Here is a 57,671-nt window from a genome sequence, read left to right on the forward strand (position 1 = left end):
ACGCAAGAGGGGTTCCTCCCGACGAGCGAACGGTACCGACGCATCGTCGCGAAGTGGTCCGCCGAGCGCGGTCTGCTCATCGGGGTCGGGCTCTTCCTCCTCGGCGTCGTCATCGGCATCGTGCAGGTGACGCTGTGGGGAAGCCTCGACTTCGGGCAGCAGAACGCCGCACAGGCGGTGCGCATCGCGGTGCCGAGTGCGCTGACGATCATCCTCGGATTCCAGACCGTGATGATGAGCTTCTTCTCGGGCGTCCTCACCACACCGCGACGCGAGCAGCGGCCCGAAGCCGTCATCGAGAGCTGAGAACTGTGCGGATCCTCGTCGATCTGCTCGGCTACACCGGCGGTCGCGGTGGCACCGAGACCTACGTGCGCGAGCTCCTCCCGCGCCTGGCCGCGGAGATGCCGGATACGGATTTCGTCACCCTCACCGGCGCAGCCGGCGCAGCTGCCGTCCGCCGCTTCGCCCCCGGCGAGGTGCGCGTCATCGAGTGGGTGGGCGACGGGCGCGCCTCGTGGGCGGCGGGCGAGATCGTCGCGGTGAACCGGGCGGCGAAAGCGATGGATGCCGACCTGGTGTGGAGTCCCGCGAACTTCGGGCCCCTGACCGCCGGCGACGTCGCCCGCGTGGTCTCGGTGCATGACGTCATCTACCACGAGGTACCCGGCGCCGGTCTCGAGCGGATCACGCGCGCCGTGACGGCCTGGCTCATGACGCGCACCGCGCAGACCGCACAGGAGGTCGTCACGGTCTCAGAGACCGCGGCGAGCGCGATCTCCTGCCATCTCGGCGTCGAGAGGGAGCGCATCACGGTCGTGCACAACGGCCGGTCTGAGATCTCGGGGGTCGACAACCCGTGGCGGCTGCTCGCCTCCCTCGGCATCCGTCCCGGTCGGTCCCTGCTGCTGTCGACGGGCAACCGGATGCCGCACAAGAACTTCGACGGTCTGCTCGCCGCGATCGAGCGGATGCCGCCCGAGCGACGCCCCCTCACGGTGATCGCGGGCGGAGGCGCCGACGACCCGCTGCGCCCGACGGTGGAGAAGCTGGGCCTCGGCGACGACGTGGTCCTGCCCGGATGGGTCGGCGACGAGCAGCTGCGCGCGTTGTACGAGGTGGCCGACGTCTACGCGTGCCCCTCGCTCACCGAGGGATTCGGCCTGCCCGTGGTCGACGCCCTCGGCGCAGGCGTGCCCGTCGTGGCCCACGACACCGCGGTACTGCGGGAGGTCGGTGGGGAGTGGGCGCGCTACGCCGACGCCACCTCCCCGCAGGCGTTCGGCTCCGCGATCGCGGACGCCCTGGCGCTCGACGAGAGAACGCGCGCGGATCTGCGTGCGGGCGGCCGCCAGTGGGCCGGCCGTTTCACCTGGGCCGCGGCGGCCGTGGCCCTCTCGGTCGTCTTCCGCCGTGCCGCGGCGCGAGGTAATCGACGTGGCTGAACCGACCTCGCTGCGTTCCCGCCTGTTCGGCTTCACGCTGATCCCGGCGGTCGCGGCGGTCTCACCCCTCGTCGTCCTGCCGGCGGTGTCGCGCGCCGCCCCCGAAGGCTGGTCGAGTGCGATCGCCGGCGAATCGATCGGCACGTTCGCGGCGATCGCCGTCGCCTACGGATGGACGACCGTGGGCCCCGCCCTCGTGTCGATCGCGGCCGACGACGTCCGCCGCGGGCGGCTCTACCGCGATGCCCTCGTCGTGCGCCTGGCGACGTCGATCATCGCGCTGCCCGCGCTCGTGCTGGTATGCCTGCTCGTGGCCACGCCCGGCTACGGGGTGCTCGCCGCCCTGATGGGATTGCAGGGCGCCATGATCGCCCTGTCGTTCACGTGGTTCTCGGTGGGGGTAGGCGATCCCCGATCGATCCTCTTCTACGATGCCGTGCCGCGCCTGGTGGTGGCGGTGGGCTCGATGCTCGCAATCGTCAACGGTGCTCCGGTGGAGGTCTATCCGCTCGCGGGGATCTCGGTGACGGTGGTCGGCACGACGCTCTTCTCTTTGCGGCTGCTGCGCCGATACCCGTCGGCCTGGCCGCCCCTGCGCGAGATCCCGGGTCTGTTCCGCGTCGGAGCGCCGGTCGCCTTGAACGATGCCGCCCTCGGCGCGTACTCGGCCGTCCCAACTCCACTCGTCAACGTACTCTCGACCGGTGCGGCCGCCTCGGGCTTCGCCTCCGCCGACAAGATGGCCAAACTCGGGCAGTTCCTCCCCCTCACCCTCGCGAATGCGCTGCAGTCCTGGTCGGCCGAGGTCACCGGGCCGGCGCGGCGGTCGCGGCTGCGCCTGGCACTTCTTCTGCACGGCGGCTTCGGCGTGCTCGGCATGCTCGTGCTCGGTTTCGCCGGTCCCCCGGTCAGCGCCCTGATGTTCGGCGAGCCCGCTGCGGCACCCTTCGCTGTGTGCCTCTCCCTCGGTATCGCCTTCGCCCTCTTCTCGCTGCGCACCTCGATGACACGGCACGTGCTCTTCCCGGCGGGTGAGCAGCACGCTGTGATGCGGGCCACCGTGACAGCGACGGTCGTCGGCATCCCCCTCATGATCGGCACGGGTCTGTTCCTGGGGCCGGTCGGGGCGGCGGCCGGGTTAGCGGTGACCGAGGCAATCTCCACCCTCATCCTCATCGGGCGCACGCGCCGACAGGTCGACCTCGTCGCCGTCGAGGAGCACGCCCCGTGATAGCACCGAACCCCGGAAGGGCTGCTCTCGCATGATTGATGCACCCGAGGTCGACCTCGTCATCCCCGTGTACGGCGGATGGGACTTCGTGCGCGCGTGCCTGCATGCCGCGACGCACCAGAGCGCGCCCGCACGAGTGATCGTCATCGACGACCGCTCGCCCGACGACACCGCGGATCGCATCGCCGCGGACTTCCCCGAGGTAACCCTCATCCGCAACGAGCGCAACCTAGGATTCGCACGCGCCTGCAACGTGGGCCTGTCGACTGGTACGGGTCGGCTGGTGATGCTCGTCAACAGCGACGTCGTCCTCGAGACGGACGCCGTGGAGCGGGTGCTTGCCGCGATGCCCGGCCCTCGCGACGAACGCCGGGTTGGCAGCGCGGCGACCCTGCTCCTCGCCCCCGACGGGACCGTCGACTCCTTCGGCATCGTCGCCGACGTCACCGGAGCCGGTTTCGTGCGTTTCCACGGAGCGGCACTCCCGGCGGCGGACCCCGTCGAGCCGCCCGTGCTCGGTCCCTACGGCGCGGTCGCCGTCTACGCGCGCGCCGCCCTCCATGAGGTGGGACTGTTCGACACGAACATCTTCATGTACGGCGAGGAGCTCGACCTGGCCTTCCGCCTGCGCGCCGCGGGATGGGGGTGCGTCGCGATCGACGGGCCGCTCGGCACGCATCTGGGCGGGGCGAGCGCCGGTCGCGAGTCGGCGCGCCAGCGTCGACTGTCGGGGTTCGCACGCGGCTACCTGCTACGCAAGTACGGCATCCTGCGCTCTCGGCAGGGACTGCGCGCTCTCACGGTCGAGCTCGTGGTCAGTGGCGCCCGGCTCCTTCTGCGCCGCGACGTCCTCTCCCTGCGCGGGCGCTGGGAGGGGTGGCGCCGCGGTGCCGACGCGTCCCCCACTGCCCTTCCGCTCGAGGCCGTCGACCGCACGATCGGACTGCGCGAGTCGATGCGCATGCGCGGCGACCGGTACTGGGCCGAGCGTCCCGTGTCGCGGTCATGACGGCATCCCCATCGCGTCCGGACCGTGCGGGCGACCTGCCTACACTCGAAGAGTGCTGACCGCCCTCCGCTCGCGCGTGCGCGCTGCGCGGGACTCCCCCCTCCTGCGCCCCGTCGTCGCGCGGGTGGATCGCGTCTGGTGGGCTCGGGTCATCCGGCGGGCGGGCATCGTCGACCTCGACTACGTCCGCGCGCAGACCGGGAAGACGCTCTCCGAGGCCGCCGCCGTGCGCCGATACGTGAGCGGCGGATACCGCGCCGGGCTGCGCCTGTCGCCGCTGTTCGTCGACACCGCGGTGGGCGACCACCTCCCCGAAGCGTGGCGGGTTCCGGCCCTCTACGCGTACCTCGTGGCAGACCCCCGTGGCCTGCAGGTGAGCCCGCTGTGGGACGCCCAGGCGTACGGAGAGCGGCACCCCGACGCCTGGGACGCCCCGGGCGGCCCGGTAGGGCACGCGTGGCGACGCCGCGAGGGGCACTCGCTCCCGTACGGTCCTGAGGCCGAACCCGCCGCGGTGTCATGGGCCGATCTCTCGACGGTCATCACGCGGGCGGCGCACCGCGCGCGCGTCGGCGGCGAGGTCCTGGCCACCCCCGGACGGCTCCCGCTCGAACGCGAGCTCATCCTCGCGCTCGGACCCGACGAATGGGACTTCGACGAGTCCCTCGCCGAGGCCGTGCTCTTCGCGGAGCGGGACGGCCACGGCGTCGCCGTCGCCGTGATGGACGGACGCACCGAGGACTGGACCCTCGCCTCGCTGATGGCCGCCTCGAACCCCCGGGTACGCGTGAGCCGTCGTCGCCACGACGATCCGGCCCGCGCTCTCGACGAGCTGCTGCAGAGCTCAGCCGCCGAGGTGGTCGTCGTCCGCGGACCCAACGAGACTCTCACCACCGCGGACGCTGTCCGGCTCGCCGAACGCGTCGAGGCCGAACCGGTCGGCACGGCCGTGGCGCCGGTCTGGCGCGACGGTGACGGCACGATCGCGGCCGTCGGTGCCGTCGCCGAGGGACGTTTCCTCGCGGGGCACCCCATCGAAGACATCTCCGCGCTCGGCACCGACGCGAACCTCGAAGTGCCCGCTCTCGCCGGTCTCACATTCGCCGTCCGTCGCGACGACGTCCGGTCCGACCTGCGCGGATCGGATGCCGCGAGCCTCGTCGGAGAGCGCGCGATCGTGGCGCTCGACCTCGAGACGCGCACGCGCTCGACCGCCCCGCGTGCCGACCTCGACGGCATCCGTTCCTCGGTGAAGCCCGCCGAGACGGACGACTTGCTCGTCCGTGCGGGCTGGGAGCGCGTGTCCGGGGGGCCGTCGCCGCGCGTGCGACGACCGCGCCGCCGCACGACGCTCGCCGACGGCACCGAGGTCCCTGTCCTGCGCTGGGCGCTGCGTACCGCCATCCCGGTCGGGCCCCGCGCCGAGGGATGGGGCGACACGCACTTCGCGCGTGCGCTCGCGGGCGCCCTGCGCCGTCTCGGACAGGAGGTCGTCATCGACTCCTATGCCGCACGCACGCGCCCCACCCGCCACCTCGACGACGTCACCGTCGCCCTGCGCGGTCCCGAACCTCTCGAGGCCTCGCCCTACGGCGTCTCGCTCCTGTGGGTGATCAGTCATCCCGACGAGATCACCCGTACCGACGTGGCCGGTTTCGACCGCGTCTTCGCCGCCTCGGCACCCTGGGCTCGCGCGGCCGGCGCCGAGCTCGGGGTCGACATCAGCCCGCTCCTGCAGTGCACCGACGCGACCCGCTTCCGTCCGACCGGTCGGCCGCGCGGCGATGACATCCTCTTCGTCGGCACGGCTCGCGGCATCCTGCGCCCGTCCGTGGTCGAACCGATCCGCGCCGGGATTCCCGTCACGGTGATCGGACCGGACTGGCGCGGGTGGATCCCGGCCGCGCACATCCGCGCGACCGGCGTCGCGAACGACGAGCTCCCCGCGCTCTACGAGAGCGCCGGTGTCGTGCTCAACGACCACTGGCCCGCCATGCAGCGCCGCGGCTTCATCGGCAACCGCCTCTTCGACGTGGTCGCCGCGGGCGGACGTGCCATCAGCGACCGGGTCGAGGGGATCGACGCCCTGTTCGGCGGGGCGGTCGCGACCTACGACACGGTCCCGGAGCTCATCGAGATGCTGTCCGGAGATCGGGATGCCGTGTTCCCCGACACCGCGACCCTGACGGCGGTGTCGGAGCGCGTCCGCGCCGAGCACTCCTTCGATGCGCGCGCCCGGACGCTGCTAAATGCCGCTCTGCAGGCGGTGCCGACACGGTCACGCGGCGTCTCGGACAGCACAGCGCGGCTGGCAGAATAGAATCCATGCCTTCGGAGTCCCCCTCGCCGCGCGGGTGGGGACTCACCCGCCTCTGGTCGTCCAGCCTCGTGCGCTACCTCGTGGTGGGCGGCCTCGCGTTCGCCTTCGACTTCGGTCTGCTCTGGCTCCTCCACGACGTCGCCGGGGTCCCCCTCGCCGTCGCGACGCCGACGGCGTTCCTCGCGAGTTTCGTCGTGACCTACACGCTCCAGCGGCTCCTGGCCTTCCGGGCTTCGGATGCCGTGGCCCCGAGCGTCGTGCGCTACGCGCTGCTCGTCGCGGCGAACACGCTCCTCACCACGGGCATCGTGGCGCTGGCCGACGCCGTCGGCTGGTCGTGGGTCGTGGGGAAGGTCCTCGCTGTCGCGGTGACGACCGTCGGCAATTACTTCGCGTACCGTTACTGGGTCTTCGCCCGCCCGAAAGGTTCTCACTCGCATGTATAAAGGCGCCATCATCGCCGCGGTCGTTCCCGCGTACAAAGAGGAGAAGATGATCGCCCGGGTCATCGAGACGATGCCCGACTTCGTCGATCACATCGTCATCGTCGACGACTGCAGTCCGGACGACACCAGCGGAGCCGTCACGCGGGTCGGCGACCCCCGCGTGGCCCTCATCCGCCACGAGGTGAATCAGGGCGTCGGCGGTGCCATCATCACCGGTCACCGTGCCGCGCTCGAACTGGGCAGCGATGTGAACGTGATCATGGCCGGCGATGCGCAGATGGACCCCGCGTACCTGCCGGCACTGCTCGATCGGGTGGTCGAAGACGGGTACGGGTTCGCGAAGGCGAATCGCTTCTACTCCCCCGAGTCCTTCACCGGCATGCCCGGATACCGCGTCTTCGGCAACATCGCGCTGTCCTTCATCACGAAGCTGTCGTCGGGCTACTGGAACCTGTTCGACCCGCAGAACGGCTACACCGCGATCCGAAGTGAGGCGTTGCGCCGTGTACCGCTGGATCGCGTCGCCAAGCGTTACAGCTTCGAGAACGACCTCCTGATCCACCTCAACATCCTGCAGGTGTCGGCCGTCGACGTCCCGATTCCCGCCGTCTATGGCGACGAGGTGTCGAGCATTCGCCTGAGCAAGGTGGTCCCCGAACTCGTGCACCGCTTGACCGTCGGCTTCTGGAACCGCATCTGGTACCGCTACGTGCTCTGGTCGTTCTCCCCGATCGCGCTGCTCCTCTTCCTGGGTCTACTGTTCCTCGGCTTCGGCGCGATCGTCACGATCTGGCTGTTCTTCCAGATCCTCGGCTCGGCCATCGCGACCGCGGCGACCGTCATGCTCGCGGCCCTCCCGCTCATGCTGGGAACGCAACTGCTGATCAGCGCACTGCAACTGGACATCCAGGCCACGCCGTCGACACCGGAGCACACCCCGTTCGCGGCCCGGTGAGAGCCCGAAGCGAAAGCGCCCACCCCGGAAGGCGGTTTCTAGAGGTCGTCGCAACACCAACTGAACTAAACGAGTTCTAGCAGACGCTGGGCTGGGGTGTCCCAGCCCAGCGTTTTGCGTGGGCGGCCGTTGAGTTTCTGGGCGACGTGCTCGAGGTCTTCCGGACCGTAGACGGACAGGTCGGTGCCTTTCGGGAAGTACTGCCGGAGCAGGCCGTTGGTGTTCTCGTTCGATCCGCGCTGCCAGGGGCTGGCGGGGTCGCAGAAGTAGACGGGGACGTCGGTGGCGACCGTGAACGCCTTGTGCGCGGCCATCTCCGTCCCTTGGTCCCAGGTGAGCGACCCCCGCAGGTGCGCCGGGAGGCTGCCGATCAGGCCCACCAGGACGTCGCGGACGGTTTCGGCGGTGTGATCACGGGCGGGCAGATGCCCGAGCATGACGTAGCGGGTGGCGCGTTCGACGAGGGTGACGATCGCGGACTGATTACCAGCTCCCATGATCAGATCCCCCTCCCAATGCCCGGGGACGGCGCGATCTGCGACCTCCGGCGGTCGCTCACTGATCATCACCATCGGATCAACGAAACGGCTCGTGCGATGCTCGGGCGTGCGGTGCGGTTTGCGGCGGGCGCGCCCGGTGCGCAGCGCATCGGCGACCTCGCGTTTCAAACCGCCGCGAGCCTGGACGTAAATCGCCTGGTAAATCGTCTCCGCGCTCACCTGCATACTCTCGTCGCCCGCGTGATCTCGCGACAGGACGCCGCTGATCTGTCCCGGAGACCATTGTTCCTTCAGCCGGTCCGAGACGTACTCCCGCAACCGTCCGGGCTGGGCCAGCTTCGCGGGCTTCGGCCGGACCCTCTTCGCCGCGGCATCGCGGTGAGCGGCGTGCGGCAGGTAACGCCCGTTCGCATCCCTGCGCGCGTCGAGTTCGCGCTTGATCGTCGACGCTGCCCGGTCCAGCTCCCGGCCAATCGACCGCAACGTCCACCCGAGCCGCCGTAAATCGGCGATCTTCTCCCGCTCCTGCAGAGACAGCAGCCGAGAACCGATCTGCGCCGGAACCCGGGGCGGTGGGGTCGTCATGGACTCCATCGTGGTGCGCCCAGTCGAGTAGTCAACGCGTCGCCCGTCCGGGTAGAACCGCGAGTTCCGCGAATGCCGGACCCCGTGATCCCAATCCCGTGCGGTGCGCTCGTGGATGCCGACCTGCGCTGCGGCGTCCCGCCGCGACACACCTTCCCCGCGCAGCCGGGCATACTCGCCCCGACGCGGATGCGGCCGCGCCGGGAACTTCCCCTCGGAACGGAACCCCGCCTTCCTGGCCCAGGTGAAACCCGTATTCCGATTCATCCCGAGCTCTCGCGCAGCCAACGTCACACTGCCGAGTTCCTTCAACAGCGTCAGGAACTCATCCCGACGACGATCCTTCTCCTCCGAAAACGACACGGTGGTCGCAACCTCCCAAAATCTGGGGTGTTGCGACCACCGTTAGAACCCGCGGATATCGGGGCGGGCGCTTTCTCGTGGACGCAGACCGTCAGACCGCGGCTCGCTGGCCCATGCGGATGAGTCGCCCGTCGTCGGAGGCCGACTCCAACGACGCCTCGACGACGCTCAGCACGTGAACGGCCTCGCGCATCGTGGACAGCAGGGTGGGGCGACCGTTGACGGCGTCGCGGAACGCCTCGAGCTCGGAGCGCAGGGGCTCGCGCTTCGGGAACGCGAACCTCGTCACGTCGCCCTCGGACACTCCCCGGAAGGTCGAGACGGACTCCCACTCCAGGGCCGCGGTGCCGTTGCGGTGCAGTGTGAGGTCGGCCGTGGCCGTGTCGGCGATGAAGGTTCCCCGCTCTCCCGTCACGACCGTGACGCGCTCCTTCATGGGGCTGAGCCAGTTGATCAGGTGGTTCACCACGGCACCGTCCTGCAGACGCCCCGAGATGGCGATCATGTCCTCGAACGACCGCCCGCTCTGGAACGCCGTCTGGGCCGAGACAGCGGCGTAAGACGACTGGGCGACCCATGCGGTCAGGTCGATGTCGTGGGTGGCGAGGTCTTTGGCGACGCCCACGTCGCCGATGCGTGCCGGGAACGTGCTCTGACGACGCGTGGCGATCTGGTAGACGTCGCCGATCTCGCCTTCTGCCAAGCGGGCCCGCAGCTGCTGCAGCGCGGGGTTGAAGCGCTCGACGTGACCGACGGTGCCCACGAGACCTCGTGCGTCGAACAGGTCGGCCAGGACGCGCCCCTCTTCGGAGCTGTCGGCGATCGGCTTCTCGACCATGACGTGCACGCCGGCCTCGGCCAGCGTCGTGGCCGCCGCCGCGTGGAAACGTGTGGGGACGGCGACGACGGCGATGTCGAGCCCCGCGGATGCCAGTGCCTCGACGTCCGGCAGGACGGGGAGACTCCCTGCGACCCCGTGCACATCGCCGGCAGGATCGGCGACGGCGACGAGGTCGATCCCGTCGATCTCGCGGAGGAGACGCGCGTGGTGGCGTCCCATCATTCCCAGGCCTAGCAGGCCGGCGCGCAGCGGCGCGGTCATGCGCCCGCTCCCGCCACCGCGACGACCGCCGTCACGATGCGCTCCAGGTCGTCGTCACTCAGCGAGGGGTGCACGGGGAGCGAGACCACCTGCTGCGCAGCGCGCTCGGTCTCCGGCAGATCGAGACCGCGGGCAAACGACGCCAGCGAGGGAAGCCGGTGATTGGGGATCGGGTAGTAGACGCCGCTTCCCACCTGATGCTCCTCGCGGAGGGCCGTGACGAAGCCGTCGCGGTCGTCCGGGACGCGCACCGTGTACTGGTGGTAGACGTGATGAACCCCCGCGGCGACGGCGGGGCGCTGCACGCCCGTCAAGTGCGCGTCGAGGAACGCGGCGTTGTCGCGCCGCTTCTGCGTCCACCCGTCGACCTTCGTCAGCTGAACACGACCGATCGCCGCGTGCAGGTCGGTCATGCGTGCGTTGAACCCGACAACCTCGTTCTCGTACTGCCGCTCCATGCCCTGGTTGCGCAGGAGGCGCAGCATCCGGGCGACGTCGGATCCGCCGGCGGTGACCATACCGCCCTCGCCGCTGGTCATGTTCTTCGTCGGGTAGAGCGAGAACATCGCGAACGAGCCGAACGTTCCCACCGGCCGGTCGTTCAGCTGCGCGCCGTGCGCCTGCGCGGCGTCCTCGAACAGCATCAGGCCGTGCCGTTCGGCGAGAGCCGTGAGGCCGACCATGTCGGCCGGGTGACCGTAAAGGTGAACGGGCATGATCGCACGCGTGCGCGGGGTGATCGACGCCTCGACGCTCGCGACGTCGAGGGTGAAGCTCACGGGGTCGATGTCGGCGAACACGGGGGTCGCGCCGGTGAGCGCGACCGAGTTCCCGGTCGCAGCGAAGGTGAACGACGGCACGATGACCTCGTCCCCGGGGCCGATGCCGCACGCCAGCAGACCGAGGTGGAGACCCGACGTACCCGAGTTGACCGCGACCGTTTCGCGTCCGTCGACGAAATGCTCGGCGAACTCGCGCTCGAACGCCGCGACCTCGGGACCCTGGGCGATCATGCCGCTGCGCAGCACGCGGTCGACGGCGGCACGCTCGTCCTCGCCGATGAGGGGCTTGGCGGCGGGAATGAGATCAGGCATGGGTTTCCTCCTTGAGAACACCATCGGTCTCGATGAAACGCGCGCCCGTCCGAGGACAGGCCCAGACCTCACCCTGCTTCTCGAGAGGGACGCCGGCGGGCCCGACCCACCCGATACGGCGAGCGGGGACCCCGGCGACGAGCGCGAAGTCGGGGACGTCCTTCGTCACGACGGAACCGGCGGCGACCGTCGCCCAGCGTCCGACGACCACCGGCGCGACGCACGTCGCGCGCGCACCGATCGAGGCGCCCTCGCGCACCGTCACGCCGACCGGGGTCCAGTCGGCCGCTGATTTGGGGCTGCCGTCGGGGTTGATCGCCCGCGGATACGTGTCATTCGTGAACACCACCGCCGGCCCCACGAAGACGCCTCTCTCCAAGCGCGCCGGTTCGTAGACGAGGGCGTAGTTCTGGATCTTGCTTCCGTCCCCCACCACGACACCGGGACCGACGTAGACGCCCCGACCGATCACGCAGTTCTCACCGATCGCCGCTCCTTCCCGGATCTGAGCGAGGTGCCAGACCGATGAGCCGGTCCCGATGGACGCCCCCGTCACATCGGCGGAGGGGTCGATCCGGGGGGGCGTTTCGGCGAGAGAAGAAGGAGTTGCGGAGTGGTGCACGGCGGACCAGCTTATCGGGGTGGGGCGAGAGCTCCCGGAGAAATCACCCGGAGCGAGCGGGAATTCAGGATCGGGTCACACCGGCGAACGAGACGCTGGCGGCCACGGTCCCCACCGTCACGTCCTCGCGCGTCCGGACGGTGAAGAGAGCGCCCTGGGCGAGGCCGTGGCTGCTCGGCTCGCTGACTCCGGCGGCGTTCGCGTTCACGTAGTACTGGCCAGCGCCGAGGTTGACCGAAGCGATACGCAGGTCGATCGACACCGGCCCCGTGATCGGATCGAGACGGTGCTCGAGCATCTCCGTGTTCGATGCCAGCACCATGTGCCCAAGAGGCGTGTCGATGCTGAAGCCGAGCTCCCAGCGTTCGATGGGCTTCATCGAGTCGACGTGCACGCGGATCGTGAGGGGGTCGCCCTCCTGCACGGTCTTGGTGCGGGTGCCGTCGTCGGCGAGGAGCTCGACCCGCTTGACCTGGATGGGATGCACGGTCTGCTCGGGCGGGGGCTCACCGACGCGACGCCCCTCGAGCACGTCGCGCAGCGCTCCGATCGCCTCACGGGTCTCGCCGTCGAAGACCACCGCGCCGTCCTTCAGCACGATGCCTCGGTCGCAGAGCTCGGCCACCTGCTGGGCCGAGTGCGTCACGAGGATGATCGTGCGCCCCTGCTCTCGGAACTCGTTGATGCGGTCCATGCACTTGCGCTGGAACGTCTCGTCACCGACGGCGAGCACCTCGTCGACGAGCAGGATGTCGGGGTCGGTGTGGATCGCGACCGAGAACGCGAGGCGCACGTACATCCCCGACGAGTAGAACTTCACCGCGGTGTCGATGAAATCGCCGATGCCGCTGAACTCGACGATGTTGTCGAACTCGCGATCGATCTCCTCGCGGGTCATGCCGAGGATCGAGGCATTCAGGTAGACGTTCTCCCGACCGCTCAGGTCGGGATGGAAGCCCGCGCCGAGCTCGAGGAGGGCGGCCATCCGTCCGCGCGTCTCGATGTACCCGTCCGACGGCGAGAGGATCCCGCCGATCAGCTTGAGCAGCGTGCTCTTTCCGGATCCGTTCGCGCCGAGAAGTCCGACGGTTGTTCCGGCCTGGATCGTGAGCGAGACGTCGTCGACCGCGACGAAGTCGCGGCGGAAGGACTTCCCCAGCCGGCCCAGGTGGACAACGCGGTCTTTCAGGCTGTTGTCCTTGCGCACGCGGAAGTGCTTCGAGACCGAGGTCAGGCGCACGATGTCCGGCGCGACGGTTGCGGTGTCCGACATCACAGCTCCTGAGCGAAGTTGCCCTGCATCCGGGTGAACACCCGGTGCGAGATCACGAGCAGAACCAGACCGACCACCCCGGCGATCAGCATCCGCAGCCCCAACTGGGCGGGGTAGTCCTCGAGCGTCCCCGCGCCCCAGAACGCGCGGTGGAATCCCAGGACGGCGATGGTCAGAGGGTTCGAGGCGTAGACGTCGAGCACCCATTCCGGCAACTGGAACCGGACGATGACGTCCTGCACCATGCGCCACGAGTAGACGATGGGCGATCCCCACATCGCGAGCATCAGCACGACCTCGGTCAGGTACTGGATGTCGCGCAGATAGACGTTCAACGCCGAGAGCAGCAGACCGATGGCGAGACCGTAGATGGTGATCAGGATGACCGACGGGAAGAACCAGAGCATTTCAGCGGGCTCGGGCAGGGCGCGGAACAGCAGAGCCGCGACCACGAGGACGCCGAGCTGCACGAGGAACATGAACCCCGCTCCGCCGATGCTCGCCAGGGGGAAGATCTCACGAGGCAGGTAGATCTTCTTGACCAATCCACCGTTCTGCAGGATCGACCCCGTCGCGCCGAACACCATGTCGTTGAAGAACACGTACAGCGTGAGACCGGAGAACAGATAGATCGCAAAGTTGTCGATGCCCTCGGCCGCGCGCAAGAACTGCCCCAGCACGATGAAGTACATCAAGAACTGGATGAGCGGACGGATGACGGTCCACAGGAATCCGAGGAAGCTGTCCCGGTAGCGCGCTTGCAGGTCGCGGCGCACGAGGAGGTTCAACAGGTCGCGGCGCTTGAGGATCTCGCCGACCTTGCCGAGCCGGCCGGTGGTGCGGCGACCCTTCGCATCGACGACCGCGTACGGCGCTTCGGAGATCCGCGCGAATCGCGCCACGCTCTCCTGGCTCATCGCTGCCATTCTTGCTGTCCCGTCATGAGTTCTTTCGTCGTTTCTTCAGCCCGCGCGCGGCCCGGTCGATCCATCGACCCGGGCTCTTGGTCGGGTCCATCACTCGCCTCATCCGGTGCACGGTGCCCATGTGATTCAGGCGCATGTACATCCTGAGGAAGTCTTTTCCGGAGCCGGTGCCCACGAATCCGAGCGCCCGAAGACGATCGATCTTCTCGAAGGCGTATCCCGGAGTCGTTCCGGCCATTTCATCGAGCTTGTAATCGAGCGCCGTGTGGCTGACCGCCGCATAATCGGGTGCGACGATCGTCCGGCTGTGGTAACCCAATTCTCCTGCCGCGTACGACGGCATGCGTTCCAGGATATGTGCCAGCCCCCCGTCCTGGTACGCCTCCACGCCGCCGAAATCGGAGTATTCCCAGGGATGCTCGACGAGCAGACGAAGGGCTTCGGGCCGGGCGAAGAACATGGAGCCGTATGGGGCCAACGGCGACACGTCGTCGAGGGGAACACGAATGCCCAGCTTCTCCGCGAGCCGTTCGAAACCGGGCTTGTTCGACCACCAGGCACGACCCAGGGTGGGGTAGCCGATATGGATCATCGGCGGGAACGCGAGCCCCAGCCCCGGCTCCCGCTGGAAGAGCGCGAGCACACGCGAGGTGTGGTCCTCGTCGTGCAGGAGGTTGAAGAACTGCTGCTCTCGGAAATGCGTGCCGACGTTGTAGCCGTCCTGCGGTGTCTTCTTACTGTGGAGCTTGACGACGAGGTCGTAATCACCCGACAGGAGGACGTCGCGGCATCCGACGAGGAAGGCGCTCTGGTCGCGGCCGTCGTTCGAGGCGACGACACGCACATCCACCGATCCGCGCCGACCCGGCAGGGCGGCGATGCGCGACTCGATCCGCCGCGCACGCTCGGAGTCGGGCGTCGTGACGACGAGGTCGTAGGGTCCGGGCAGGGTGTTCGCCCGCTCGATCATCTCCTCGGTCATCTCGTCGTAGAAGATGTGGGCGATGACGACCACGCGCAACGCTGCGGTCGGATCGTAGGGGGCGTGGTCCGGGCCCACCACGTCCATGAGTCCGGCGTCGGCGTTCAACACCTTGGGCGCGACGTTGCGAGCGAGATTCGACAGCGCGATCTCGACGGGGTATCCGCCCTCGGCCGCCGCGTCCAGCGCCCACTTCCCGATCACCGCGTGACGATCGAGGAACGGCGGCCAGTGGAAGAACGGACGGCGCTTGAGGATCGGGCACCCGTCCTCGATGAGAGCGCGGGGGGCGAACAGCGAGGCGTTCACCACCGCGTAGTCGTCGGAGGCGAAGGCCGCCTCCCCCACGAACCCGCTGCCGGTGAAGGCGTCACGGAAAACGAGTTCATGCTGCACGACGGCGTCGACGTAGGTGGAGATGTCCGGCATCTCCGCCCAGTAGCGCCGCCACCGCTCGGTCTGGAACATCTCGCGGCGCACGGCGATCCAGAACGACTGGAAGTGATACGGCAGGGTCCCCGAGCCGGTGATGGGGTTGTGGTCCTCGGCCGCGTGATCGGTCATCGCCCAGAAGTGCACCGGGCGGGCGTTCATCCGGGCGAAGAGGGGGGCGAACGGCCGGACCGGACCGAACCACGTGTCGTTGGTCAGCACGATCTCGTCGAACTCCGCGACCCGCTCTCCGAGCCGCGCCAGGGCATCACGCTGCGCACCGATGTCGAAGCCGGTGTTCTCACGCTCGATGATCTCGTCGACGGCATCGACCAGACGCGTCCGTCCGGCGTCAGTGAGATCGCCGTTGACCACGGCGATGAGGCGGTCGGCGTGCATGCGAAGCGCCGCCAGGGCGTGCAGGACGTAGTCCTCGACCTCTCCGCGGCGGTCGTAGATCGTGTACACGATCAGCCGGCGACCGCCGTCCGGAAAGGGCAGGGGCGGCGCGATCTCGGTACCGCTCACCGGCGGACTCCCTTCACCAGGGCGCGGCCGGCCGCAGCACCCGCGCGCACCCGGCGCAGCACCGCACGCGCGCCCTGTCCGAGCGGGTGCATGACGGGGTCGAGGCGCTGGACGACCTTGTTGTGGTTCGTCTTCATGTACATGCGGAAGAAGGCCACCGCGCCCGCGGTGCCCATCCAGCCCGCACGGTGCAGGAACTGGATCTGCTCGATCGGATACCCGGGGAGGTTCACCGCGAGCTGATCGATCTTGTACTCGATCGCGAGGTGGGTGAGGCTCGCGTGTTCGGAGTCCAGCACCGTCCGCACGTGAAGGCCCTGCTCCCCCACCGCGACGGAGACGAGACGCTCCAGAAGCCGCTGCAGATCGGGCACCAGTTCGCGCGACCGATCACGGAAGTCGTTGTAGGTCCACTCCGCCGAGAGGTAGGACCGGACCCCCGCGGGCCGTCCGATCCACATACCACCGAGCGGGGAAAGGGGGGTGATCCCGTCGAGCGGAACCCGGATGCCGAGATCGTCGGCGACATCTTGACCCATCCCCCGATACCACGACCAGCCCTCACCGGTCGTGGCATAGCCCGTCTCGATGACCGGGGGGAAGACGGCACCGAGCCCCGGCTCGCGCACGAACAGGGCGAGGAGGTTGGCGATGTACGACGGACTTCCCAGGAGGTTGTCGCGCATGTACCGGCGGAAGTACTCCGACACCGTGCGTCCTCGGCGGACGGGGAGACGGTCGTGGAGCTTGACGAAGACGTCGTACTGGTCGCTGAGCAGTTCGGCTCGGCATCCGATCAGGAAGGCGCTCATGTCGCGGCCGTTCGGCGACGGGACGACGCGGACCTCGGCCGCGGACACGTTCTGACCATGGGTTGACAGCAGCTCGTCGAGGGCGGGCGCGAGCCCCGCGTCCGACGTGGTGACGATCACGTCGACCGGTGCCGGGAACCAGCTGAGCCGCTCCACGAGCGGGGTGACCGAGGCGATCCCGGTCGCGTGGATGACCACGAGCACGCGCAGGGTCGAGGGATCCTCGGATGCCGTGACCACCGTGCGGGGGAGGATGTCGAGCATCGCCAGATTGGTGTTGATCACCTTCGGCGGAACCGTCCGCGCCAAGTTCTCGAAGATCAGCGCGGTCGGATAGCCGTGGGCCGCGACCTTGTCGAGGATCGCGCGACCGATCACCGCATGACGGTCGAGGAACGGCGGCCAGTGGAAGAACGGGCGGCGCTTGACCAGCGGACATCCGTCGTCGATGAGGAGCGTGGGATTGAACAACGCCGGGTGGTCGGTCGGGTAGTCGGCCGACGCGAAGGCCACCGCCGAGGTGAACCCCGCCTCGGTGAAGGTCTCAGTGAAGATGGTCTCGTGCTTGAGCACCGCGTCGAAGTACGACGGCATCTCGGGGAGATCCCGCCAGTAGCGCTCCCAGCGCTCCGACGTGAACATGCGCCGGCGGACGGCGATCCAGAACGACTGCAGGTGGTACGGCAGAACGCCCTCGCCCGTGAAGGGGTTCGGCTCCTCGCGGGCGTGGTCGGTCATCCCCCAGAAGTCGGCGTCGAGGGCGTCCATGCGGTCGAAGACGGGTCCATACGGACGCACGGGACCGAACCACGTGTCGTTGGTGAGCACGAGCTCGTCGAAGTCCGCCAGTCGCGACCCCATGTGGTCGAGGGCATCCTTGTGCGCCCAGATGTCGAAGCCGACGTTCTTCCGCAGCAGGATCTCGTCCGTCACCGGTTCGAGGCGTCGTCTCGCGTCGTCCGAGAGCTTGCCGTTGATCACCGCGAGGATGTGGGTGGCGCGGTCGCGCATCCCTTCGAGGGCGTGAACCACGTAATCGTCGACACCGCCACGCCGGTCGTACACGACGTAGACGACGAGTCGTCGTCCATCGGAGGGGAAAACCAACGCATGCTCCACTTCAGCCCCTCGATTCATCCCGCGGTTCTCTAGAATGCGGCAGGGGCCTTGACCGCACGCAGACCAACGGCGAGCTTAGAGGGGGCCGTCGACGCTTCCCTGTGCAAGGGCCTTGAGCAGGTACTGCCCGTATCCGCTCTTGACGAGCGGCTCCGCGCGTTCGCGCAGTTCCTCATCGCTGAGGAACCCCATGCGCCACGCGACCTCTTCAGGGCATCCGATGGACAGCCCCTGGCGCTTCTCGACCGTGCGGATGAACTCGGTCGCCTCGCTGAGCGAGTCGAACGTACCGGTGTCGAGCCACGCGGTGCCGCGTGGGAGCAGCTCGACGCGCAGACGCCCCTGCTCGAGGTAGGTGCGGTTCACGTCGGTGATCTCGAGCTCTCCGCGAGGCGACGGCTTCAGTTCGCGGGCGATCTCGATGACGTCGTTGTCGTAGAAGTAGAGCCCGGGCACGGCGTAATCGCTCTTTGGGACGAGGGGCTTCTCTTCGAGAGAGACCACGCGTCCTTCGCGGTCGAACTCCACGACGCCGTAGGCGGTCGGATCGGCGACGCGGTATCCGAAGACGACCCCGCCGTCGAGATCGGTGTACTGGCGCAGACGCGTACCCATGCCCTGCCCGTAGAAGATGTTGTCGCCCAACACGAGAGCGACCGACTCGGAGCCGATGTGCTCCTCGCCGAGAAGAAAGGCCTGCGCGAGGCCGTCGGGCGAGGGCTGAACGCGGTAGGTCAACGAGATGCCGAAACGCGAGCCGTCGCCGAGCAGGCGCTGGAATTGCTCGGAATCCTGCGGGGTGGTGATGATGAGGATGTCGCGGATGCCGGCGAGGATCAGCGTCGACAGCGGATAGTAGATCATCGGCTTGTCGTAGACCGGCACCAGTTGCTTCGAGATGCCCAACGTGATCGGGTGAAGTCGCGAGCCCGTGCCGCCCGCCAGAATGATTCCGCGCATGGGGTCAAGTTTCCCTCATCGCGGCACCCACGCCAATCCAGCGGGGACGGGGGCCGAACAGCAACCCAGCTACCCTATGGACCATGAGTCGTCTTCTCGTGACCGGTGGCGCCGGTTTCATCGGTTCCAACTTCGTGCACCACGTCATCGCGCACACCGACCACACGGTGACGGTGCTCGACAAGCTCACCTACGCGGGCAACCGCGCGTCGCTCGAGGGCCTCCCCGAGGACCGCGTGCGTCTCGTCGTCGGCGACATCGCCGACGCGGCCGTCGTCGACCCGCTGGTGGCTGAGGCCGACGCCGTGGTGCACTACGCCGCCGAGTCGCACAACGACAACTCGCTGCACGACCCGCGCCCCTTCCTCGACACCAACATCATCGGCACGTACACGCTGCTCGAAGCCGCGCGCCGTCACGACGTGCGCTTCCACCACATCTCGACCGACGAGGTGTACGGCGATCTCGAGCTCGACGATCCGGCGCGCTTCACCGAGTCGACGCCCTACAACCCGTCATCGCCGTACTCGTCGACGAAAGCCGGGTCCGACCTCCTCGTGCGCGCGTGGGTGCGCTCCTTCGGCGTTCGCGCCACGATCAGCAACTGCTCGAACAACTACGGCCCCTACCAGCACGTCGAGAAGTTCATCCCCCGCCAGATCACCAACGTCATCCGCGGAATTCGCCCGAAGCTCTATGGCACCGGGGAGAACGTGCGTGACTGGATCCACGCCGACGACCATTCCTCGGCCGTGCTCACCATCCTCGACAAGGGCGAGATCGGCGAGACCTATCTCATCGGCGCGGACGGCGAGAAAGACAACAAGAGCGTCGTCGAACTGATTCTGCAGATCGCCGGTCAGCCCAACGACGCGTACGACCTCGTGACCGACCGTCCGGGCCATGACCTGCGCTACGCCATCGACTCGACCAAGCTTCGGACCGAACTGGGCTGGACGCCGACGTACGGCGACTTCGAGTCGGGGCTCGCGGCCACGATCCAGTGGTACCGCGACAACGAGGCCTGGTGGGCGCCGTCGAAGGACGGCGTCGAGGCCTTCTACGCCAGCAAGGGACAGTGACCGCGGTGTCGATCGAATTCGGCAAGGCGCTGTCGGTGCGCGAGACGCCCATCCCCGGGCTCGTCGTGCTGGATCTCCCCGTCCACGGCGACGCGCGCGGATGGTTCAAGGAGAACTGGCAGCGCGAGAAGATGACCGCCGCGGGTGTAGACCTGCCCGACTTCGGTCCGGTGCAGAACAACATCTCGTTCAACGACGCGGTGGGCACGACCCGCGGCATCCACGCCGAACCGTGGGACAAGTACGTGTCGGTCGCGACCGGGCGGATCTTCGGCGCGTGGGTCGACCTTCGCGAGGGCGACTCGTTCGGTGCGGTCTTCACGACGGAGCTCGACCCGTCGACGGCGATCTTCGTCCCGCGAGGCGTCGGCAACTCGTATCAGACCCTCGAACCGGACACCGCGTACACGTACCTCGTGAACGACCACTGGTCGCCCGACGCCACCTACACCTTCCTCAACCTCGCCGACGAGACCGCCGCGATCGACTGGCCGATCCCGCTCGACGACGTGGAGATCAGCGCGAAGGACAAGAACCACCCGCGTCTCGCCGACGTCGTGCCGATGCCCCCGAAGAAGATCCTCGTGACCGGGGCCAACGGCCAGCTCGGCCGGGCCCTGCGCGAGGAGTTCGGCGACCACCCGTGGATCGAGTACGCCACGCGCGCCGACCTCGACCTGACCTCGCCGGATCTGGATGCCGCGCGCCGCTGGCGCGACTACGGCACGATCGTCAATGCCGCCGCGTACACCAAGGTCGATGTCGCCGAGACGCCCGAGGGCCGCACCGAGGCCTGGGCGGCGAACGTCACGGCCGTGGCCGCGTTGGCCCGTATCGCGACGGCCAATGGGATCACGCTGGTGCACGTCTCGAGCGACTACGTCTTCGACGGATCGAAAGAGGGCGCGTACGCGACGACCGACCCGGTGTCGCCCGTAGGCGTCTACGGGCAGACGAAGGCCGCGGGCGACGCGATCGTCTCCGCGGTTCCGCGGCACTACATCCTGCGGACGAGCTGGGTCATCGGCGAGGGCAACAACTTCGTCCGCACGATGGCGTCGCTCGCCGAACGCGGTGTCGATCCTCGCGTCGTGAACGATCAGCGAGGACGCCTGACCTTCACGACCGACCTCGCCGCCACGGTGCGCGCGCTGCTCGAGACGGGAGCACCCTCCGGCGTCTACAACGTGACCGGAGCCGGCGATCCCACGACGTGGTACGACATCGCACGCGACGTCTTCGAGCTCACCGGCCACGACCCCTCCCGCGTCACGGGGGTCAGCACCGAGGAGTATTTCGCCGCGGCGACGGCACCCGTCGCGCCCCGGCCGTCGAACAGCGTTCTCGAGCTGGCCGACCACGGCCCCGTCGTCACCGCTCCGGCGCGCGAGCGCCTGCGCTCCTACCTGTCGGCGTGACAGGATCCGTGCGGGGGCGGCCGTCCGCCCCCGCACGGATCACTTGACGACCTCGTAGATGTGCATCGTCGTCGGGCCTTCCTGGACGGTGTCCGACAGCGTGACGCACGCCGAGTCGATCGGAGCTTCGCTCAACACCCACGTGACGTGTTCGCGCGCGAAGGGCGCGCAGGCGTCGAAGGTCATCTGCACCTGATCGGGATACGGGTTGCGCGGCGACGGGTCGCCCGTGCCCAGGACCCAGGACACCATCCCCAGACGGTTCCATCGCTCTTCGGCGGCACCGGTCGGGTCGATCTCCGACCACATCTCGCGGGACGGCGCACCCTGGAACCCGTTCAACGCCGTGACGCCCGACTCGACGAGCATCATGGTGGGGAGCTGGCTCGATGTGATGCCGACCCATGTGCCCGGTTCTTCTTCGTCGCGCTGCTGGATCGCATGCACCGTCGCCGTGTCCCTCAGGTCGAGCACACCCCGGTAGAGCGGGTTGACACCCAGCCCGGCCAGGAGGGACACCACCAGCAGACCGATGGCACCGGTGGTCATCCCTCCGCGGGCGATGGCGACGACGGATGCCACGAGCAGCAGCGCCGAAATGACGCCGACCGCGACGGCCGACGGTTCGATCCCGTCGAAGTGCACGTCCAGCCCGGTCTCACGGTGGATGCGCCACAGCACGACCGCCATCGACGCGAGGGCGACGGCGGCGGTGGCGCCGGCGACCCACCACGGAGGCCGCCCGGCCCGGCGCGCGCGACGTTCGTCGATCTCGCGACCGACGACGAGGACGAGGACGAAGCTGAGCACGCCGAAGCCGATGCGGATTCGCGGCGAGGTCGTGCGATCGAGGAAGAGGAGGTGGGCGATGGCATCCCACCCCGGAACGATCAGGAAAGCGAGCATCACCGCTCCCACGACCAGGAGCGCGATCGTCACGGGATCCAGCCGTCGTGACGCCCGCCACCGGACGACGAGCAACCAGACGACGGCGACGATGAGCAGGATGCCCGGCAGGAAGAAGGTCGACGCTTCCGACATGTTCACGGCGAACGGCAGGCCCGCGGTGCGGCCCAGATCGAACGAGAGGAACCCCCAGAACAATTGGGCGGTTTCCGACCAGCCGCCCTCGCCGACCTTCTGCAGCCGCTCCCCCGGGTACACGGTGGACGTGAAGCCCTGGATGGTGGACCACCGGGTGACGAGCCAGATCAGCGTCACCAACACCGCGGCGGCACCGCCGACGAGCAGGGGGACGAGCCGGCGGACGCGGACACCGAAGGACTCGGCCTGCGGCACGGGGGTGAGGACGACACCGACGACGAACGCCGCCGAGACGAGCACCACGGGCACGATGAACGGGGCGTACACGCCGACGGCCATGGCTGCAGTCGTCCACGCGGTGAGCGCCGACAGCACCCACGCTCCGACGCGTCTGCTCGATCGCACGCACCACATCGCCGTGGCCATGACCAGGAACGCCCATGCCGCCGGATACAGGGTCGTCGACAGGTACCACCACTGGAAGAACGGGGCGAAGAAGAATCCGACCGAGAGAGCCGCCGCGGCCACGGGCCGGCGGGGCATCAGCACGACCGCGAGAAGGTACCCCGCGCCGATGACCGCGAACCCGGGTAGCCACCATTTCAGTGCCATCGCCTGATCGAGAGGGAGGAAGAAGAAGCCCCACAGGTGCGGACGCAGCACCGTCGACCAGTCGGTCGTGGGCAGGTCGTTCTGCACGGTGGCATCCATGCCGCCGGGGAAGGTCTCGTTCCGGGCGGGGAGATCCTGCTCCACCTGCGAGATCACCCACGAGGTCTGCACGAACCACTCGTCGCTGCGGATCGCTTCCGGCTCTCCCGCGATGAGGGCCGGGTCGTCTCCCTGGCTGATCAGGGTCGTGGACGATCCCCGTCGACGAGCCGGTGAGTCCCAGCGCGACGAAGGCCACGAGTACCACGCCCAGCAGACCGAGCGGGAAGCCGACCACGGCGCGGTTCGGCAGCCCGTCAGCGCGCGGGGTCGTCCAACGTGTGTATCGCTCGCGCAGCGCGCTCAAGGAAGAAGTGTGTGTCACAGAGCAGGTCTCTCTCGAAAAGGCCGACCCTCCAGTGTCGGGCATGGACCTGTGCGTCGCGGACGTATCCGGTGCCGCGACCGACTCCTGTCGGCGGACCCGGATCAGCGGATCTGCGCCATCACGTCCCACCCGATGCCGGCACGGAACCGATCTCCCTGCCACCCGCCACCGCCGTCGCCGCGGTAGAGGTAGAGGTCGCCGTTCGAGGCGCGGCCGAGGACGTCGGGGCCACCGTTCCCATCGAAGTTGCCCGGGCTGAAGACCGTCTTGAAGACATTCCAGCCGGTTCCGATCTGGCGGATGGACCCCCAGCTGCCCCGTCCGTTCGTGCCGTACAACCACAGGGTGCCGTCCGTCTTGCGCGCGACGAAATCGTTGAGGCTGTCGCCGTCGACGTCACCGGCCGCGGAGAGCGAATTGATGACGTTCCATCCCACCCCGATGACCTCGCCCTGACCGGTGAGCCAACCGCCCATCCCGTCGCCGCGGTAGAGCCGCAGGGCGCCGGTGGCATCGCGAGCGACAACATCGACCCGCCGATCACCGTCGAAATCGATGCCGCCGGTCACCAGGCCGAAGCCGCTCCACCCACTGCCGATCGTGGTTGCGGAGGCGAAGGTGCCGTCTCCCTTGCCCCGCAGGAGCTGGAACGTCCCATCCGAGGTGATGCGCCCCAGATCGGCACGCCCGTCGCCGTCGAAGTCGCCGAGCGGGACGACCGTCGCCGAGCCCCACTTGGCCTGCACCTGGATCGGGCCGAGCCACCCACCGGACCCGTTGCCCGGGTACACGCTCATCACGCCCTTGTTCGATACGGCAACGACGTCGCTCGCCCCATCGCCCGTGAGGTCTCCGGCGCCGCCCGGGAAGGACTTGCGCCATCCGGGCTTGGGTCCCTCGCTGGTCACGACGCTCATCACCGACCATCCGCTGCCCACGGGCGTGGACACGCGACCGAACGTGCCGCCGTCGCCGCGCGTGTAGGCCCACATCACGCCGGACCGGTCGACCGCCAAGATGTCCGTGCGGCCGTTCCCCGTGAAGTCGCCCGGTGCGAGGATGGACCGCATCGTGTCCCAGCCGCCGCCCAGATAGTCCCGCCCGTCTCGAAAGCCGCCCGAGCCGTCGCCGCGATAGACCCAGAGAGCACCGGAGGCGTCACGCGCGAGGATGTCGGGGGTGCCGTCACCGGAGATGTCCGCGCCGCCGACGAGCGCGGTGAACCCCGTCCATCCGCTGCCCACCTGCCGCGGGGCGGCGAACGTCCCGTAACCCGTGCCCTTCCAGAGCAGCAGCAGGCCGGCCTTGGTGGTCGTATAGACGTCGGGGACCCCGTCGCCGTCGGCATCGCCCGCGGCCGTGATCAGCGCGGCGTCCGACCAGTCGACGCCGATGCGCTTCGCGGGGAGATCGCCGTCGCGCGATTGCAACGGGCGGAGCCACACCTTCTTCGACGAATCGAGGACGATCATGTCGCGGCGGCCGTCACCGTCGAAATCGCCCATCGAGAGCACCCGATCCGACTTCGACAGCCCCCCGGCCGTCTGCACGCGGTCACCCCACGTGCTGCTCTTGAAGGGGTAGGAGACGACGTTGCCCGACGGGTCCACCGCGACGACCGAGGAGTCCACGCCGTAGGTCGGCCGGGGCGGTGTGTACCGGGTCGTCCCGAACCAGTCCGTGAACGTCCGCCAGAAGTTGCGGTTGCCGTAGGCCGAGCAGCGGTCTCCGGTGCCGTACAGGTTGTTGAGGGCGGCCTGGTTCGGCACGTACGGCGTGTAGATGTACAGGCCCGCGGTGGCCGCATTCTCGATGAAGACACGCTGCGTGCCGCAGCTGCTGTCGGGGTTGTAGAGGATGTTGTTCCACCGACCCTGCTGGTAACCCCACCAGGTCGGGTTGAGACGGTAGACCTCGAACTGCCGCGCGCCGTAATAGACCTGGTAGAAGAAGCCCGAGGTCGACGGATCGCACGGAGCCGTGTCGGGGCATCCCTGGCCCGTGGCCGCTTGGTAGTTCCAGTCCGACGGCGCCGTCGACGTGATCAGGCCCTGTTCCTTCTGCAGGAGGACGAGAAGCGCCTTCTGACTGATCCCGCAGGAACGCGCGACCTTGTCGATGATGGTCGACGCGCTCTCGTTGGGCCGTCCCTGGTAGCCGTTGCAGTACTTGTCCGCGGGCCGGTCGTCGGTGTTCTGCCGATAGTCCTTGATGCAGGTGTAGCCCGACCGGCAGGACGGCACCTGGCGCTCCATGAATGCCTGGATATCGTTGGAGCTCATCGCGTCACCGTTGTAGAACACGGCGTCATCGATGATGTTGCCCGCGTTCCAGTCCGAGGCGTTGGCGGCCGCGGCGGAGTCGACGGGAGCGACCGTAGCCGGCAGCGCCACGGGCACCGCGACCAGGACGGCGATCGCGCAGGCCCAGGCCGCGATGACCGCCGCAACGCTGCGGCGGCGCGAGCGCGCCGTCACTGACCGGTCTCGATCGTCGCGGTCGCCGAGAACGCGCGCAGTTGCGGCGACTCGTAGCCGACGTGGAAGGCCACCTCGGTTGCGCCGTCGGTGATGGGCAGCGACATCAGCCCGCAGTACGTGACGCCCTTGCCCTCGGTGGCCGTCACCGAGACGGTCTCGTCGGTGTCGTTGCGCGTCAACGTGCACGTCCCGCCCGACTCGGCGACCCCCGGCACCATCGCCGTGACCTCGAGTGATCCCTCGCGCACCTCCGACGTCACCACGAGGATCTCGCCGTTGTAGGGCGTGTTCGGTGTAGCGCTCTCGCTCGGCGTCGGATCGGGCGTCTGCGTGGCCGTGGGCGCGGGCGACATGGTCGACGAAGAGGACAGGGAGGGGCTGGGTGAGGGAGCCGCCCCGCGGATCGGCGTCGCGCAGGCCGACAGCGACAGGGCTCCGACGAGGAGGAGCAGAGCGGGCAGCGCGACACGCGCGCGCCTCGAGCGAGACGGGACAACGGTGTCGTGGCGGGGGTTCACGCGTTCATTATGCGGGGCGCGGAGTCCGAATCGCGGTATTGTCCGCGATCGGTAGACGCCCGTTATCGACGTCCGAACCGGCGACGAAGCCCACGGACGCGCGAGAGAAGGGGCTGATGCGCGTCGATCTCGCGACGGACGTCCTCGCGCAGCTCGGCCCTCAGACGGTCGACGGCCGCGTCGACATGCGCGGCTAGCTGCGTGTGGAGGGACGAGAGGTACAGCGGCAGCCCGGGGCCCTCGCGCTGTACCCACTCGGCGAGAGCGCGGTCGCGCACCACCGCGTCGTCGCGCGCGTGCTCGGCCGCGAGACCGAACATGCTGTTCGCGTCCAGACCGACCGAGTCGGGCCGCTGCGTCCAGAACGCGAGCGGCTCCCCCGCGAGGAACCCGATCTCGTGCTCGCGCAGGATCCGCAGATACAGATCCCAGTCCTCGACGGCATCCAGGGTCTCGTCGTACCAGCCGACCTCGTCGTGCAGGCGGCGACGATAGACGACCGAGATGGGAACGGCCCGGTTCACGCTCATCATCTCGCCGAGCGAGATCCGGCTCATGCCCGCCCAGAACGGGGCTCGATCGACCTCGATCCACGTCCCGCCGCGGTTCTCCTCGTACACGATCTCGGTCGCGGCCGACACCGCGCCGTGCGCGGGGTGCGCGTCGAGCCACGCGACCGTGCGCTCGAGGAAGGCGGGATGCCAGCGGTCGTCGTCGTCGTGGAGAACGACGTACTCCGTGTCGAGGGCGCGCACTCCCGTGTTCGCCGCGATGCAGCGCCCACCCTCGCCCGCGGGGATGTGGATCACCTCGGCGCGCTCGCCGAGCCCCGCCGTCTCGACGACGGCGTCGACCTCGGCCGCGTCACCGCCGTCGTTGACGACGATCAGCCGCCAGTCCTCGAACCGCTGGGCGGCGATGTCGCCGAGGGCCCGGCGGAGGAACGCCGGGCGGTGACGGGTGCGGATGACGATCCCGGCGCGTGCAGGCATGCGTCCGAGCATAGGGGCCGGAGAGTGCCGAGACGCGGCACCGGGCCGGTCTCAGAGTTCGGCGTGCAGCGCCCAGATCCGGTCGGCGCAGGCCTCCCACGCGAAGCCCTTGGCGCGGTCGCCGGCGAGCACGCGCAGCCGTGCGCCGTCGTCCCCGAGGGCCCTCTCCAACGCGCCCCCGAGGGCGTCCGCGGGGGCGAGCGCCGCGGCATCCGCCAGTACTTCCCGGTGGACGGGGGTGTCGACCGCGACGATCGGGATGCCGACGGCCAGGGCGTCCACGGCGCGCCAGGGCCAGTCCGTCCGTGCGCACCCGGTCACGAACGCGGCGGCGTGCGAGAGCACCGCGGCGCGGTCCCACTGGTCGAGCGAACCGCGGGCGTGAACGCGCGCCTCGGCGATGCCCGCGGCGGCGGCGAGCTCCACGACGGCGGGCTCCTCCCCCTCGGGCACGTCGAGGACGACGACGTCGCCGTCCCACCCAGCGGCGGTGACGGCGGCGAATGCGTCGGCGACTCCGTCGGACGGGGCGCGGCCACCCGCGAGCGCGAGGAACGATGTCGGAAGCTCGAGGGCGCGCAGGCGTCCCACCGCGTCGGACGGGACGCGCATGCCGGCGGCGGGGGCTCCCCCAATCACGCGGACCTTCGCCACGAGCTTGGACTTGGCCACTTCTCCCAGCCGCGCGGCCATTGCGTGGGTCGGGACGACCACGGCGTCGGCGTGCTTCGTCACGCGGGAGAGCAGCGCGCGCGAGGCGAGCGCCTCGGCGCGGGGCAGTTCGTCGGGCGCTTCCCACGCGCGCAGGTCCCACAGGGTCACCACGATCTGGTGCGTCTCGTTGACGCGGTCGTGGCGCACAAGCGGGGCAAGAGCGGTCGGCGAGTGGATCAGTCCCTTCCCGACGCCGGGGGCGACCCCGAGCTGCCAGGATGCCGCGAGCTCGCGCCGTCGCATGCTGAGGCGCGTCTCGGCCGACAGGCCGGTCACCCCGGCGTCATCGCCGAGCCCGGGTGCGGGAACGATGCTCGCGACATCGCAGCCGCGCGGGGCGGTGTCGACGAGAGCCTGAGCCAAGGAGGCCGACGCCTCGGCGAGATCGCGGGACGTGGGGGCGACGAGCTGATCCAGCACGACGCGCAGCGTGACGGTCACGGGGAGGGCGCCTCCGTCTCGGTGGGCGGATGCAGCTTGTCGTGGACGATCTGCTGGACCTGGGCGTAGTCGGGGTCGAACTCGTCGATCCCGCCCTCCGGCGTCAGCTCGATGGTCGAGACGGGCTGGTCCTTGGCCTTGAGGGCGAGATCGACCAGCGTGGGGGCGATCAGGCTCTGGGGAAGGTCGGTCTCGACGGTGTTGGTCCCGGCCGCCGCGACCTCTTGGAAGTGCGTGAGGACGTTCTGAGGGGTGAACTGCGCGAGGATCGCCTCCTGCAGCTGCCGCTGACGCCGCATCCGGTCGAAGTCGCTCGTGGTGTACCGCGAACGCGCGTACCACTGCGCCGTGTCGCCGTCCATGTGCTGTGCACCCGGTTCGATCCACCCGAATGCCCAGTCGTCGACGGGCTGCCCGTCGTAGGCGGGGCCGCCCTTCGGGAGTCGCTCGTCGACCGTGATGTCGACGCCGCCGAGGGCGTCCACCACGTCGGCGAACCCCTTCATGTCGAGGAGCACGTAGTACGGGATCTGGATGCCGAGGATGCCCTCGGCCGCGTCCTTGGTGGCCTCGATGCCCGGCTCGGACCCCCGTGACTCGGCATCCGGGTACAGGGCTTTGCCGTCCTGACAGACTTCGACCTCGGTGCGCAGCTGGTTGATGCCGCTGCCCCACCCGCAGTCCGGGTCGAACTTGCCCTCGTGGCCGTTCGGGTACTTGTCCTGCATCGGACCAGGCGCGAAGGGGAAGTGGGGCATGTCGCGCGGGATGCCGGTGATCGTGACGGCACCCGTGGAGGCGTTGATGGAGACCACCGAGATGCTGTCGAAGCGCATCGAGTCGCGCCCTTCGCCGGAGTCGCCGCCGAGCAGCAGGATGTTGTAGTACCCGTCGGAGGGCGGGACGACGGGGGCGGACTGAGCGAAGATCTCGGCGATTGTGTCGCGGGTCGTCCCCGCGGTCTGCACCGCCCACCCCGCCCCGGCCACGAGCATGCTGGTGAGGCCGATCGAGACGATCGCGATGCCGAATCGCGCGAGCGGGCCGGTCCGGACGAGGCGGACGAGGCGGAGCGTGTCGATGGTCAACACGATCCACAGCACGGCGTACCCCACGAGCAGCGCTTGCACGATCGTGAGCGGAACCCAGCGGAACCACGACAAGAAGTCGGGGATGAACGATCCGGTCGCCAGGGCGAACAGGCTGCTCGGCGCCAGCAGGGCACCGAGAGCGACGAGCACGAGTCCGACCCACAGTGCCAGGGTCGCGGCGAGGCCGAAGCGCCCGAGACGCCTGTTGCCTGCGAGCACCTGAGCGGAGCCCGGGATGAGGAGGTTCGCGACGACGAGCCACCAACCGCGCCGGGTCATGACCGCGGTGGATCCGAGATCGGGGTTGCGCAGCGGACGCTGTTCGACCAGCGGCGAGCGCGACGACGCGCGCGGGGGCGCGAGGGTCATAGCGACTCCTTGAGCCGTCGGTTCTTGTCTTCGACCTGACTCTCGAGGTCGCGGGCGTATGCCTCGATCCGATCCGCGATCTCGGCGTCCGCCGACCCGAGGATGCGTGCGGCGAGGAGCCCCGCGTTCTTCGCCCCGTTGATCGACACCGTGGCGACCGGGATCCCCGCCGGCATCTGCACGATGCTCAGCAGCGAGTCCAGCCCATCGAGGGTGGCCAGCTGGACGGGCACGCCGATCACGGGAAGAGCGGTGACGGATGCCAACATGCCGGGCAGGTGAGCGGCTCCCCCGGCACCGGCGATGATCGCGCGAAGCCCGCGGCTCCGGGCCTCGCGGCCGTACCGCACGAGCTTGTCCGGCGTGCGGTGGGCCGAGACGACCTCCACCTCGTGCGGGATGCCGAACTCGCTCAGTACCTCGGAGGCGGCGTTCATCACGCGCCAATCCGAGTCGGAGCCCATGACGACGCCGACCACGGGCGTCTCGGAGGAATGCAGCGGCCGGGTCACCGGTCCAGGCTAGGGCGGCTCGCTGGAAGAAGGCGGAACGGCGCGCTCAGACGCTCAGCTCAATCGAAGAAGGCGGCCGTCGCGCGTGCCTCGTACACGGCGTCGTCGAGGTCGTCGCCCGTCACGTTGACGTGCCCGACCTTGCGGCCGGGGCGCGGAGCCTTGCCGTACGTGTGGATCTTGGCGTGCGGGTGTGCGTCGAGCGCCGCGGGGAATCGCTCCTCGAGCGTCCCCTCGGCGGGCCCGCCGAGCACGTTGATCATGACGGACCACGGGGCCTTGGCATCCGTCGCTCCGAGGGGGAGGTCGAGGACCGCCCGCAGGTGCTGCTCGAACTGGCTGGTGACCGCCCCGTCCTGCGTCCAGTGGCCGCTGTTGTGGGGACGCATTGCGAGCTCGTTGATGAGGATGCGCTCGTCGCTGGTCTCGAACAGCTCGACAGCCAGCATCCCGGTGACGCCGAGGCCCTCGGCCACGGCGACGCCGATGTCGGCGGCGACCCGCTGGACACGCCCGTCGGCACGGGGCGCGGGTGCGACGACCTCGGCGCACACTCCCCCGCGCTGCACGGTCTCGACGACGGGATAGGCGCGCACCTCGCCGGACGGCCGGCGCGCCACCTGCTGCGCGAGTTCGCGCGTGAAGTCGACGAGCTCTTCGGCGAGCAGCGATCCCCCGTGGCCGTCCTCGGCGAGAGCGGCGAACCAGTCATCCGCCTCGGTCGCCGCGGCGACGACGCGCACGCCCTTGCCGTCGTAGCCACCGCGGGGCGTCTTCACCACGGCGCGACCGCCGTGAGAGTCGAGGAAGTCCTGCAGCTCGGCGACGTCGGCGACGGCGGCCCAGTCGGGCTGGGGAAGGCCCAGTTCGGCCATGCGCGTCCGCATGACGAGCTTGTCCTGGGCGACGGCGAGCGGGGCGGGTCCGGGGTGAACGGAGACCCCCGCGTCGACGAGGGCGGCGAGGACATCCTGCGGGACGTGCTCGTGGTCGAAGGTGATGACGTCGACGTCGCGCGCGAAGGCCAGGACGGTATCGGCGTCGCGGTAGTCGCCCACCGCCGACGCGGCGAGCGCCGCCGACATTCCCTCGTCCTCGGCGAGGACACGGATGTCGATCCCCAGTTCGACGGCGGGCGCGATCATCATCCGCGCCAGCTGTCCGCCACCGATCACTCCGACTCGCAGCGTCATGCCGCTCCCTTCGTCGGCATCCATTCTGTCGGGCTGCTCGCGGGGGCGCGAGCCGAGGCGGGACGGCGCGGGGGTACCGGTGGCTTCGACAAGCTCAGCCACCTCGACGCGACCGGGGTCCCTCAGCATGTCGAAGGGACCCGAACTCCCCCGGACGCCGGTTGCTTCGACAGGCTCAGCCACCTCGACGCGACCGGGGTCCCTGAGCTTGACGAAGGGACCGGAGCTCCCTCGGACGCCGTCGGCTTCGAGGGGCTCGGCCGGGTCCGGCGACGAGACCGCAGCCCGCGTCAGAGACCGACCGCGCCGGAGCCGAACGCCTGGGAGTCGCGGTGAGCGAGGATCTGGTTGACCTCGACCTGGTCGACCAGGGTCTCGTGCAGCAGCACGGCGTTCGGGACGTTCTTCAACCGCAACGGGGGCTCGACACCGTTCGACAGCGTCAGCGTCCCCGCACCCCACAGGCGCTGCAGCACGCCACGGCGCATCTGGATCGAGTACCCGCGCACGTGCGAGATCTCCTGGCTGCGCGAGCCGAAGAAGCCCGAGCGCTCGATCACGCGACGGGTCGTGATCGTCCACGTGTGCGACAGCCAGACGAGGTAGGGGACCACGACGAGCAGCAGCACGATCGCGGCCGCCGCGCTCACCAGCATCCAGTTCTCGAACGGCGCGGGCAGATTGTCGTAGAAGTACGCCGTCGCGCCGGCGACGCCGATCAGCACCATCGCCGACCACACGAGACGTCGCGCGTGCGCGTGGATCCGCGCGATGCGCAGCTCGGGCGCTGCGGCACCCGGCGCCGGCATACGCGGGCGCCCTCCGTAGCTGGTCGGCTGGGTCACCCTCTCATTGTGCGGGGTCGCGCCCGCAGCCCGCGGCGCACACGCGGGACGCCCGGGGCCTCAGCGCACGTGCACCACGTCGCCCGCCGACACCGCCTCGACGATCGTCCCCGCCTCCACGACGAGTCGGCCCGTCTCGTCGAGCCGCGTCGCGCGGCCCGACAGCGTCGTCCCGTCGGGCAGCGAGACCGACACCTCGCGGCCGACCGTCGCACAGAGCTTCTCGACGTCGCCGTGCACGCGTTCCTCCTGCCCGGCCGCGAGAGCCGCGAGCGACTCCGAGAGCCCCGAGACGTAGTCCGCCAGCAGCTGGTCCTCGTCGCACTCCGCCCCGAGCGCCGCGAACGACGTCGCGGTCGCCACGGGAAGATCCGCGCGGCTCATGCGGGTGTTCACTCCCGCTCCGACCACCACGGTGTCGAAGGTTCCGGGCACGGCTTCGGCCAGGATGCCGCAGATCTTGCCGCCCTCCACGAGCACGTCGTTCGGCCACTTCAACTCCACTGCGCCGCCGTGCCCGCCGAGCTGCGCACGCACCGCGCGGGTCATCGCCGCCCCGGCCACCAGCGGAATCCAGCCCCGCAGCGGCAGCGGCACGCGGGAGGCGTCCACGACGACCGAGACGGCGATCGCGGTTCCCGCGGGCGCGGTCCACGTGCGATCGAGGCGCCCGCGCCCCGCGCGCTGGTCGCGCGTGACGAGGAGAGAGAGGTGCGGCCAGCCGGCCGGGTCCGCCGTCACGGCCGCGACAACATCGGCATTGGTGGAACCGGTGGTCTCGACCACCTGGACGCGGGGGCTGACGGCGGCGGTCCGCGGGTATCCGGCTTCGGGGATCGGCATGCCCACACCCTAGAGAATCGTCGAGGCGATGGCATCCGCTTGCGCTTCATCGTTTCGGCGGCGGCGCCCAGCGACCCGAAGCGGATGACTGGACGGATGCCACAGCGCCTCACCGTTTCGCTTGTGCGCACCCTCCAACCTCGCCGCGGAGGCTGTCGCTAGGGTGGAAGGCGTGACCGACCAGCCCGATCTCTTCACCACCGCCGGCAAGATCGCCGACCTGCGCACCCGGTACCAGGAAGCGGTCGTCGACGCCGAAGCCGCCGCCCGCGACAAGCAGCACGCGAAGGGCAAGCTCACCGCCCGCGAGCGCATCGAGATGCTTGTCGATCCGGGCTCGTTCGTCGAGATCGACGAGTACGTGCGCCACCGCACCACGGCCTTCGGCATGGACAAGTCCCGTCCCTACGGCGACTCGGTCGTGACGGGCACGGGCACGATCCACGGCCGCACCGTCGCGGTCTACGCGCAGGACTTCTCGACCTTCGGCGGCTCGCTCGGCGAGGTCGCCGGCGACAAGATCATCAAGGTCATGGAACTCGCGCTGCGCAGCGGCATCCCGATCATCGGCATCCTGGACTCCGGCGGCGCGCGCATCCAGGAGGGCGTGGTCGCCCTCGGCAAGTACGGCGAGATCTTCCGCCTGAACACGGCGGCCTCCGGCGTGATCCCGCAGATCTCGCTCATCATGGGCCCCGCCGCGGGCGGCGCGGTGTACTCCCCCGCGCTCACCGACTTCGTCATCATGGTCGACAAGACCAGCCAGATGTTCGTCACCGGGCCGGACGTCATCAAGACCGTGACCGGCGAAGACGTCGGCATGGAAGAGCTGGGGGGCGCGCTCACCCACAACAGCCGGTCGGGCGTCGCGCACTACCTCGCCGACGACGAGGACGACGCGATCGACTACGCGCGCACGCTGATCGGCTACCTGCCCGACAACAACCTCGCCGAGATCCCGGTCTACGAGACACCGTTCGAGTTCGAGACGACGGATGCCGATCGCTCGCTGAACACGATCATCCCCGACTCCCCCAACCAGCCCTACGACATCCACACGGTGATCTCGGGGATCGTGGACCCTTCGACAGGCTCAGGGACCGGAGAGTTCTTGGAGGTGCAGCCGCTGTTCGCCCCGAACATCGTCATCGGCTTCGGGCGGATCGAGGGGCGCACCGTCGGCATCATCGCCAACCAGCCCTCGCAGATGGCCGGCACGCTGAACATCGACGCCGGCGAGAAGGCCTCGCGATTCGTGCGCTTCTGCGACGCGTTCTCGATCCCGATCGTGACGCTCGTCGACGTGCCCGGCTACCTCCCCGGCACCGATCAGGAGTGGACCGGCGTCATCCGCCGCGGCGCGAAGCTGCTCTACGCCTACGCCGAGGCCACCGTGCCGCTGGTGACCGTGATCCTGCGCAAGGCCTACGGCGGTGCGTACATCGTCATGGGCTCGAAGCAGCTCGGTGCCGACATCAACCTCGCGTGGCCCACGGCCGAGATCGCCGTCATGGGCGGGCAGGGCGCGGTCAACATCCTCTACCGCGGCGAGATCAAGCGCGCCGAAGAGGCGGGCGAAGACGTCGCCGCGGTGCGCACGCGCCTCGCGAACGAGTACACCTACAACGTGGCATCCCCGTTCCTCGCGGCCGAGCGCGGCGAGCTCGACGGGATCATCGAGCCCGCGCAGACGCGCGTGTCGATCGCCAAGGCGCTGCGGGCGCTGCGGAACAAGCGCGCGAGCCTGCCCGCGAAGAAGCACGGGAACATCCCGCTGTGAGCGAGAACGCACCGCTGGACCCGCCCGAAGCCGTCGCGCGCGTCGTGCGCGGCACTCCCACGCCCGAGGAGCTCGCAGCGGCGATCGTCGTGGTGGGCGAGGCCTACGCGCGGGAGAGGGCGGATGCCACGGCCCCCGAGGCCACGGCGCGGTCGAGCTGGGAGCTGTCCGCGCGGGGTCTGCGCGCCCCGCTGAACCGCGACGCCGGTTGGCGCGGGTTCACCGGCTGACTGTCCCCCGAAATACCTACAGACGCGCTGGAGCGCGTCGCGGATACTGGAGGAGCTGGAACGCTTTGTGCGTTCGGCCGGGCCGCTCATCGAGCCGGTTCCGGCCACCGCGGCCGGTTTTCGGGTAACCGTCCGCATGGGTGAGGGGCCGGCGCTATCGCCGCCCCTCACCCCCATCCCCCTGGTTTGTGCGACTCCGGCGCGGCCGCGATCGGCGATCAGGCGGGGGCCGATCGGCTCCCGGTCCACCCAGGACGCGCGGGCCCGACGTCGCCGGTGATCCCGCTGAGCCGACTCCCCGATCGTCAGCGCGGGCGACGGATCTCGCGCCAGAGGTCGACCTCGTCGTCATCTCCGCCCGCACCCTCGCCGGTCGAGCGGCCCACGACCGTGACCGCGATCCCGTTGTGCGGCGAGGTGCGGATGATGAGCCGCTCCGACACGGCGCCGCGCAAAATGTCGGCGAGCTCTGCACGGATCTCCCCCAGCGCCGGCGCATCGAGACCGTCGAGACCACCCTCATCGAACAGAGTGACCGCCGAACCCCGGCGCCGCGCGGCATCGATCTCCGCGCGCACGCCCTGGTCGAGCAGACGCGGACTCCGCAACTCGTCGCGGAGGCTCTGCTCAGCCAAGCGCGCGGTCTCCCGCTCGGACGGGCGGAGGTTGCCGCCCGTCTCGATCACACGAGCGAGCACCGGTCCGGCGACCGCGAGCGCGCGCTGGACGTGCAGTCGCCGCTCCCGCTGGCGGCCGCTCTGCGCCGCCTGCCACGCGGACGCCGCCTGTTGCAGGTCGGATAATTGAGCCGCGTCACGCGCGGTGCGGTCGAGGGCGATCGACATGAGCTGGGCCACGGTCACCCAGACGAGCGAGCCGACCAGCCCGAGGCTCAAGGCCGAGACCACGCCGAGCCAGACGGACGCCGACACCGTCAGGGCCGCCATACCGATCCAGGCGATGATCGGCCGGTGCCGAACCATGACGATGGTCATGAGGGCGCCGATACCGCCGATGACCCACGTGACGAAAGGTTGGGTCCGCCCATCGGGCACGACGGCGAGGAAAGCCGCGTTCGGCACCACGACGGACGCCACGAGCGCGAGCGCCGCGGCCCACCCTGGCATCGTGGATCGCTCGCCCGGCGCCCCGACCGGGGCGCCGGGGCGCCGCGAACCGGGCAACAGGATCCACAGCCACGTGATCGGCAGGTAGATCACCAGAGCGGCGATGATCAGCCAGCCCCGCTCCACCGTTTCGGGGCTCGTCCACAGCAGACCCCGCGCCGCGAGGTAGGCCGTGAAGGCGAGAGCGATCACGGACAGCACGGCGCGGACGGTCACCAGCGGTCCCCGCTCTCCCACTCGAGCGTCACGGTCGTGCCCGAGGGCCCGGACTCGATGTCCGAGCGTCCTCCCACCGCCGTCACGCGCGCCATGATCGATCCGCGGATGCCGAGGCGATCCGCCGGGATCGCGTCGAGGTCGAACCCGGCACCCGCGTCACGCACCCGTACGACGACGCTCCCGGGATCGGCGTAGCCCGACACCTCCACCGCGAGCCCTCGGGCTTCGGCGTGCTGCACGGCATTGGCGACGGCCTGCATGGCCGCGAGGACGAGCGCGCGCGCGACGCGTCCGGGGACACGCGGCGTGGCATCCTCCAATCGCCGTCGAACGGTGAGGTTCACTCCGAAGTCGCGTGCGGACGCCTCGATGTCGTCGGCGAGGCGCGCGGCATCCACCGGCGCGTCGCTGCCCTCGAGGGCGTCCTTCTCGGCGTTCGCGAGGCGGGTCAGCGCCTCCCGCGCCATGCTCACCGCGAGCGTGCGTTCACGAGGCGTCGAGGCCCGCTCAGCCGCGAGGAGCGCTCCCAGAACGCTGTCGTGCATGAGAGCGGCGACCGCCACGCGCTCGTTCTCCGTCGCTGCCGTGGCGGCCGCCTCGGCGTAGCTCGACACCGCCTGCGCGCGCGTCTCGTCGACGTGAGCGGCGATCGAGCGGTACATCCAGACCAACGTCACCAGGACGCTGCCGAGGATCAAGGCGAATGAGACGTCGAGGGCGACGGGGACGAAGAACTCGCTGCGGCCGCCGGCCTGGATCAGCCGCACCACACCGAAGAGAAGAGGAGCGGCAACCGTCCAGACGATCTGCAGCGACATCGGGAAGGCGACCACGGCCGCCACCGTCGCGACGTTGATCAGGTAGAAGATCCAGGGGTTCTCCAACGGCGACGGAGGTGGCCCTCCGGCTGTCGCGAGGGGCCAGAGCGCCAGAGCGGCCATGAAGACGACGGCGAACAGTCCGGTGAACAGCCGAGCGAACCGCCCCACCGCGCACGCCACGATCATCGCGGCGAGCGGCACGAACACCCCGAGCACCAACGGGAGGTGCCAGCCGTCGCGCTCGTCGGCCCGGCCGAACGCCGCGACGAGCGCTTGGGACCCGAGGGCGAGCGAGGCAGGGCCGACGAAGATCGTCAGGACGCGTTCGATGCGCTTCTGGGTGAACGAGCCGGGGTCGTCGCTGGATTCGCGCGAGTGCGGAATCCTCCCCCAGGCCTCTTCGAGAACCGTCCGCTGGGCCTCCGAGCGGAGGTTCTCAGGCATCGTTCCCGGCTTCGGGGGCGTCTTGCAGGATGCCGTCCTCCATCGCCCGCCGCAGCAGGTCGACCTTCGTCGGGGCGGGACGGCCGACCTCGACGTACTTCACGCGGACCCGCGTGATGTTCTCCTTCGCGGTGGAGTACGCGACGCCGAGTCGCTCCGCGACGGCTTTGAGCGGCAGTCCCGCCGCGTACAGGCGCAGCACCTCTCGCTCGCGAGCGGAGAGCTGAGCGTCCGCGAAGGCGCGGTCGCCCTCGACGGCACTGGCCCATTCGACGTTGTCGAGCAGGTCGCCGCGAGCAACCGTCCTGATCGCCCCGAGCACCTCGTGCGTCGGCGACGATTTGCTCACGATGCCGGCCGCTCCCGCGGCGAGGGCCTCGCGCACGGCCGCCGGGCGGTCGGCGACGCTGTGGATGATCACGCTCGAGCCGTCGCGCACGACCCGGTCGACGTTCTCGGAGACGGTCGTGCCGTCGCCGAGGGTGAGGTCGAGAACCACGACGTCGGCCGGGGACTGGACCGCTGCGCGACGCCAGTCGAGGTACGCGGCGACGTTCGCGCCCGAGAACACGACTTCGGTCGCGGCGGTCTGGGTCAGCGCCGCCTCGAGACCGAGACGAACCGACTCGTGATCATCGATGAGGGCGACGCGCGTCATCCCCTCATCGTATCCACGGGATTTCTCAGCGCAGGGCCTGGACATCCCCCGGTCGGCGGGTCATCGGCGCAGAACGACGACCGCTTCGACGTGGTGGGTGTGAGGGAAGAGATCGACGCCGCGGATGCCGTTCGCGGCGACGTAGCCGTGTTCGGCGAAGGTGGCCAGGTCGCGCGAGAGCGCGACGGGGTCGCACGCGACGTACACCACCGTCGACGGTGTCAGCGCCGCGATGCCCTCGACGACCTCGCGCCCGGCCCCCGCGCGGGGCGGATCGAGCAGGACGACGCCGTGGGAGAGACGCTCGCGCTCCCGCTCCGACGCGCCGGCGGCGAGCGACGCGACGAAACGATCCGCCCGGGCGGTCTCGGCCCGCGCCCCGATCCACTCCGCGAGGTTCTCGCCAGCGTGCTCGGTCGCGCGCGGGTCGGACTCGACGCTGATCACCCGCGTCGACGAACCGCCCAGTTCGGCGAGCGTCGCCGCGAACAGGCCGACACCGCCGTAGAGGTCGAGATGGAGCCCCTCGGGGTCGACTCCCCCCGCCGCCGTCAGCTCGTCTCTGACGAGACTGGTCAGGGTCCGCGCGGCGAGCCGGTGCACCTGCCAGAAACCTCCCGCATCCACCCGGAACAGGCGCTCGCCGACCCGCTCCTCGACGACCTCGGGGGTCGGACGCGAGCGGTCGCCGTCCGGACGCGCCAGCACCCGCACGCGCCCGTCGGCCGGCTGCACGAGGTCGACACGGCCGGGTCGCGCTCCGCGCACAGCGGCGGCGGCCCGCGCGACCTCGGCCGTCGCCAAGGGCAGGTCGGGGGTCTCGATGACCCGATGCGAGCGCGCAGCGAACGGGCCGATCCGGCCCTCGTCGTCGACATGCAGGCTGAGGCGCGTGCGCCAGCCCGTGCCGTCCGCGTTCTCTGCATCGCCGGGGACGCCGGCCGGGCGCACGTCGACCGAGAGGTCGAGCTTGCCCACGCGTTCGAGAGCCTCGCGGATCACGCGCTCTTTCAGCCGTCGTTGATGCCCGAGCTCGATGTGTCCGAACTCCGCCCCACCGGGACGGTCCTCGGGCGCCACGTCGATGTCGGCCGCCGCCCAGACGTGCCGCCGACGCTCGGGAGCCGCCTCGAGCACCTCGACGGCGTCGGCCCGCCAGAACGCCTTCTTGCGCGTGTCGGTGACGCGCGCCCGGACGCGCTCCCCGGGAAGGGTGTCGGGAACGAAGACCACGCGGCCCTCGTGCCGGCCGACGAACACTCCCCCGTGGGCGATGCCGGTGATGTCGAGATCGATGAGGTCGCCGTCGTGCATTGTCCGAGCCTGTCACACGCGGCCGGGAGATCGCCGGGCCGGTGGCTTCGACAGGCTCAGCCACCTCCGCCGCGAGGACACTGCGTCTGCCGCCGGGTCCGGCGGCTTCGACGGGCTCAGCCACCTCCGCCGTGAGAACCCGGGCCCCCGAAAGGTCCGGCGGCTTCGACATGCCGACCACCGCGGCCCCAGGACCCTGAGCCCGTCGAAGGGTCCGGTACCGGGACGGAGTCAACAGCGAGGGCCGCGATGACTACCGTGGACGCATGCGCGTGTGCTTGGCATCCACTTCTCCCGCTCGTCTCATGCTCCTGCGGCAGGCGGGCATCGAGCCCGAGGCGCGAGCGCCCCGGGTCGACGAGGAGGCGGTGATCGCGGAGGTCGAGGAAGCGGACGGTCGGCGCCTTCCCGCTCCCGAGCACGTGCTGCTCCTCGCGCGACGCAAGGCCGCCGATGTCGCCTTCCGTCTGCACGAGGAGGACCCGAGCTTCGACGGCGTGGTGATCGGCGGCGACTCGATGTTCGAACTCGGCGACGAGATCCTCGGCAAGCCCTACACGCCCGAAGCTGCGACGGAGCGCTGGCGCGGAATGAGGGGGCGGACGGGCGTGCTGCATTCCGGACACAGCGTGTTCCGCGTCACCCCCGGCGCTGCGCCGACCGAGGCGCACGCGGTCGCCGAGGCGAGCGTGACCTTCGCGGCCGACGTCGACGACGACGAGATCGCCGCCTATGTCGCCAGCGGCGAGCCGCTGCTGGTCGCCGGGGCGTTCACCGTGGACAGTCTCGGCGGCGCTTTCATCGAGCGAGTCGAGGGCGATCCGTCGACCGTCGTCGGAATGTCGCTGTCGACGGTGCGCCGACTCGTCCGCGAGCTCGGGGTCTCGTGGACGGACCTCTGGAATCGTTCGTAGGGTCCCGCACACGTTTTTCGGCGTTTCTTGTCGAGGAGGGTCAAAAGACCGGGGTACCCCCTCGATAGGCTGGGAGGATGCCGAAGATCGCCAAGGTCCTTGTCGCCAACCGCGGCGAGATCGCCGTCCGAGTCATCCGCGCCGCCCGAGATTCGGGCAAGGCCTCCGTCGCCGTCTACGCCGATCAGGACCGCGACGCCCTGCACACCCGCCTGGCTGACGAGGCGTACGCCCTCGACGGCTCCACGAGCGCCGACACCTACCTGTCGATCGAGAAGATCCTCTCGGTCGCCCGTCGTTCCGGTGCCGACGCCGTGCACCCCGGCTACGGCTTCCTCGCCGAGAACGCCGACTTCGCTCGCGCCGTCATCGCCGCGGGTCTGGTCTGGATCGGCCCCTCGCCCGACGCGATCGAAGCGCTCGGCGACAAGGTGACCGCGCGTCACGTCGCCGAGAAGGTCGGCGCCCCGCTCGCCCCCGGCACCCCCGGCCCCGTCTCGGGTGCCGACGAGGTGATCGCGTTCGCCGAGCAGGTCGGCCTCCCCATCGCCATCAAGGCCGCCTACGGCGGAGGCGGACGCGGTCTCAAGGTCGCCCGCGAGCTCGACGAGGTCGCCGAGATGTTCGAGTCGGCCACGCGAGAGGCCGTCGCGGCGTTCGGCCGCGGCGAGTGCTTCGTCGAGAAGTACCTCGACAAGCCGCGCCACGTCGAGACGCAGTGCCTCGCGGATGCCGCCGGCAACGTCGTGGTCGTCTCCACGCGCGACTGCTCGCTGCAGCGCCGCCACCAGAAGCTCGTTGAGGAGGCCCCGGCGCCGTTCCTCAGCGACGAGCAGAACGCCATCCTCTACTCGGCGTCGAAGGCCATCCTCAAGGAGGTCGGCTATGTCGGCGCCGGGACCTGCGAGTTCCTCATCGGCGCCGACGGCACGATCTCGTTCCTCGAGGTGAACACGCGCCTCCAGGTCGAGCACCCCGTCTCCGAAGAGGTCACGGGCATCGACCTGGTGCGCGAGCAGTTCCGCCTCGCCGAGGGCGAGGAGCTCGGGTACGACGACCCCGCACCCACGGGCCACTCGATCGAGTTCCGCATCAACGGCGAAGACCCGGGCCGGGGCTTCCTTCCGCAGCCCGGCCCGATCCACGTCTTCAAGACGTTCGGCGGCCCCGGCATCCGTCTCGACTCCGGGGTGACCGCGGGCGACAGCGTCTCGGGAGCCTTCGACTCGCTGCTCGCAAAGATCATCGTGACCGGCCGCGACCGCGCCGAGGCGCTCGAGCGCTCGCGCCGCGCCCTCGACGAGTTCGAGGTCGCCGGCATGCCGACCGTGCTGCCCTTCCACCGCAAGGTCGTGCGCGACCCCGCATTCACCGCCGAGAACGGCGAGTTCGGCGTGTACACGCGCTGGATCGAGACCGAGTTCGTGAACGACATCCCCGCGTGGGACGGCGAGCTCGAGGCCCCCGCCGAGGAGCAGGGTCGGCACACCGTCGTCGTCGAAGTCGGCGGCAAGCGCCTCGAGGTCAGTCTCCCCGACCGCATCGCGGCTCCCGCAGCCAAGCCCGGGCGTCCGGCCGCCGCCCCGCCGTCGCGGCGCTCGCACGCAGCCTCCCCCACCGCCGGCGCCACCGGCGATGCGGTGAAGTCGCCCATGCAAGCCACGATCGTCAAGGTCGCCGTCGAAGAGGGACAGCAGGTCGTCAAGGGCGACCTCGTGGTCGTGCTCGAGGCGATGAAGATGGAGCAGCCCATCCAGGCGCACAAGGACGGCACGATCGCCGGCATCGACGCGAACCCCGGCACGACGGTGTCGGCGGGCCACCAGCTGCTGCTCATCAGCTGACCAGCCCTTCGTCCGTACGGCGCCGCACTCCCTCGGGGGTGCGGCGCCGTCGTTCGTACGGTCTCCCCTGACACATAAACGCGATCCACGCGCATAAACGCGAGCACACCGCGTTTGTGCGCGCAAACAGCGTTTATGCGTCGACCGACACCTCACGAAACACCCCAAAGCGACGCATGCCGCGAGTCCGCGGCATCCGCAATGCTCGGCACCCGTCGGATCGCCCCATCCCCGCACATAAACGCGATCCACGCGCATAAACGCGAGCACACCGCGTTTATGCGCGCAAACAGCGTTTATGCGTCGTTCGACACCTCACGAGACACCGGAGGACAACGGATGCCGGGGCCCGGCATCCGCCTTGCTCAGTCCTCGCCGGGATCGTCGCGGTCGACGATGTGCATCGCGCGCGCCGCGTCGGTGATGCTCGACGTGAGCGAGGGGTAGACCGCGAAGACGCGGGCGACCTGGTCGACGGTCAGCCGGCGTTCGACCGCGATCGCCAAGGGGTAGATGAGCTCGGATGCCTTCGGTCCGACGATGACGCCGCCCATGACGGTGCCGCTGCCCTTGCGGGCGATGAGCTTCACGAACCCGTCGGTGATGCCCTGCATCTTCGCGCGGGGGTTCGCCGACAACGGCAGCTTCTTCACGACGCCGGCGATCTTGCCGTCGACGACGTCCTGCTCGCTGAACCCCACCGTCGCGATCTCGGGCGCGGTGAAGATGTTCGCCGTGATCCGGCGCGTCTCGAGCGGGATCACGATGTCACCGAGCGCGTGGAAGATCGCCTGACGGCCCTGCATGGACGCCACGGATGCCAGGGGGAAGAAGTTCGTGCAGTCGCCGGCCGCGTAGATGTTCGGCACCGAGGTGCGCGCGACGCGGTTGACGCGGATGTGCCCGGACGAGGTCATCTGCACCCCCGCCTCCGCGAGGCCGATCCCCGCGGTGTTCGGGATCGAGCCGACCGCCATGAGGCAGTGGCTGCCCTCGATCGTGCGGCCGTCCGCGAGGGTCACGGTGACACCGTCACCGGTGTTCACGACCGAATCGGCACGAGCCTTCGCCAGCAGCGTCATACCGCCGCGCTGGAACACGCGTTCGAGGACGGCCGCGGCATCCTGATCCTCCCCGGGAAGCACCTGGTCGCGGCTCGAGACGAGTGTCACCTTGGCGCCGAGGTTCATGTAGGCCGAGGCGAACTCGGCGCCCGTGACACCCGAGCCGACGACGATGAGGTGCGTGGGAACGGACTTCATGTTGTAGAGCTGCGTCCACGTGAGGATGCGCTCGCCGTCGGGCTTGGCCGAGGGCAGCTCGCGCGGCGAGGCCCCCACCGAGACGACGAGGGTCTCGGCCTCGATGCGGTCGAAGTCGGTGCCGCCGGCCTCGGTCGACACGACCACGGCGCCCGGACCGTCCAGCCGTCCGTGACCCGCGATGATGCGGACGCCCGCCTCGAGCAGCGACGCCCGCATGTCGTCGGACTGCTGCCGAGCGAGCGAGAGAAGGCGCTGGTTGACCGCCGCGAGGTTGATCGCGACCTCGGGGGTGAGGGGCTTGCCCCGGTCGTCGCGCGCGAAGAGCTGCACGCCGAGCTCGCTGGCGTTGCGGATGGCGACGGCCGCATCGGCGGTCGCGATGAGTGTCTTCGACGGCACGACGTCGGTGATGACGGCCGAGCCGCCCACGCCCGCCCGTTCCACCAGAGTCACGTCGGCGCCCAACTGGGCGGCCGAGAGAGCCGCTTCGTAGCCGCCGGGGCCACCGCCGACGATCGCGACGGACTGCTTGCGCTCGAAGCTCTGCACCATGGCATCCATTCTTCCCTAGGGTGCTTCCTTCGAACGACGCGCGGTCCGCGTCTGGCCCGCGAGCCCGCCGCTTTCTAGAGTGGGGGGATGTCCAACAGCACTTCTCACCCGCTCGACGATCCGGCCGTCGACCCGTTCGAGGTCGCCGCAGCCGCGGCGGCCGACATCGCCCGCCTTTCCGGTGTCGAGCACCACGACATCGCCGTCACCCTCGGGTCGGGCTGGGGCCGCGCCGCCGAGCTCATCGGCGAGGAGACGGCGTCGTTCCCCGCGACCGAGGTCGTCGGTTTCTCGAAGCCCGCCCTCGAGGGGCACGTCGGCACGCTCCGGAGCGTCCGCACCCCCGGCGGCAAGAACGTCCTCGTGATCGGCGCCCGCACCCACTACTACGAGGGCCACGGCGTGCGCCGGGTCGTGCACAGCGTCCGCACGGCGGCCGCCACCGGCGCCACCACGATGATCCTCACGAACGGAGCCGGTGGCATCCGCGAGACGTGGAAGCCCGGACAGCCCGTGCTGATCAGCGATCACATCAACCTCACGGCCGACTCCCCTCTCGAGGGTGCGACCTTCATCGACCTCACCGACCTGTACTCGAAGCGCCTGCGCGACCTCGCCCGATCGATCGACCCGACGCTCGACGAGGGTGTGTACACGCAGTTCCGGGGACCCCACTACGAGACTCCCGCCGAAGTGCAGATGGCGAAGACGATCGGTGGGCACATCGTCGGCATGTCGACGTCGCTCGAGGCGATCGCGGCCCGCCAGGCCGGCATGGAGATCCTCGGCTTCTCGCTCATCACGAACCTGGCCGCCGGCATCCAGCAGACGCCACTGAGCCACGCCGAGGTCCTCGAAGCCGGTCGCGAGGCGGAGCCCGTCATCTCGGCGCTGCTCGCCCGCGTGGTCAACGCATTGTGAGCGAGTACCTGGCCGCGGCCCGCGCCTGGTTGGCGCAGGACCCGGATGCCGTCACCCGCGAGGAGCTCGCCGCGCTCATCACCCGCGTCGAAGACGGCGACGACGCGGCCGCCGCCGACCTCGCGGACCGCTTCTCGACGCGCTTGGCCTTCGGGACGGCGGGACTGCGCGGCACGCTCGGCGCCGGCTCGAACCGCATGAACCGCGTGCTCGTGGCTCAAGCGGCGGCCGGTTTCGCCGCGTATCTCCGCGAGAAGCAGCCGGACGGAACGCCGACCGTGGTCGTCGGGTACGACGGTCGACGCAACTCGGACGTGTTCGCGCGCGACTCGGTCGAGATCTTCGCGGGGGCGGGGCTGCACGCGATCCTCCTGCCACGCCTGTTGCCCACGCCCGTGCTCGCTTTCGCCGTGCGGCACCTCGGCGCGGATGCCGGCGTCATGGTCACGGCGAGCCACAACCCGCCCGACGACAACGGCTACAAGGTCTACCTCGGCGGCGCCGACGACGGCGCGCAGATCGTCTCGCCGGCCGACGCCGAGATCGCCGCGCACATCCAGCGCGTGGCGGACGACGGTGACGTCACGATCTTGCCGCGCTCGGTCGGGTACGCCAATGCCCCGGAATCGGTCGTGGAGGCGTACGTCGCCGCGACCGCCGCCGTCGCCCCGGCGCCGGCGGGCGCGGAGGGGCTCCGCTGGGTCTACACCGCGATGCACGGCGTGGGATGGGAGACCGTCTCGCTGGTGCTCGCCGAGGCCGGCTACCCGGCGCCGGTGGTCGTCGAGGCGCAGATCCACCCCGACGGACGCTTCCCCACCGTCGCGTTCCCGAATCCCGAAGAGCCGGGCGCGATGGATCTCGCGTTCGAGACCGCGCGCGCGGCCGACGCCGAACTGGTGATCGCGAACGACCCGGATGCCGATCGCCTCGCGGTCGCGATCCCGGATGCCGAGACCGACGGCGGATGGCGCCGGTTGAGCGGCAACGAGATCGGTCTGCTGCTGGGCTGGCGTGCAGCGCGCGCCGCGGCGGCGGGGACGGGCGGGACGCTCGCGTGCTCGCTCGTGTCGTCGCCCGGGCTGCAGGCGGTGGCCGAGCACTACGGCCTCGACTTCCGCTCGACGCTCACCGGGTTCAAGTGGATCTCGCGCGCCCCGGGCATCGTCTTCGGCTTCGAGGAGGCATTGGGCTACCTCGTGAACCCCGAGGTCGTCCGCGATAAGGACGGGATCTCTGCCGCCGTCGCCCTGCTGGGCATGGCCGCCGACGCTCGAGCCGAGGGCCGGACCGTGGCCGACCTGCTGCGTGAGTTCCGCGAGCTGTTCGGGGCCTTCGCGAGCGACCAGATCTCGATCCGCGTCACCGACGTGAGCGAGATCGCCGGGATCATGGCATCCCTCCGCGCCCAGCCACCGTCCGCGGTCGGCGAGGTCGCTGTGTCGAGAATCGACGACCTGATGCTCGGGGTCGACGGGTTGCCCCCGGGCGACGTACTGCGCATCTGGCTCGAGGACGGCTCGCGCCTCATCGTGCGCCCGAGCGGCACCGAGCCGAAGCTCAAGCTGTACCTCGACGTGCAGGCGAGCTCGGCGAAGAAGGCGAACCGGCGTCTGGCCGCGCTGCGCGCCGGTGCCGAGGCGTTGCTGACCGCGGTGCGCTGACCCGCCCTGCCCCGTTTGGGGCGCGTTTCCGCTCTGCGGCTCGGGGCTTAGGGCGCGTTTCTTCCGCCGGGGCGCGATTCTTGCGCCCTGACGAGAGAATCGCGCCCCAGACCCGGGTTGCGCGTGACGCCCGAACTACTCCTCCCCAGGACGCAATCTTCCGGCACACATCACGGGATGCCACGGAGCCGGGTGCCGCGGTCGCGAACCCCGCCACACTGTCGGTCATGTCCGCACTCGTTCTGCTGTCCCGCGACGACCTCGCCGAGGACGGCGTGAGCTCGTCGGCACTCCGACGACTTCTTGAGACCCGTGAGATGATCCGACTCCGGCTTTGGGGCGCGAACCTTCCGCCGGGGCGTACTTCCGACGCCCCATCCCACGAAACGCGCCCCGAACACGGAAGGCGGACGGATGCCGCCGCCCCGGGATCCGCGGATACGACCACCCCGAGCCCCAGATCGCGGGCGAGCGAGGATGCGTAGCCGCGCCTCAGCCGTCGATCACCGCGACCAGCTCGTCGAGGAACGCCGCGAAGTCCGTGCCCCGCCGCACGATGCGCTGAACGCTCTCGCGCTCGCTGAACACCTCGACGAACTGCTCGAACACCGTCTGGAACGCCTCGCGGTCGGCCTCGCTGAACGCCACGAGGGCCACGACCTGCACGCGACCCTCGCCCCACGCGATCGAGGGGTCGGCGATGCCGATCGCGATGCGCGTCTGGGTCGCGGTCATCCCCATCGCGTGGGGCACCGCGAGGGCGTCGGTGAACGCCGTCGACGAGATGGCCTCGCGCTCCACGGCCCGGGTGACGTAGTCGTCGTCGATGACCCCCTGGTTCGTCAGCAGCGCGCCCAGGTCGCGGATGACGCCCGCCTCGCCGTCGGCCCCGTCGAGGCCGCGCACGAAGGCGTCCGGAGAGAAGTAGCGCTCCAGCTCGGCCCGGAGCCGCGCGAGGCGCCTCCCCCGCCGCACACGCCCGGCCGCCGCCTGCACGCGCTCGACGTCGGCGTCGGTGAGGAACGGCTGGATGCGGACGAACCGGTCGCCCGTGCGGGGAGGGTCGATCGTCGTCAGCACCAGGTCGGTATCGATGCCCTCCCAGACGGGGTCGATGCGCGTCTCGACGCCGACGACCTCGATCGCCTGCCCGAGCGAACGGTCGACGCTGGAGCGCAGCAGCTCGTGCAGTTCGTAGTACCCCGGGCACACGATCGTCGCGGTGAGGAGCTGATCGGCGCGGCGGCTGCGCTCGAGGCGCCCGCCGACGTGCATCGCGACATACGCGATCTCGTCGTCGAGGATCGGGATGCCCAGCGAGTCCTGGAGCCCGGTCGCGATGTAGACCGCCACCTCGAAGATCATCGGGTACGTCGACTTCAACGACCGCGTCAGGGGGTTCCGCGACCACGCCTGCTCTCGAGAGCGGTGCAGCAGGTTCTGCACGTGCAGCGCGAGGCGCAGGATGAAGTCCTCGTGCGCGATGTCGACGAGGAACTGGGATGCCGCCGCCTCGACGACCGCGCGGACGGCTGCCTCGACCTCGGGCGACAGGCGGGAACGGACGTCGTCGGCCGCGGGGGCGCCCGGAGCGACGATCCGTGTGAGCACCAGGGTCGCGAGGTGGCGGAGGTCGCCCTGCCCGAGCTGCACCCCGATGTGCTTGAGGGTCAGACGGTCCAACAGATCCGCGACCGCCGCCGTGGCATCCGATACGTCCGCACCGGTCGATCCGAGGGCCCGGTCGCGGGTGGTCCGGTCCGCGGCGATCGCGATGTGCATGACGACGTCGCCGATGCCGATCTCGTTCACGAAGTAGCCGAGGGCGCCGAGCTCGGCGACCAGCTCGGCCTTGAAGGGACCGAAGGCCCGCGCGCCGACGGACCTCTCGCCGAGCGTTCGCCGCAGCGCGTCGAGGTCGAAGTGCCCGGCATCCATCTCGTCGTGCGCGAGCTTCGACAGCAAGCGACGCTGCGCCACCTCGGTGCCCCGGAGGCGAGCGAGGGATGCCGAGCGCTCGAGCGTCAGCTCGGTCCCGCCGAGCAGCCCCCGCACGCGTGAGAGATCCGCTTCGAGCGTGGCCGCGCTGACGTGCAGAGCGTCGGCCGTCTCGAAGACGTCGATGCCGTCGGCCGAGTCGAGGAGGCGCCGCACCAGGGTGTGGAGGCGATCGCGGGGGGTCCCGGCATCCAATCCCCCGTTCGCCCGCAGCGCGACGGCGGCGTCACTGCCGGCCCGGTAGCCGAGCGGCCCCGACTCGATCGCGCTCATGCCCCCGGCGCGGGCGTTGATCGCCGTCACGTAGGAGCGGATGCTCCGCGGGGTCACCCCGAGGGCGTCCGCCAGAGATGCAGCCGTCGACCACTCCCCGTCGCGCAGCAACAAGGCCAGCAGGCGGTCTTGGCGAGCTTTCGTCGTCACGATCCGTCCTCCGCGCCGCGCCCGGTATGGCAGCGCACCCTCCATCCAACCACGCGACCCGGGTCGCTGCGCGGGCGACCGGCATCCACGTTCCGGGGGGTGGGAAACGAACCTGGTTGTCCGCTGGGAGCCGCTTCCAGACAATCGAGAGGTAAGGAGGCGGGTTCGATGAGGATCCTGGTGGTCTGTGGTGCGGGTGCGTCCAGCACGTTCGTCGCGCAGCGGGTACGCCGCGCGGCCCACGAGCGCGGCCTCGACTATGCCGCCTCCGCGGGAACGCTGCGTTCGCTCCCGATCGATCTCGACGGATGCGATGTCGTCCTCGTCGGCCCCCACCTCGCGGGCGACCTCGACGCGATCGAACGGGATGCCGCGACGCGCGGCGTCAAGGTGGTCCTGCTGCCACCCGACGTGTTCGCCGACCTCGACGGCACGCGCGCCCTCGCCCTCGTCCAGGGGGCGCTCGGCGCCCGACCGCTTCTGACTCACGAGAAGGAGTGATCCCATGCCTCGACTCACCCGCACCGTCCGGATCGGATCGTCCCACGGCCTGCACGCACGCCCCGCGAAGCTGTTCGCACAGGCGGCGAAGGAGTCCGGAATCCCGGTGACCATCGCCAAGGATGCCGGCGCCCCGGTCAACGCCGCGAGCATCCTCGGCATCATCGCGCTGGGCCTGGAGTACGGCGACTACGTCACCCTCACGGCCGACGGCGACAACGCCGAAGCGACCATCGATCGTCTCAGCGAACTGCTGACCACCGACCACGACGCCGCATAACGGCGCGCAGTAAAGGAAACGAGCACATGACGGAACTCCGTGGAGTCGGAATCGGACTGGGCGTCGCCCAGGGACCCATCGCGCGCATGGCGGAGCCCCTGCCCGCCCCGAAGGACGCGAAGAGCGAGCTGAGCGTCGAGGACGAGACCGCGCGCGTGCGCGAGGCCATCGGCGCCGTCGCGCGCGAGCTCGAGGCCCGCGGGGCACAAGCGGGCGGCGCCGCCCGCGACGTGCTCGAGGCCCAGGCGATGATCGCCGAGGACCCGACCCTCGAAGCCGAGGTCGACAGCCGTCTCGCCGCGGGCAAGACCGGCGAGTTCGCCGTGCACGACGCCTTCGCCTCGTTCCGTGAGCAGCTCGTCGCCCTGGGCGGCTACCTCGGCGAGCGCGCCGCCGACCTCGACGACGTCGCCCAGCGCGTCATCGCGCGCCTGCGCGGCGTCGCGGCCCCCGGCATCCCGGATCCCGGTCACCCATTCGTGCTTGTCGCGAAAGACCTGGCCCCCGCCGACACCGCCCTGCTCGACCTCGACAAGGTGCTCGCGCTGGTCACGACCGAGGGCGGCCCCACCTCGCACACGGCGATCCTCGCCCGCGAGAAGTCGATCGTCGCCGTCGTCGGCGCCGCGGGCGCCAAGGACCTCGTCGATGGACAGTCCGTGATCGTCGACGCCGCCGCGGGCGTCGTCACCGTCGACCCGACCGACGACGAGAAGGCCCGCGCGGCGAACCGTGCCGAGGCCCGTGCCGCCGCGGCATCCGCCCCTCTCACCGACGGCGCCCTCGCCGACGGCACCAAAGTGCCCCTGCTCGCCAACCTCGGAAAGCCGGGCGGCGCCGCCGAGGCCGTCGAGCTGGGGGCCGAGGGCGTGGGCCTGTTCCGCACCGAGTTCCTCTTCCTCAGCTCCAGCTCCGCCCCGACCGTCGAGGAGCAGCGCGCCGCGTACACCGAGCTGCTGAGCGCCTTCCCGGGCAAGAAGGTCGTCGTGCGCATGCTCGACGCCGGTGCCGACAAGCCGCTGCCGTTCCTCAACGACGCGCACGAGGAGAACCCGGCTCTCGGCCTCCGTGGCCTCCGCGCACTCCGCGCGAGCGAGGACATCCTCCGCGAGCAGCTGACCGCGCTGGCGGAGGCGGATGCCGCGACCCGCAAGACCGAAGCCGGACCCGCCGACCTGTGGGTCATGGCCCCCATGGTCTCGACCGTCGAGGAGACGCGCTACTTCACCGAGCTGGCCCGCGACTACGGCCTGAAGACGACCGGCGTGATGGTCGAAGTCCCCTCGTCCGCGCTGATGGCGGACCGCATCCTCCAGATCGCGGACTTCGTCTCGATCGGGACGAACGACCTCACGCAGTACACGCTCGCCGCCGACCGCCTGCTCGGTTCCGTCGCGTCGTTCCAGGACCCGTGGCATCCGGCCGTTCTCCGCCTCATCCGCGAGGTCGGTGCGGCGGGCCGCGTGAACGGCAAGCCCGTCGGCATCTGCGGTGAGGCCGCGGCCGACCCGCTGCTCGCCGTCGTCCTCGTCGGGCTCGGTGCGACCACGCTCTCGATGGCGCCCACCGCTCTCGCGGACGTGCGCGCCACCCTCCTCGACCACACCCTTGACGACGCCCTGCGCATCGCCGAGGCCGCCCTGTCCGCCGATGACGCGGCATCCGCCCGCGAAGCAGCCCAGGCCGCTTCCTCGACCCGTGAGGCCGTCCCCGCGGCCTCGTGAACCACCCGGGGGCGGTGACCGCCGCCCCCACCTGCACCACGGCACACGCCGTTCCCCCCACCAGCGCGGCGCCCGCCGCGCACCATACAAGGAGACACAGCAATGACGACGACGTCACCCGCCAAGAAGCCGGGAGGGGCTCGGATCGCGGTACAGCGATTCGGCACGTTCCTCTCCGGCATGATCATGCCGAACATCGCGGCCTTCATCGCATGGGGTTTCATCACCATGCTCTTCATCCCGGCCGGATTCTTCGGTGCGGAAAGCCCCTTCGGACCCGCGTGGCACTGGGCACCGGTCGCCGAGATCCTCGGCGGCGGCGGCGACGCCGCCACCATCGGCTGGCCCGGCGCGATGACCGCCCTCAGCGCGACCGAAGACGGCACGACCTACCAGGGCTACGTGGGCCTCGTGAGCATCATGATCACGTACCTGCTGCCGCTGCTCATCGCCAACACCGGTGGACGCATCGTCTACGGTGCGCGCGGTGGCGTGGTCGGCACGATCGCCGTGATGGGCGTCATCGCCGGTACCAACATCCCCATGTTCCTCGGCGCGATGATCATGGGCCCGCTCGCGGCCTGGATCACCAAGCAGATGGACAAGCTGTGGGACGGCAAGATCCGCCCCGGCTTCGAGATGCTCGTCAACAACTTCTCGGCCGGCATCCTCGGCATGGTCCTCGCGATCGTCGGTTTCTTCGCCTTCGGCCCGGTCTTCCTCGGCATCAGCGCGGTCCTCGGCGGCATCGTCGGCTTCCTGGTGCAGTTCAACCTGCTGCCGGTGCTGTCGATCATCGTCGAGCCCGCCAAGGTGCTGTTCCTCAACAACGCCATCAACCACGGCGTGTTCACCCCGCTCGGCGTCGAACAGGTCGCCGACACGGGCAAGTCGATCCTCTTCCTCATCGAAGCGAACCCCGGCCCGGGCCTCGGCCTGCTCCTCGCCTTCACCTTCTTCGGTGTGGGCGCGGCGAAGGCCTCTGCCCCCGGCGCCATCGTCATCCAGTTCCTCGGTGGCATCCACGAGATCTACTTCCCGTACGCCCTCGCCAAGCCCATGACGATCCTCGCCCTGATCGCCGGTGGCGCCTCGGGTGTCGCCACGAACATGATCTTCCAGGGCGGTCTGGTCTTCCCCGCGGCCCCGGGCAGCATCATCGCGGTGACGGCTGCCGCCGCCGGCGGTGGCGTCGCGAACGTACTCGTCGTCCTGCTGTCGGTCGTCGTCGCCGCTGTCGTGACCTTCCTGATCGCCGGCATCATCCTCCGCGCCTCGCGCAAGCGCGACCAGGAGGCCGAGGGCGACAGCTTCGCCGCGGCCATCGACCAGACCGCCGCGAACAAGGGCAAGGAGTCCGCCGCCCTCGGCGCCCTGCGCACCCGCGCGGCCGGCACCACGGGCGCGGGCACGACCGACGCCGCCGAGAGCGACGTCGACGGCGCCCTCGGCGGTCTCGAGGGCGGCGTGGCCACGAAGCAGCTGAATACCATTGTGTTCGCCTGCGACGCGGGCATGGGCTCCTCGGCCATGGGCGCGAGCGTGCTGCGCAACAAGATCAAGAAGGCCGGCATCGAGGGGGTCACGGTCACCAACCAGGCGATCGCGAACCTCGACGGCTCGGCCGACCTGATCATCACGCAGAACCAGCTGACCGACCGCGCGAAGGCGCAGTCGCCCGACGCGGTGCACGTGTCGGTGGACAACTTCATGAACTCGCCGAAGTACGACGAGGTCGTCGAAATGGTCCGCTCGCAGCACGAGACGAAGTAATCCCCTAGCACGGAGGGGCCGGGACACAACCCCGGCCCCTCCGTCTTCCCGTCCGGCCCGCGGTTTGCGAGGCTGGACAGCACGACGAGAAAGGCGAGAACCCATGTCGAACGTCCTCCGCATCGAATCCGTCCGCATCCACCCCGGAAGCGCCACCCGCGAGGAGGCGATGAAGGAAGCCGCCGATCTGCTCGAAGCCGCCGGCTCCGTCACGGGTGAGTACTTCGCCGCCATGCAGCAGCGCGAGGAGACGGTGTCCACCTACATGGGCAACGAGCTCGCCATCCCCCACGGCACGAACGAGACCAAGCAGGCGATCCTCGAGTCCGGCCTCTCGGTCGTCCGCTACGACGGCGGTGTCGACTGGGGCGGAGAGCCCGTCACCTTCGTGATCGGCATCGCCGGCAAGGGCGACGAGCACCTCGAGATCCTGTCGCAGATCGCGATCCTCTTCTCGGAGGAAGACGACGTCGCGCGTTTGAAGGCGGCCTCGTCGCCCGAGGAACTGTTCGAGGCCCTCTCCGGGTCCGTCAACGCATGAAGGCCGTCCACTTCGGCGCCGGCAACATCGGGCGCGGCTTCGTCGGACTGCTGCTGCACGAGGGCGGGTACGACCTCGTCTTCTCCGACGTGTCCGCCGCGCTCGTCGAGGCCATCAACGCAGCGTCCTCGTACACCGTCCACGAGGTGGGCGAAGGGGGCGTCGACAAGGAGGTGACCGGTTTCCGGGCGATCGACAGTTCCGTGGATGCCGAGACCCTGATCGACGAGATCGCCACCGCCGAGGTCGTCACGACCGCCGTCGGTCCCACGATCCTGAAGTTCGTGGCTCCGCACATCGTCGCGGGCCTCGCCCTGCGCGACCCGGCGCTCGCTCCCCTGCAGATCATGGCGTGCGAGAACGCGATCGGCGCGACCGACCAGTTGCGCGAGCACGTCATCGAGCTCGCGGGAGAGTCCTGGGACGCTCTGGCATCCCGTGCCGTCTTCGCCAACACCGCGGTCGACCGGATCGTGCCGGCGCAGTCGGGTGGAGGCGTCGACGTCACCGTGGAGCCGTTCTACGAGTGGGCGATCGAACGCGCGCCCTTCGGCGACACTCCCCCGCACATCCCCGGCGCGCACTTCGTCGACGACCTCGAGCCGTACATCGAGCGCAAGCTCTTCACGGTCAACACCGGCCACGCCACGACCGCGTACTTCGGGGCGCGTGCCGGGATCGAGCGCATCTCGGACGCGCTCGCCGACCCGGCCATCGCCGCCGACGTCGAAGCGGTGCTGGAGGAGACCAGCGCGCTGTTGGTCGAGAAGCACGAGCTCGACGCCGACGTGCAGGGTGAGTACCGCGCGACGATCCTGCGCCGTTTCCGCAACCCCGCACTGCCCGACACCGTCTGGCGCGTCGGCCGGCAGCCGCTGCGCAAGCTCTCGCGCCACGAGCGCTTCGTCGGTCCCGCCGCCGAGGCGGTCGAGCGCGGCCTCCCCGTCGACGCCCTCGTCGCCGCGATGGCCGCCGCCCTCGAGTTCCAGGATGCCGAAGACATCCAGGCCGTCGACCTGCAGCGCATGCTGCGCGAGCTCGATGCCGAGGCGTTCACCGCCGAGGTGACGGGCCTGGAGCCTTCGCATCCTCTGTTCGCCCGCGTGGTCGAGATCGTCGCCGCACGACAGGCGGCGATCGGCGCCTGAGACGTCCGTTGTTCGGACATCACCGCCGACGTGTCGCCTCGCGCGCGACGTCGGCGGTGGCGTTTGGTGCGAGGCATGGTCCCGGCGGGCGGGGATACGCTCGAGAGGTGACCGATCGCGAGCCCCCTGCCGACTCCCCTGCCGCGCCCCCGCGCCGTCGACGTCGGTGGCTCCGCTGGACGCTTGGCGGCCTGGGTGCCCTCGTGATCCTGCTGGTCGGTGGCATCCTGATCTACAGCCAGGTCGGCGTGATGGGTCCCGAAGCGGGCCCGCTCGCCGAGGCCGAGGCGAACCCCGGGCTCACGATCACCGACGACGGCGCGGGCATCGTGCTCACGCCGACGTCGGGGGCGTCCGGCCAGGGTCTGGTGTTCATCCCCGGAGCCAAGGTGGCGGCCGAGGGCTACATCGCGACCTTCGCCGACACGGTGGTCGATGACGGCGTCACGGTCGTCATCACGCGCCCGTGGCTGAACCTCGCGTTCTTCGACCCGCGCCCCCTCTCGACGTTCACCGACCTCGCACCGGATGTCGCTGTGTGGGCGGTGGGCGGACACTCCCTGGGAGGCGTGCGCGCGTGCCGGCTCGCCACCGACGCCGACGCGCTCGTGCTCTTCGCCTCGTACTGCGCGAACGACCTCTCGGCATCCGGAATCCCCGTGCTGAGCCTGTCCGGTTCGGAAGACGGGCTGAGCACCCCGCAGAAGATCGCGGATGCCAAGGCCGAACTGCCCGCGAACGCCACCTTCGTCGAGATTCCCGGCGCTTCCCACGCCTCCTTCGGCGCCTACGGCCCGCAGCCCGGCGACGGCACCCCCACCGCGGATCCTGCCGAGGTCGACCGTGTGATCGCCGAGGAGCTCGCGGGCTTCCTGCCGCCGCCGTAGCGCGCGTCGGCGTTTGCGGCCGCTCCGGCGCCCTGCCATCAGGTCGCCTCGCCGCCCCGGCGCGCTGCCACCCGGCGCACTGCCACCCGCGCCCCGCCGCCCCGGCCGTGCGGGCTCAGGGCGTTCCGGGCGCCCGGAGCGAGCGAAACTCCTGAAAAACCCGCGCTCGCACGCGAGGTCATCCTGCCACGGGGCGTCTCACGACGAAAAGTCAGGAGTTTCGCCCAAGCGAGAGAGCCGATGGACTCCTCCTCCCCCGCGGGAGTTGTCCACAGATCTGGCCCCACAGCCGTTCCACGGCGGTCGGAACGGCCAGGGTGGGCCGATGGCATCCCTTCCTCCTCCGTCCGGAGAGAATCGCGATGTGGTGTGGACGACGCGCGAGCTCCACGCGGCCGGGTGGTCACGGCGGGCTCTCGCCCGCGCTGTCATCGACGGGACCATCAGGCGGGTGCGGCAGGGGCGGTTCGTCGCAGCCGACACGCACGATGACGTCACCGCGGCGGCGCGTGTCGGCGGGCGGCTCGATTGCATCAGCCTCCTGGCGCTGCGTGGAGTGTTCGTGCACCGTCATGCGGAACGCCACGTGCAGCAAAACCGCTCGGCCAGTCGACGTCCCCCGGCTCCGGACGGCGTCGTCTACCACTGGCGCTCCTCGTCTGCACCGCGAGACTGCTCGACCGTCGGCCTCGTGGAGGCTCTCGCGCAGGCGATCCGCTGCCAACCGCCTCGATCGGCCATTGCGACGCTCGACAGCGCATGGCATCTCGGACTGGTGGACGAAGCCGACATCGCCGAGATCTTCGCGCGCGTCCCGCGTCGCTTCCGGGTGCTGCGTCGCCTGTTGGACCCGCGTGCCGAAGCCGGCACTGAATCGCTCGTCCGTCTGCTGCTTCGCCACCTCGGCTGCGACGTGGAGCTCCAGGTCCGCATCGACGGAGTGGGTCGCGTGGATCTCCTGGTGAACGGGTGGCTCATCGTCGAGTGCGACAGCGAGCGATTCCACGGCACGTGGCACGTCCACAAGAGTGACCGGCGCCGCGACATGGCGGCGCTGGAGCGCGGCTATGCCACGCTTCGCCTCCTCGCCGAAGACATCCTGTACCACCCGGACCGCGTCCGCACCGCACTCGAGCGCATCCTCGCGCACGGCGTACCCGGGCGAAACTCCTGAAATTTTGGTCCTTCGAGCCTGACGAGACCGCTCCTGCCGCCAATCCACCGGATTCTCAGGAGTTCCGCACGACACTGCCCGCCGCTGCTGCTCGGCGACGTGCCGCGGCCCGGCCTGCGGTGAGCAGCAGTCAGGCGGGCCCCCGCCTGCGGTGGGCAGCAGTCAGGCGGGCCAAACTCCTGAG

Annotated in this window: 48 protein-coding genes (1 of these 48 running past the window's edge); 23 read left to right on the forward strand and 25 right to left on the reverse strand. The window is 69.9% G+C overall.

What is annotated here, in order from left to right; all coding sequences use genetic code 11:
• The 7 genes in view from QE388_RS01035 to QE388_RS01065 are tightly spaced (at most 52 nt apart) and all read left to right on the forward strand, a layout consistent with a single transcriptional unit that may run on beyond the window.
• Positions 1-306, forward strand: the 3' end of a protein-coding gene (locus QE388_RS01035; protein WP_307382278.1) for a glycosyltransferase family 2 protein. It extends 939 nt beyond the left edge of the window; the window shows 306 of its 1,245 coding nt (coding positions 940-1,245); its start codon lies off the left edge, out of view; its stop codon occupies positions 304-306.
• Between the two features lie 5 nt (positions 307-311).
• Complete coding sequence (locus QE388_RS01040) at positions 312-1,445, forward strand: glycosyltransferase family 1 protein (protein ID WP_307382281.1); 1,134 nt, start codon at positions 312-314, stop codon at positions 1,443-1,445.
• Positions 1,438-2,676: a hypothetical protein gene (locus QE388_RS01045; protein WP_307382284.1), complete on the forward strand. Its 1,239-nt coding sequence runs from the start codon at positions 1,438-1,440 to the stop codon at positions 2,674-2,676. Before QE388_RS01040 ends, QE388_RS01045 begins: the two co-directional genes overlap by 8 nt.
• Before the next feature lie 31 nt (positions 2,677-2,707).
• Complete coding sequence (locus QE388_RS01050; protein WP_307382287.1) at positions 2,708-3,685, forward strand: glycosyltransferase family 2 protein; 978 nt, start codon at positions 2,708-2,710, stop codon at positions 3,683-3,685.
• A gap of 52 nt (positions 3,686-3,737) precedes the next feature.
• Complete coding sequence (locus QE388_RS01055) at positions 3,738-6,005, forward strand: glycosyltransferase (protein WP_307382290.1); 2,268 nt, start codon at positions 3,738-3,740, stop codon at positions 6,003-6,005.
• A 5-nt stretch (positions 6,006-6,010) separates the two neighbouring features.
• Positions 6,011-6,451 (forward strand): GtrA family protein, encoded by a 441-nt coding sequence (locus QE388_RS01060; RefSeq protein WP_307382291.1) that lies wholly within the window; start codon positions 6,011-6,013, stop codon positions 6,449-6,451.
• Positions 6,444-7,406 carry a glycosyltransferase family 2 protein gene (locus QE388_RS01065; RefSeq protein WP_307382294.1) on the forward strand — a complete coding sequence of 321 codons (963 nt, stop codon included), beginning with the start codon at positions 6,444-6,446 and terminating at the stop codon, positions 7,404-7,406. The genes QE388_RS01060 and QE388_RS01065 overlap by 8 nt, the downstream gene beginning before the upstream one ends.
• A gap of 65 nt (positions 7,407-7,471) precedes the next feature.
• Here the strand turns inward: QE388_RS01065 and QE388_RS01070 are convergent, their stop codons facing one another.
• From QE388_RS01070 to rfbA, 9 genes are all read right to left on the reverse strand, one after another.
• Positions 7,472-8,641, reverse strand: coding sequence for an IS30 family transposase (locus QE388_RS01070; protein WP_307382296.1), 1,170 nt, complete (start codon positions 8,639-8,641; stop codon positions 7,472-7,474).
• Between the two features lie 304 nt (positions 8,642-8,945).
• Complete coding sequence (locus QE388_RS01075; protein WP_307382298.1) at positions 8,946-9,956, reverse strand: Gfo/Idh/MocA family protein; 1,011 nt, start codon at positions 9,954-9,956, stop codon at positions 8,946-8,948.
• A complete protein-coding gene (locus QE388_RS01080; RefSeq protein WP_307382301.1) occupies positions 9,953-11,050 on the reverse strand; it encodes a DegT/DnrJ/EryC1/StrS aminotransferase family protein in 1,098 nt (365 codons plus the stop codon). The genes QE388_RS01075 and QE388_RS01080 overlap by 4 nt, the downstream gene beginning before the upstream one ends.
• Entirely contained in the window at positions 11,043-11,672 is a 630-nt protein-coding gene (locus QE388_RS01085; protein WP_307382304.1) for an acyltransferase, read from the reverse strand. The genes QE388_RS01080 and QE388_RS01085 overlap by 8 nt, the downstream gene beginning before the upstream one ends.
• Positions 11,673-11,736: 64 nt before the next feature.
• Complete coding sequence (locus tag QE388_RS01090; RefSeq protein WP_307382308.1) at positions 11,737-12,945, reverse strand: ABC transporter ATP-binding protein; 1,209 nt, start codon at positions 12,943-12,945, stop codon at positions 11,737-11,739.
• Positions 12,945-13,862 (reverse strand): ABC transporter permease, encoded by a 918-nt coding sequence (locus QE388_RS01095; protein WP_307382311.1) that lies wholly within the window; start codon positions 13,860-13,862, stop codon positions 12,945-12,947. The genes QE388_RS01090 and QE388_RS01095 overlap by 1 nt, the downstream gene beginning before the upstream one ends.
• Positions 13,863-13,884: 22 nt before the next feature.
• A complete protein-coding gene (locus QE388_RS01100) occupies positions 13,885-15,813 on the reverse strand; it encodes a rhamnan synthesis F family protein (RefSeq protein WP_307382313.1) in 1,929 nt (642 codons plus the stop codon).
• Entirely contained in the window at positions 15,810-17,732 is a 1,923-nt protein-coding gene (locus tag QE388_RS01105) for a rhamnan synthesis F family protein (RefSeq protein WP_307382315.1), read from the reverse strand. Before QE388_RS01105 ends, QE388_RS01100 begins: the two co-directional genes overlap by 4 nt.
• 87 nt (positions 17,733-17,819) lie before the next feature.
• The gene (rfbA, locus tag QE388_RS01110; protein WP_307382317.1) at positions 17,820-18,704 is read right to left on the reverse strand and encodes a glucose-1-phosphate thymidylyltransferase RfbA; all 885 of its coding nucleotides are present in this window, start codon (positions 18,702-18,704) and stop codon (positions 17,820-17,822) included.
• Between the two features lie 83 nt (positions 18,705-18,787).
• Between rfbA and rfbB the strand changes: the two genes are divergently transcribed.
• Both rfbB and QE388_RS01120 read left to right on the forward strand, forming a co-directional pair.
• Positions 18,788-19,786 carry a dTDP-glucose 4,6-dehydratase gene (gene rfbB / locus QE388_RS01115; RefSeq protein WP_307382320.1) on the forward strand — a complete coding sequence of 333 codons (999 nt, stop codon included), beginning with the start codon at positions 18,788-18,790 and terminating at the stop codon, positions 19,784-19,786.
• Positions 19,787-19,791: 5 nt separating this feature from the next.
• Complete coding sequence (locus tag QE388_RS01120; RefSeq protein ID WP_307382322.1) at positions 19,792-21,204, forward strand: bifunctional dTDP-4-dehydrorhamnose 3,5-epimerase family protein/NAD(P)-dependent oxidoreductase; 1,413 nt, start codon at positions 19,792-19,794, stop codon at positions 21,202-21,204.
• Between the two features lie 39 nt (positions 21,205-21,243).
• Here the strand turns inward: QE388_RS01120 and QE388_RS01125 are convergent, their stop codons facing one another.
• The 10 genes from QE388_RS01125 to QE388_RS01170 all read right to left on the reverse strand — a co-directional run bounded on the left by QE388_RS01125 (position 21,244) and on the right by QE388_RS01170 (position 33,285).
• On the reverse strand, positions 21,244-23,031 hold the full coding sequence (locus tag QE388_RS01125; RefSeq protein WP_307382324.1) for a hypothetical protein: 1,788 nt from the start codon (positions 23,029-23,031) through the stop codon (positions 21,244-21,246).
• 357 nt (positions 23,032-23,388) lie between these two features.
• The gene (locus QE388_RS01130; RefSeq protein WP_307382326.1) at positions 23,389-25,764 is read right to left on the reverse strand and encodes a VCBS repeat-containing protein; all 2,376 of its coding nucleotides are present in this window, start codon (positions 25,762-25,764) and stop codon (positions 23,389-23,391) included.
• The gene (locus QE388_RS01135) at positions 25,761-26,285 is read right to left on the reverse strand and encodes a hypothetical protein (RefSeq protein ID WP_307382329.1); all 525 of its coding nucleotides are present in this window, start codon (positions 26,283-26,285) and stop codon (positions 25,761-25,763) included. The genes QE388_RS01130 and QE388_RS01135 overlap by 4 nt, the downstream gene beginning before the upstream one ends.
• A gap of 62 nt (positions 26,286-26,347) precedes the next feature.
• Positions 26,348-27,277 carry a glycosyltransferase family A protein gene (locus tag QE388_RS01140; protein WP_307382332.1) on the reverse strand — a complete coding sequence of 310 codons (930 nt, stop codon included), beginning with the start codon at positions 27,275-27,277 and terminating at the stop codon, positions 26,348-26,350.
• A gap of 51 nt (positions 27,278-27,328) precedes the next feature.
• A complete protein-coding gene (locus tag QE388_RS01145; RefSeq protein WP_307382334.1) occupies positions 27,329-28,432 on the reverse strand; it encodes a glycosyltransferase in 1,104 nt (367 codons plus the stop codon).
• Positions 28,429-29,892: an LCP family protein gene (locus tag QE388_RS01150; protein WP_307382337.1), complete on the reverse strand. Its 1,464-nt coding sequence runs from the start codon at positions 29,890-29,892 to the stop codon at positions 28,429-28,431. Before QE388_RS01150 ends, QE388_RS01145 begins: the two co-directional genes overlap by 4 nt.
• Positions 29,889-30,356: a 5-(carboxyamino)imidazole ribonucleotide mutase gene (gene purE / locus QE388_RS01155; RefSeq protein WP_275797949.1), complete on the reverse strand. Its 468-nt coding sequence runs from the start codon at positions 30,354-30,356 to the stop codon at positions 29,889-29,891. Before purE ends, QE388_RS01150 begins: the two co-directional genes overlap by 4 nt.
• Before the next feature lie 107 nt (positions 30,357-30,463).
• Entirely contained in the window at positions 30,464-31,597 is a 1,134-nt protein-coding gene (locus QE388_RS01160) for a 5-(carboxyamino)imidazole ribonucleotide synthase (RefSeq protein ID WP_307387030.1), read from the reverse strand.
• Positions 31,598-31,887: 290 nt separating this feature from the next.
• Positions 31,888-32,442, reverse strand: a complete 555-nt coding sequence (locus QE388_RS01165; RefSeq protein ID WP_307382339.1) for a PH domain-containing protein — start codon at positions 32,440-32,442, stop codon at positions 31,888-31,890.
• Positions 32,443-32,502: 60 nt separating this feature from the next.
• Positions 32,503-33,285 carry a biotin--[acetyl-CoA-carboxylase] ligase gene (locus QE388_RS01170; RefSeq protein ID WP_307382341.1) on the reverse strand — a complete coding sequence of 261 codons (783 nt, stop codon included), beginning with the start codon at positions 33,283-33,285 and terminating at the stop codon, positions 32,503-32,505.
• A 172-nt stretch (positions 33,286-33,457) separates the two neighbouring features.
• On the opposite strand from QE388_RS01170, the gene QE388_RS01175 reads away from it, so the two are divergent.
• On the forward strand, positions 33,458-35,065 hold the full coding sequence (locus QE388_RS01175) for an acyl-CoA carboxylase subunit beta (RefSeq protein ID WP_275797935.1): 1,608 nt from the start codon (positions 33,458-33,460) through the stop codon (positions 35,063-35,065).
• Entirely contained in the window at positions 35,062-35,295 is a 234-nt protein-coding gene (locus QE388_RS01180; RefSeq protein WP_307382345.1) for an acyl-CoA carboxylase subunit epsilon, read from the forward strand. Before QE388_RS01175 ends, QE388_RS01180 begins: the two co-directional genes overlap by 4 nt.
• Before the next feature lie 305 nt (positions 35,296-35,600).
• Here QE388_RS01180 and QE388_RS01185 read toward each other — a convergent pair whose 3' ends face one another.
• The 4 genes from QE388_RS01185 to QE388_RS01200 are packed head-to-tail and all read right to left on the reverse strand — an operon-like array spanning position 35,601 to position 39,878.
• Positions 35,601-36,638: a hypothetical protein gene (locus QE388_RS01185; RefSeq protein ID WP_307382347.1), complete on the reverse strand. Its 1,038-nt coding sequence runs from the start codon at positions 36,636-36,638 to the stop codon at positions 35,601-35,603.
• Positions 36,635-37,906, reverse strand: coding sequence for a sensor histidine kinase (locus QE388_RS01190; protein WP_275796488.1), 1,272 nt, complete (start codon positions 37,904-37,906; stop codon positions 36,635-36,637). Before QE388_RS01190 ends, QE388_RS01185 begins: the two co-directional genes overlap by 4 nt.
• Positions 37,899-38,564: a response regulator transcription factor gene (locus QE388_RS01195; protein WP_307382351.1), complete on the reverse strand. Its 666-nt coding sequence runs from the start codon at positions 38,562-38,564 to the stop codon at positions 37,899-37,901. Before QE388_RS01195 ends, QE388_RS01190 begins: the two co-directional genes overlap by 8 nt.
• A 60-nt stretch (positions 38,565-38,624) precedes the next feature.
• Positions 38,625-39,878 (reverse strand): class I SAM-dependent RNA methyltransferase, encoded by a 1,254-nt coding sequence (locus QE388_RS01200; RefSeq protein ID WP_307382354.1) that lies wholly within the window; start codon positions 39,876-39,878, stop codon positions 38,625-38,627.
• A 266-nt stretch (positions 39,879-40,144) separates the two neighbouring features.
• Here QE388_RS01200 and QE388_RS01205 point away from each other — a divergent pair, with 266 nt between their 5' ends.
• Positions 40,145-40,792, forward strand: a complete 648-nt coding sequence (locus QE388_RS01205) for a nucleoside triphosphate pyrophosphatase (RefSeq protein ID WP_275796482.1) — start codon at positions 40,145-40,147, stop codon at positions 40,790-40,792.
• Between the two features lie 77 nt (positions 40,793-40,869).
• On the forward strand, positions 40,870-42,636 hold the full coding sequence (locus QE388_RS01210; RefSeq protein ID WP_307382356.1) for a biotin carboxylase N-terminal domain-containing protein: 1,767 nt from the start codon (positions 40,870-40,872) through the stop codon (positions 42,634-42,636).
• A gap of 365 nt (positions 42,637-43,001) precedes the next feature.
• Here QE388_RS01210 and QE388_RS01215 read toward each other — a convergent pair whose 3' ends face one another.
• Positions 43,002-44,462: an NAD(P)H-quinone dehydrogenase gene (locus QE388_RS01215; protein WP_275798335.1), complete on the reverse strand. Its 1,461-nt coding sequence runs from the start codon at positions 44,460-44,462 to the stop codon at positions 43,002-43,004.
• 78 nt (positions 44,463-44,540) lie between these two features.
• Here QE388_RS01215 and QE388_RS01220 point away from each other — a divergent pair, with 78 nt between their 5' ends.
• Together QE388_RS01220 and QE388_RS01225 are read left to right on the forward strand one after the other, a co-directional pair.
• Positions 44,541-45,374, forward strand: a complete 834-nt coding sequence (locus QE388_RS01220; RefSeq protein ID WP_275798337.1) for a purine-nucleoside phosphorylase — start codon at positions 44,541-44,543, stop codon at positions 45,372-45,374.
• Positions 45,371-47,038 (forward strand): phospho-sugar mutase, encoded by a 1,668-nt coding sequence (locus QE388_RS01225; RefSeq protein ID WP_307382359.1) that lies wholly within the window; start codon positions 45,371-45,373, stop codon positions 47,036-47,038. The genes QE388_RS01220 and QE388_RS01225 overlap by 4 nt, the downstream gene beginning before the upstream one ends.
• A 492-nt stretch (positions 47,039-47,530) precedes the next feature.
• On the opposite strand, the gene QE388_RS01230 is transcribed toward QE388_RS01225, so the two are convergent.
• Positions 47,531-49,459: a transcription antiterminator gene (locus QE388_RS01230; protein ID WP_275798341.1), complete on the reverse strand. Its 1,929-nt coding sequence runs from the start codon at positions 49,457-49,459 to the stop codon at positions 47,531-47,533.
• 168 nt (positions 49,460-49,627) lie between these two features.
• On the opposite strand from QE388_RS01230, the gene QE388_RS01235 reads away from it, so the two are divergent.
• From QE388_RS01235 to QE388_RS01270, 8 genes are all read left to right on the forward strand, one after another.
• The gene (locus QE388_RS01235; protein ID WP_275798343.1) at positions 49,628-49,960 is read left to right on the forward strand and encodes a PTS sugar transporter subunit IIB; all 333 of its coding nucleotides are present in this window, start codon (positions 49,628-49,630) and stop codon (positions 49,958-49,960) included.
• Positions 49,961-49,964: 4 nt separating this feature from the next.
• Positions 49,965-50,240 carry an HPr family phosphocarrier protein gene (locus tag QE388_RS01240; protein ID WP_275798345.1) on the forward strand — a complete coding sequence of 92 codons (276 nt, stop codon included), beginning with the start codon at positions 49,965-49,967 and terminating at the stop codon, positions 50,238-50,240.
• A gap of 26 nt (positions 50,241-50,266) precedes the next feature.
• Positions 50,267-51,964, forward strand: a complete 1,698-nt coding sequence (ptsP, locus tag QE388_RS01245) for a phosphoenolpyruvate--protein phosphotransferase (RefSeq protein ID WP_307382362.1) — start codon at positions 50,267-50,269, stop codon at positions 51,962-51,964.
• A gap of 102 nt (positions 51,965-52,066) precedes the next feature.
• Positions 52,067-53,737, forward strand: coding sequence for a PTS mannitol transporter subunit IICB (locus tag QE388_RS01250; protein WP_275798348.1), 1,671 nt, complete (start codon positions 52,067-52,069; stop codon positions 53,735-53,737).
• Between the two features lie 103 nt (positions 53,738-53,840).
• Complete coding sequence (locus tag QE388_RS01255) at positions 53,841-54,278, forward strand: PTS sugar transporter subunit IIA (protein WP_307382365.1); 438 nt, start codon at positions 53,841-53,843, stop codon at positions 54,276-54,278.
• A complete protein-coding gene (locus QE388_RS01260; RefSeq protein ID WP_307382368.1) occupies positions 54,275-55,426 on the forward strand; it encodes a mannitol-1-phosphate 5-dehydrogenase in 1,152 nt (383 codons plus the stop codon). Before QE388_RS01255 ends, QE388_RS01260 begins: the two co-directional genes overlap by 4 nt.
• A 107-nt stretch (positions 55,427-55,533) precedes the next feature.
• Positions 55,534-56,313 carry an alpha/beta hydrolase gene (locus QE388_RS01265; RefSeq protein ID WP_307382371.1) on the forward strand — a complete coding sequence of 260 codons (780 nt, stop codon included), beginning with the start codon at positions 55,534-55,536 and terminating at the stop codon, positions 56,311-56,313.
• 325 nt (positions 56,314-56,638) lie between these two features.
• Entirely contained in the window at positions 56,639-57,487 is an 849-nt protein-coding gene (locus QE388_RS01270; RefSeq protein WP_275798356.1) for a type IV toxin-antitoxin system AbiEi family antitoxin domain-containing protein, read from the forward strand.
• Positions 57,488-57,671: the final 184 nt, after the last annotated feature.

The organism is Microbacterium sp. SORGH_AS_0969 (assembly GCF_030818255.1).
GTDB lineage: Bacteria > Actinomycetota > Actinomycetes > Actinomycetales > Microbacteriaceae > Microbacterium.

Excerpts from the sequence above, each read along its gene's own strand:
- QE388_RS01220 (WP_275798337.1), top strand. The coding sequence starts at position 44,541 with ATGTCCAACAGCACTTCTCACCCGCTCGACGATCCGGCCGTCGACCCG.
- QE388_RS01255 (WP_307382365.1), top strand. The coding sequence starts at position 53,841 with ATGTCGAACGTCCTCCGCATCGAATCCGTCCGCATCCACCCCGGAAGC.
- QE388_RS01260 (WP_307382368.1), top strand. The coding sequence starts at position 54,275 with ATGAAGGCCGTCCACTTCGGCGCCGGCAACATCGGGCGCGGCTTCGTC.
- QE388_RS01080 (WP_307382301.1), bottom strand. The coding sequence starts at position 11,050 with ATGCCTGATCTCATTCCCGCCGCCAAGCCCCTCATCGGCGAGGACGAG.
- QE388_RS01200 (WP_307382354.1), bottom strand. The coding sequence starts at position 39,878 with ATGCACGACGGCGACCTCATCGATCTCGACATCACCGGCATCGCCCAC.
- QE388_RS01205 (WP_275796482.1), top strand. The coding sequence starts at position 40,145 with ATGCGCGTGTGCTTGGCATCCACTTCTCCCGCTCGTCTCATGCTCCTG.
- ptsP (WP_307382362.1), top strand. The coding sequence starts at position 50,267 with ATGACGGAACTCCGTGGAGTCGGAATCGGACTGGGCGTCGCCCAGGGA.
- QE388_RS01160 (WP_307387030.1), bottom strand. The coding sequence starts at position 31,597 with ATGACGCTGCGAGTCGGAGTGATCGGTGGCGGACAGCTGGCGCGGATG.
- QE388_RS01140 (WP_307382332.1), bottom strand. The coding sequence starts at position 27,277 with ATGCCTGCACGCGCCGGGATCGTCATCCGCACCCGTCACCGCCCGGCG.
- QE388_RS01195 (WP_307382351.1), bottom strand. The coding sequence starts at position 38,564 with ATGACGCGCGTCGCCCTCATCGATGATCACGAGTCGGTTCGTCTCGGT.
- QE388_RS01170 (WP_307382341.1), bottom strand. The coding sequence starts at position 33,285 with ATGCCGATCCCCGAAGCCGGATACCCGCGGACCGCCGCCGTCAGCCCC.
- QE388_RS01075 (WP_307382298.1), bottom strand. The coding sequence starts at position 9,956 with ATGACCGCGCCGCTGCGCGCCGGCCTGCTAGGCCTGGGAATGATGGGA.
- QE388_RS01190 (WP_275796488.1), bottom strand. The coding sequence starts at position 37,906 with ATGCCTGAGAACCTCCGCTCGGAGGCCCAGCGGACGGTTCTCGAAGAG.
- QE388_RS01215 (WP_275798335.1), bottom strand. The coding sequence starts at position 44,462 with ATGGATGCCATGGTGCAGAGCTTCGAGCGCAAGCAGTCCGTCGCGATC.
- QE388_RS01250 (WP_275798348.1), top strand. The coding sequence starts at position 52,067 with ATGACGACGACGTCACCCGCCAAGAAGCCGGGAGGGGCTCGGATCGCG.
- QE388_RS01240 (WP_275798345.1), top strand. The coding sequence starts at position 49,965 with ATGCCTCGACTCACCCGCACCGTCCGGATCGGATCGTCCCACGGCCTG.
- QE388_RS01090 (WP_307382308.1), bottom strand. The coding sequence starts at position 12,945 with ATGTCGGACACCGCAACCGTCGCGCCGGACATCGTGCGCCTGACCTCG.
- QE388_RS01150 (WP_307382337.1), bottom strand. The coding sequence starts at position 29,892 with ATGACCCTCGCGCCCCCGCGCGCGTCGTCGCGCTCGCCGCTGGTCGAA.
- purE (WP_275797949.1), bottom strand. The coding sequence starts at position 30,356 with ATGGGCTCCGACTCGGATTGGCGCGTGATGAACGCCGCCTCCGAGGTA.
- QE388_RS01235 (WP_275798343.1), top strand. The coding sequence starts at position 49,628 with ATGAGGATCCTGGTGGTCTGTGGTGCGGGTGCGTCCAGCACGTTCGTC.
- QE388_RS01095 (WP_307382311.1), bottom strand. The coding sequence starts at position 13,862 with ATGAGCCAGGAGAGCGTGGCGCGATTCGCGCGGATCTCCGAAGCGCCG.
- rfbB (WP_307382320.1), top strand. The coding sequence starts at position 18,788 with ATGAGTCGTCTTCTCGTGACCGGTGGCGCCGGTTTCATCGGTTCCAAC.
- QE388_RS01060 (WP_307382291.1), top strand. The coding sequence starts at position 6,011 with ATGCCTTCGGAGTCCCCCTCGCCGCGCGGGTGGGGACTCACCCGCCTC.
- QE388_RS01050 (WP_307382287.1), top strand. The coding sequence starts at position 2,708 with ATGATTGATGCACCCGAGGTCGACCTCGTCATCCCCGTGTACGGCGGA.
- rfbA (WP_307382317.1), bottom strand. The coding sequence starts at position 18,704 with ATGCGCGGAATCATTCTGGCGGGCGGCACGGGCTCGCGACTTCACCCG.
- QE388_RS01270 (WP_275798356.1), top strand. The coding sequence starts at position 56,639 with ATGGCATCCCTTCCTCCTCCGTCCGGAGAGAATCGCGATGTGGTGTGG.
- QE388_RS01065 (WP_307382294.1), top strand. The coding sequence starts at position 6,444 with ATGTATAAAGGCGCCATCATCGCCGCGGTCGTTCCCGCGTACAAAGAG.
- QE388_RS01210 (WP_307382356.1), top strand. The coding sequence starts at position 40,870 with ATGCCGAAGATCGCCAAGGTCCTTGTCGCCAACCGCGGCGAGATCGCC.